This is a genomic window from Streptomyces blattellae (assembly GCF_009709555.1).
Taxonomy (GTDB): Bacteria; Actinomycetota; Actinomycetes; order Streptomycetales; family Streptomycetaceae; genus Streptomyces; species Streptomyces blattellae.
In genome coordinates, this window is sequence record NZ_WJBG01000225.1 from 56,566 (window position 1) to 113,576 (window position 57,011).

46 protein-coding genes and 10 pseudogenes (2 of these 56 only partly in view) are annotated in these 57,011 nt (G+C 71.8%); 31 read left to right on the forward strand and 25 right to left on the reverse strand.

The window, feature by feature from the left end; genetic code table 11:
- Positions 1-1,359, reverse strand: partial view of an apolipoprotein N-acyltransferase gene (gene lnt, locus GFH49_RS32425; RefSeq protein WP_155059628.1) — the 5' portion only. 252 nt of this gene lie to the left of the window's left edge; 1,359 of the gene's 1,611 nt are visible here — the first part of the coding sequence; it begins with the start codon at positions 1,357-1,359; its stop codon lies off the left edge, out of view.
- Positions 1,360-1,599: 240 nt separating this feature from the next.
- Between lnt and GFH49_RS32430 the strand changes: the two genes are divergently transcribed.
- On the forward strand, positions 1,600-2,664 hold the full coding sequence (locus GFH49_RS32430) for an O-antigen ligase family protein (protein ID WP_408055977.1): 1,065 nt from the start codon (positions 1,600-1,602) through the stop codon (positions 2,662-2,664).
- Positions 2,665-2,692: 28 nt separating this feature from the next.
- Here the strand turns inward: GFH49_RS32430 and GFH49_RS32435 are convergent, their stop codons facing one another.
- Positions 2,693-3,238 (reverse strand): hypothetical protein, encoded by a 546-nt coding sequence (locus GFH49_RS32435; protein ID WP_155059630.1) that lies wholly within the window; start codon positions 3,236-3,238, stop codon positions 2,693-2,695.
- Positions 3,239-3,343: 105 nt separating this feature from the next.
- On the reverse strand, positions 3,344-4,129 hold the full coding sequence (locus GFH49_RS32440; RefSeq protein WP_155059631.1) for a glutamate racemase: 786 nt from the start codon (positions 4,127-4,129) through the stop codon (positions 3,344-3,346).
- A gap of 57 nt (positions 4,130-4,186) precedes the next feature.
- Here GFH49_RS32440 and GFH49_RS32445 point away from each other — a divergent pair, with 57 nt between their 5' ends.
- Positions 4,187-5,362, forward strand: coding sequence for a glycosyltransferase (locus GFH49_RS32445; protein WP_155059632.1), 1,176 nt, complete (start codon positions 4,187-4,189; stop codon positions 5,360-5,362).
- A gap of 7 nt (positions 5,363-5,369) precedes the next feature.
- Here the strand turns inward: GFH49_RS32445 and GFH49_RS32450 are convergent, their stop codons facing one another.
- Positions 5,370-6,632, reverse strand: a complete 1,263-nt coding sequence (locus tag GFH49_RS32450) for a TerD family protein (protein ID WP_196218197.1) — start codon at positions 6,630-6,632, stop codon at positions 5,370-5,372.
- Between the two features lie 289 nt (positions 6,633-6,921).
- Here GFH49_RS32450 and GFH49_RS32455 point away from each other — a divergent pair, with 289 nt between their 5' ends.
- From GFH49_RS32455 to GFH49_RS32470, 4 genes are all read left to right on the forward strand, one after another.
- Complete coding sequence (locus GFH49_RS32455) at positions 6,922-7,356, forward strand: DUF6643 family protein (protein WP_155059634.1); 435 nt, start codon at positions 6,922-6,924, stop codon at positions 7,354-7,356.
- 42 nt (positions 7,357-7,398) lie between these two features.
- The gene (locus tag GFH49_RS32460) at positions 7,399-8,226 is read left to right on the forward strand and encodes an MOSC domain-containing protein (RefSeq protein WP_155059635.1); all 828 of its coding nucleotides are present in this window, start codon (positions 7,399-7,401) and stop codon (positions 8,224-8,226) included.
- A 182-nt stretch (positions 8,227-8,408) separates the two neighbouring features.
- Positions 8,409-9,014 (forward strand): Rv1733c family protein, encoded by a 606-nt coding sequence (locus GFH49_RS32465; protein WP_155059636.1) that lies wholly within the window; start codon positions 8,409-8,411, stop codon positions 9,012-9,014.
- A gap of 162 nt (positions 9,015-9,176) precedes the next feature.
- A complete protein-coding gene (locus tag GFH49_RS32470; protein WP_155059637.1) occupies positions 9,177-11,612 on the forward strand; it encodes a right-handed parallel beta-helix repeat-containing protein in 2,436 nt (811 codons plus the stop codon).
- Here GFH49_RS32470 and GFH49_RS32475 read toward each other — a convergent pair.
- Positions 11,582-13,912: a hypothetical protein gene (locus GFH49_RS32475; RefSeq protein ID WP_230396627.1), complete on the reverse strand. Its 2,331-nt coding sequence runs from the start codon at positions 13,910-13,912 to the stop codon at positions 11,582-11,584. The genes GFH49_RS32470 and GFH49_RS32475 overlap by 31 nt on opposite strands.
- 341 nt (positions 13,913-14,253) lie before the next feature.
- On the opposite strand from GFH49_RS32475, the gene GFH49_RS32480 reads away from it, so the two are divergent.
- Entirely contained in the window at positions 14,254-15,084 is an 831-nt protein-coding gene (locus GFH49_RS32480) for a DeoR/GlpR family DNA-binding transcription regulator (protein WP_155059639.1), read from the forward strand.
- Between the two features lie 72 nt (positions 15,085-15,156).
- Positions 15,157-15,630 (forward strand): SRPBCC family protein, encoded by a 474-nt coding sequence (locus GFH49_RS32485; RefSeq protein ID WP_155059640.1) that lies wholly within the window; start codon positions 15,157-15,159, stop codon positions 15,628-15,630.
- A gap of 238 nt (positions 15,631-15,868) precedes the next feature.
- Here the strand turns inward: GFH49_RS32485 and cds1 are convergent, their stop codons facing one another.
- Positions 15,869-16,993, reverse strand: a complete 1,125-nt coding sequence (gene cds1, locus GFH49_RS32490; RefSeq protein WP_155059641.1) for an L-cysteine desulfhydrase Cds1 — start codon at positions 16,991-16,993, stop codon at positions 15,869-15,871.
- 368 nt (positions 16,994-17,361) lie between these two features.
- Here cds1 and GFH49_RS32495 point away from each other — a divergent pair, with 368 nt between their 5' ends.
- Together GFH49_RS32495 and GFH49_RS32500 are read left to right on the forward strand one after the other, a co-directional pair.
- Positions 17,362-17,685: a hypothetical protein gene (locus GFH49_RS32495; protein ID WP_155059642.1), complete on the forward strand. Its 324-nt coding sequence runs from the start codon at positions 17,362-17,364 to the stop codon at positions 17,683-17,685.
- 183 nt (positions 17,686-17,868) lie between these two features.
- Complete coding sequence (locus GFH49_RS32500; protein ID WP_196218198.1) at positions 17,869-18,372, forward strand: ATP-binding protein; 504 nt, start codon at positions 17,869-17,871, stop codon at positions 18,370-18,372.
- 127 nt (positions 18,373-18,499) lie between these two features.
- On the opposite strand, the pseudogene GFH49_RS40670 reads toward GFH49_RS32500, so the two are convergent.
- Positions 18,500-18,791, reverse strand: a pseudogene (locus tag GFH49_RS40670) (SHOCT domain-containing protein); the annotation flags it as partial.
- 23 nt (positions 18,792-18,814) lie between these two features.
- Here GFH49_RS40670 and GFH49_RS40675 point away from each other — a divergent pair.
- Both GFH49_RS40675 and GFH49_RS32515 read left to right on the forward strand, forming a co-directional pair.
- A pseudogene (locus GFH49_RS40675) lies at positions 18,815-19,147 on the forward strand (TetR/AcrR family transcriptional regulator); the annotation flags it as partial.
- Between the two features lie 203 nt (positions 19,148-19,350).
- The gene (locus tag GFH49_RS32515; protein WP_155059643.1) at positions 19,351-20,271 is read left to right on the forward strand and encodes a phosphotriesterase family protein; all 921 of its coding nucleotides are present in this window, start codon (positions 19,351-19,353) and stop codon (positions 20,269-20,271) included.
- 24 nt (positions 20,272-20,295) lie between these two features.
- Here GFH49_RS32515 and GFH49_RS32520 read toward each other — a convergent pair whose 3' ends face one another.
- On the reverse strand, positions 20,296-21,720 hold the full coding sequence (locus GFH49_RS32520) for a ketol-acid reductoisomerase (protein WP_155059644.1): 1,425 nt from the start codon (positions 21,718-21,720) through the stop codon (positions 20,296-20,298).
- Positions 21,721-21,851: 131 nt separating this feature from the next.
- Between GFH49_RS32520 and ilvY the strand changes: the two genes are divergently transcribed.
- A complete protein-coding gene (ilvY, locus tag GFH49_RS32525) occupies positions 21,852-22,709 on the forward strand; it encodes an HTH-type transcriptional activator IlvY (RefSeq protein ID WP_155059645.1) in 858 nt (285 codons plus the stop codon).
- A gap of 9 nt (positions 22,710-22,718) precedes the next feature.
- Here ilvY and GFH49_RS41295 read toward each other — a convergent pair.
- A pseudogene (locus tag GFH49_RS41295) lies at positions 22,719-22,796 on the reverse strand (short-chain dehydrogenase); the annotation flags it as partial.
- A gap of 76 nt (positions 22,797-22,872) precedes the next feature.
- On the opposite strand from GFH49_RS41295, the gene GFH49_RS32535 reads away from it, so the two are divergent.
- The gene (locus tag GFH49_RS32535) at positions 22,873-22,995 is read left to right on the forward strand and encodes a hypothetical protein (RefSeq protein ID WP_408055975.1); all 123 of its coding nucleotides are present in this window, start codon (positions 22,873-22,875) and stop codon (positions 22,993-22,995) included.
- Positions 22,996-23,126: 131 nt separating this feature from the next.
- On the opposite strand, the gene GFH49_RS32540 is transcribed toward GFH49_RS32535, so the two are convergent.
- Positions 23,127-24,383, reverse strand: coding sequence for an ROK family protein (locus tag GFH49_RS32540; RefSeq protein WP_155059646.1), 1,257 nt, complete (start codon positions 24,381-24,383; stop codon positions 23,127-23,129).
- 137 nt (positions 24,384-24,520) lie between these two features.
- Between GFH49_RS32540 and GFH49_RS32545 the strand changes: the two genes are divergently transcribed.
- Positions 24,521-25,651, forward strand: a complete 1,131-nt coding sequence (locus GFH49_RS32545; protein ID WP_155059720.1) for a methyltransferase — start codon at positions 24,521-24,523, stop codon at positions 25,649-25,651.
- Between the two features lie 62 nt (positions 25,652-25,713).
- On the opposite strand, the gene GFH49_RS32550 is transcribed toward GFH49_RS32545, so the two are convergent.
- Positions 25,714-26,568: a class II fructose-bisphosphate aldolase gene (locus tag GFH49_RS32550; RefSeq protein ID WP_155059647.1), complete on the reverse strand. Its 855-nt coding sequence runs from the start codon at positions 26,566-26,568 to the stop codon at positions 25,714-25,716.
- 11 nt (positions 26,569-26,579) lie between these two features.
- Entirely contained in the window at positions 26,580-27,461 is an 882-nt protein-coding gene (locus GFH49_RS32555) for an SIS domain-containing protein (protein ID WP_155059648.1), read from the reverse strand.
- 123 nt (positions 27,462-27,584) lie between these two features.
- Between GFH49_RS32555 and GFH49_RS32560 the strand changes: the two genes are divergently transcribed.
- Positions 27,585-28,364 carry a DeoR/GlpR family DNA-binding transcription regulator gene (locus GFH49_RS32560; RefSeq protein WP_155059649.1) on the forward strand — a complete coding sequence of 260 codons (780 nt, stop codon included), beginning with the start codon at positions 27,585-27,587 and terminating at the stop codon, positions 28,362-28,364.
- Between the two features lie 163 nt (positions 28,365-28,527).
- Positions 28,528-30,363 (forward strand): glycoside hydrolase family 15 protein, encoded by a 1,836-nt coding sequence (locus GFH49_RS32565; RefSeq protein WP_155059650.1) that lies wholly within the window; start codon positions 28,528-28,530, stop codon positions 30,361-30,363.
- 28 nt (positions 30,364-30,391) lie between these two features.
- Here the strand turns inward: GFH49_RS32565 and GFH49_RS32570 are convergent.
- Together GFH49_RS32570 and GFH49_RS32575 are read right to left on the reverse strand one after the other, a co-directional pair.
- Positions 30,392-30,554: pseudogene (locus GFH49_RS32570) on the reverse strand (MbtH family protein).
- On the reverse strand, positions 30,551-30,766 hold the full coding sequence (locus GFH49_RS32575; RefSeq protein ID WP_155059651.1) for a hypothetical protein: 216 nt from the start codon (positions 30,764-30,766) through the stop codon (positions 30,551-30,553). Before GFH49_RS32575 ends, GFH49_RS32570 begins: the two are co-directional and overlap by 4 nt.
- 146 nt (positions 30,767-30,912) lie before the next feature.
- Here GFH49_RS32575 and GFH49_RS32580 point away from each other — a divergent pair, with 146 nt between their 5' ends.
- From GFH49_RS32580 to GFH49_RS32590, 3 genes are read left to right on the forward strand one after another with little or no spacing between them, the layout of a single operon-like run.
- Positions 30,913-31,938 (forward strand): FecCD family ABC transporter permease, encoded by a 1,026-nt coding sequence (locus GFH49_RS32580; RefSeq protein WP_155059721.1) that lies wholly within the window; start codon positions 30,913-30,915, stop codon positions 31,936-31,938.
- A 2-nt stretch (positions 31,939-31,940) separates the two neighbouring features.
- Entirely contained in the window at positions 31,941-33,005 is a 1,065-nt protein-coding gene (locus GFH49_RS32585) for a FecCD family ABC transporter permease (protein ID WP_155059652.1), read from the forward strand.
- A 4-nt stretch (positions 33,006-33,009) separates the two neighbouring features.
- Positions 33,010-33,891 (forward strand): ABC transporter ATP-binding protein, encoded by an 882-nt coding sequence (locus tag GFH49_RS32590; protein ID WP_408055976.1) that lies wholly within the window; start codon positions 33,010-33,012, stop codon positions 33,889-33,891.
- A 198-nt stretch (positions 33,892-34,089) separates the two neighbouring features.
- Here GFH49_RS32590 and GFH49_RS32595 read toward each other — a convergent pair.
- A pseudogene (locus GFH49_RS32595) lies at positions 34,090-34,619 on the reverse strand (methionyl-tRNA formyltransferase); the annotation flags it as partial.
- A 132-nt stretch (positions 34,620-34,751) separates the two neighbouring features.
- On the opposite strand from GFH49_RS32595, the gene GFH49_RS32600 reads away from it, so the two are divergent.
- The 3 genes and pseudogenes from GFH49_RS32600 (at position 34,752) to GFH49_RS40690 (ending at position 38,507) form a co-directional block, all read left to right on the forward strand.
- Positions 34,752-36,116, forward strand: a complete 1,365-nt coding sequence (locus GFH49_RS32600; RefSeq protein ID WP_155059653.1) for a lysine N(6)-hydroxylase/L-ornithine N(5)-oxygenase family protein — start codon at positions 34,752-34,754, stop codon at positions 36,114-36,116.
- A 78-nt stretch (positions 36,117-36,194) separates the two neighbouring features.
- Positions 36,195-37,331 (forward strand): annotated as a pseudogene (locus GFH49_RS40685) (ABC transporter transmembrane domain-containing protein); the annotation flags it as partial.
- A 114-nt stretch (positions 37,332-37,445) separates the two neighbouring features.
- Entirely contained in the window at positions 37,446-38,507 is a 1,062-nt protein-coding gene (locus GFH49_RS40690; protein ID WP_155059723.1) for an iron-siderophore ABC transporter substrate-binding protein, read from the forward strand.
- 52 nt (positions 38,508-38,559) lie between these two features.
- On the opposite strand, the gene GFH49_RS32615 is transcribed toward GFH49_RS40690, so the two are convergent.
- Positions 38,560-39,483, reverse strand: coding sequence for a DUF8832 domain-containing protein (locus GFH49_RS32615; RefSeq protein ID WP_155059654.1), 924 nt, complete (start codon positions 39,481-39,483; stop codon positions 38,560-38,562).
- Between the two features lie 160 nt (positions 39,484-39,643).
- Between GFH49_RS32615 and GFH49_RS32620 the strand changes: the two genes are divergently transcribed.
- Positions 39,644-41,872: a heavy metal translocating P-type ATPase gene (locus tag GFH49_RS32620; RefSeq protein ID WP_155059655.1), complete on the forward strand. Its 2,229-nt coding sequence runs from the start codon at positions 39,644-39,646 to the stop codon at positions 41,870-41,872.
- Between the two features lie 167 nt (positions 41,873-42,039).
- Positions 42,040-42,229: pseudogene (locus GFH49_RS32625) on the forward strand (glycerophosphodiester phosphodiesterase); the annotation flags it as partial.
- A gap of 145 nt (positions 42,230-42,374) precedes the next feature.
- On the opposite strand, the gene GFH49_RS32630 reads toward GFH49_RS32625, so the two are convergent.
- Positions 42,375-43,595 carry a DegT/DnrJ/EryC1/StrS family aminotransferase gene (locus tag GFH49_RS32630; protein WP_155059656.1) on the reverse strand — a complete coding sequence of 407 codons (1,221 nt, stop codon included), beginning with the start codon at positions 43,593-43,595 and terminating at the stop codon, positions 42,375-42,377.
- 107 nt (positions 43,596-43,702) lie between these two features.
- A pseudogene (locus tag GFH49_RS40695) lies at positions 43,703-43,858 on the reverse strand (GNAT family N-acetyltransferase); the annotation flags it as partial.
- 194 nt (positions 43,859-44,052) lie between these two features.
- Between GFH49_RS40695 and GFH49_RS32635 the strand changes: the two are divergent.
- Complete coding sequence (locus GFH49_RS32635) at positions 44,053-45,498, forward strand: glyceraldehyde-3-phosphate dehydrogenase (RefSeq protein WP_155059724.1); 1,446 nt, start codon at positions 44,053-44,055, stop codon at positions 45,496-45,498.
- A 31-nt stretch (positions 45,499-45,529) separates the two neighbouring features.
- Here the strand turns inward: GFH49_RS32635 and GFH49_RS32640 are convergent, their stop codons facing one another.
- The 4 genes and pseudogenes from GFH49_RS32640 to GFH49_RS32655 form a co-directional block, all read right to left on the reverse strand.
- A complete protein-coding gene (locus GFH49_RS32640) occupies positions 45,530-45,943 on the reverse strand; it encodes a VOC family protein (protein ID WP_155059657.1) in 414 nt (137 codons plus the stop codon).
- Positions 45,944-46,048: 105 nt separating this feature from the next.
- Positions 46,049-46,732, reverse strand: coding sequence for a class F sortase (locus GFH49_RS32645; protein WP_155059658.1), 684 nt, complete (start codon positions 46,730-46,732; stop codon positions 46,049-46,051).
- A 117-nt stretch (positions 46,733-46,849) separates the two neighbouring features.
- Complete coding sequence (locus GFH49_RS32650; protein WP_155059659.1) at positions 46,850-47,458, reverse strand: hypothetical protein; 609 nt, start codon at positions 47,456-47,458, stop codon at positions 46,850-46,852.
- A 387-nt stretch (positions 47,459-47,845) separates the two neighbouring features.
- Positions 47,846-48,202 (reverse strand): annotated as a pseudogene (locus tag GFH49_RS32655) (ABC transporter permease subunit); the annotation flags it as partial.
- Positions 48,203-48,315: 113 nt separating this feature from the next.
- On the opposite strand from GFH49_RS32655, the gene GFH49_RS32660 reads away from it, so the two are divergent.
- On the forward strand, positions 48,316-48,522 hold the full coding sequence (locus tag GFH49_RS32660) for a hypothetical protein (protein WP_328288310.1): 207 nt from the start codon (positions 48,316-48,318) through the stop codon (positions 48,520-48,522).
- A 124-nt stretch (positions 48,523-48,646) separates the two neighbouring features.
- Positions 48,647-49,369 (forward strand): FAD binding domain-containing protein, encoded by a 723-nt coding sequence (locus tag GFH49_RS32665; protein WP_155059660.1) that lies wholly within the window; start codon positions 48,647-48,649, stop codon positions 49,367-49,369.
- Here the strand turns inward: GFH49_RS32665 and GFH49_RS32670 are convergent, their stop codons facing one another.
- On the reverse strand, positions 49,370-52,573 hold the full coding sequence (locus GFH49_RS32670; RefSeq protein ID WP_155059661.1) for an amidohydrolase family protein: 3,204 nt from the start codon (positions 52,571-52,573) through the stop codon (positions 49,370-49,372).
- A gap of 208 nt (positions 52,574-52,781) precedes the next feature.
- Here GFH49_RS32670 and GFH49_RS32675 point away from each other — a divergent pair.
- Positions 52,782-54,259: pseudogene (locus tag GFH49_RS32675) on the forward strand (serine/threonine-protein kinase).
- Between the two features lie 174 nt (positions 54,260-54,433).
- Here the strand turns inward: GFH49_RS32675 and GFH49_RS32680 are convergent.
- Positions 54,434-55,141 carry a sortase domain-containing protein gene (locus GFH49_RS32680; protein ID WP_155059662.1) on the reverse strand — a complete coding sequence of 236 codons (708 nt, stop codon included), beginning with the start codon at positions 55,139-55,141 and terminating at the stop codon, positions 54,434-54,436.
- A gap of 47 nt (positions 55,142-55,188) precedes the next feature.
- Positions 55,189-55,629 carry an ATP-binding protein gene (locus GFH49_RS32685; protein ID WP_230396629.1) on the reverse strand — a complete coding sequence of 147 codons (441 nt, stop codon included), beginning with the start codon at positions 55,627-55,629 and terminating at the stop codon, positions 55,189-55,191.
- A gap of 327 nt (positions 55,630-55,956) precedes the next feature.
- Here GFH49_RS32685 and GFH49_RS32690 point away from each other — a divergent pair, with 327 nt between their 5' ends.
- Complete coding sequence (locus tag GFH49_RS32690; protein WP_155059664.1) at positions 55,957-56,835, forward strand: Sco1979 family transcriptional regulator; 879 nt, start codon at positions 55,957-55,959, stop codon at positions 56,833-56,835.
- Positions 56,832-57,011: the 5' portion of a DUF397 domain-containing protein gene (locus GFH49_RS32695; protein ID WP_155059665.1), read on the forward strand. Its footprint extends 72 nt past the window's final position; only the first 180 of its 252 coding nucleotides appear in the window; it begins with the start codon at positions 56,832-56,834; the stop codon falls past the right edge of the window. The genes GFH49_RS32690 and GFH49_RS32695 overlap by 4 nt, the downstream gene beginning before the upstream one ends.

The following is a 57,011-nucleotide window of genomic DNA, read 5'->3' on the forward strand; positions in this document are numbered from 1 at the left end:
CTCGACGGCCCGGACACGGGACATGGCGAGTTGCTGGTAGGTCATCTCGCTGCGGTCGAAGGTCGCGTTATTGCTCGGTACGGAGATCAGCTGTGCGCCGTCGGTGACCTCGGAGCGTACGGCCCAGTCGAAGGCGGCTTCGTAGCAGGTGACCAGGCCGACCTTGGTGCCGTCCATGGTGAACACGCCGGGCTCGCTGCCCCGGCTGAAGTCCTGGCGGACCATGCTCGTCCATTCGCTGTTGATGGCCCCGATGAGCGAGCGCAGCGGCAGGTACTCGCCGAACGGCTGGATCTGCCGCTTGTCGTAGGTGTCGATCGGTCCCCTGACCGGGTCCCACAGGATCTGCTCGTTGAGGAGCTTGCCGTCCCGTTCGACGACGCCGCCGACCGATATGGGGACGCCGATGGCCTTGGCCGCCCGGTCGATGACCGCGCGGGCGTCGGGGTTGGCGAACGGGTCGATGTCCGAGGAGTTCTCGGGCCACAGCACGAAGTCGGGCTGGGCGACCTTGCCCGCCTTGACTTCGGCGGCCAGCCGCTCCGTCTCCCGCGCGTGGTAGTCGAGCACCGCCCGCCGCTGGGCGTTGAACTCCAGCCCGGCCTGGGGCACGTTGCCCTGGATCACGGCGACGGTCGCGGTGCCGTCCTCGGCCTTGTCGCTGACCAGCGGCCGGGCGGCCACGGCCCCGATCACCGGGACGGCGAAGCTCAGCAGCGCCGCGGCCGCGGCGCCCCGCTGGACGGCGCGGGTGCGCCGGCCCTCCAGCGCCAGGCGTACGACCTCGAACAGACCGAAGCCGCACAGGACGACCGCGAAGCCGAGCACCGGGGTGCCGCCGACCGCGGCGAGCGACAGGAAGATCCCGTCGGCCTGACCGAACGCGATCTTGCCCCAGGGGAAGCCTTGGAACGGCACCCGCGCGCGTGCCGCCTCCGAGGCGATCCAAACGGCCGCCGCCCAGACCGGCCATCCGGGCAGCCCGGACACCACTGCGATACCCGCGCCGGCCAGCGCCACGAAGAGCGCCTCGATGGCGACCAGTGCCAGCCAGGGCCCGGGGCCCACCTCCACACCGGTCCACGCCAGCAGCGGCAGCAGGAAGCCGAGACCGAACAGATAGCCGAGGCCCAGGCCCGCCTTCCAGCTGCGGCCGCGCAGCACCCAGCCGAAGACCGCGAAGGCCGGCAGGGCGAGCCACCACAGCGTGCGCGGCGGGAAGCTGACGTAGAGCAGCACTCCGGAGAGCGCCGCGACGGCGGCCGGAACGAGGCGCGCGAGTCGGGCTCGGCGCGAGGCGGACGCGTTCTGCGGCTGCCCCTGGTCCGACTCGTCCACGGAGGTTGCGGTGACGGTCACTCCGGGAGTCTACGGCGGGTGACCTTGCCGCCGACAGCGCGGTCCACGGGCCGGTACGGGCGTTCTCCCAGCTCGGGTGCCGCATCGTTCCTGCACAACTCGGCGCAACTCATCCACAAATTGTTCACCAGCCGTTACGGTGTGCCGGAGCCTTCGTCGTGCGGCCGCTCGCGGCCGGGCGGCCGGGGCACGTCTCAGGTCGGGGGACCGGGTTCGGGGGGCGGGGTGGGTTCCACGGGGATAGCGTCTGCGGCCGGTCCGGAAGAGGCCGGCGACAGACGAAACGTTTGGGACGCGGCGGGTGTCGCCGTGCTCGGGGCCTGCGCGGTCTGGTCGCTGATCACAGCGACGGTGCACGGCGGCCGCCCCGAGGGTGTGCTGCTCGCGGTCCTGGCGGTGTCGGCCGGCTATGCCGCGGGGCGGATCTGCGGGGCGCTGCTGCCGGTCGCCGCACCCTGCGCCGCGGCACTGGCCGGGTCGGCCCTCACGGTGGCCGTTCCCCATCTGGCGCCCGGACCCGAGATCATCGCGCCGCTCGGTCACGCCGGCGCCACCGCCGCGGTACTGACCCTCTCCGCCGGCTTCGCGTGCTGCGCCGCGTGGGCCGCGTCGGCGCCACCGCTGCGGCTCGCCCTGCGCGGTCTGGCCGCCGGGATCGCGGTGACCGCGGCCGCCCTCGGCTCGACCACCGGTTTCGTCCTGTGCGTGGCGGTGCTGCTGTGCTCGCTCGCCGCAGGCCGGATGCACCGCGGCCTGGGCATCGCAGGACTGGCCCTGGTGACGGGCCTGGTGGCGGGCGTGCCCTGGGCTGTGGCCGGGGACGCGGTGCCGGACGGGTTCGCCGCATCCCTGGAGGGTCTGCTGACCCGGCACCGGATCGAGCTGTGGCACGACGCCCTGCACATGGTCCGGGAGGATGCCGCTTGGGGTGTCGGCCCGGGACGTTTCGGAGAGCTCAGCACGACGGCCACACAGACGCTGCTGTCCGACGGCAAACCCCACTCGGCGCTCCTGCAGCAGGCGGCCGAACAGGGTGTGGTCGGCGTGGCCCTGCTGGCGGCGGTCTTCTGCTGGGTGCTCCACGCGTTGTGGCGCGCTCCCCGCTCCACACCGGTCGCGCTCACCGCGGGCGCCGCGCTCACCGCGCTGGCGGCGATCGCCGCGGTCGGCAACGTGTTGAGCTTCACCGCCGTGTCCGTGGGCGCGGGGCTGCTGGCGGGCCTGGCCACGGCACATCCCCTCACCGACGAGCCACCCCAGCGGATCTGGGACGCCCACCCGCGCGGTGACCGCCTGGCGCCGTAAGGCCGAAGAACGGGCCGCGCGCGTGAGGTCAGTGCACCGGTCCGGGCGCGCTCGGCCGCAGCCGGGCGCGAATGGCTCGTACGGCGGCCTCCGCGTCGTCCACCGTGATGGTGAACGTATGACCGTCCCACAGCCGCAGTACGACGCCCTCGCCGCGCCGTACGACGACCGCGGTGCCCTTCTCGGGCCGCCAGCGGTAGCCCCAGCCGCCCCAGTGCCGCGGGGTGATCTGGGGGTCGAAGTCGGCGCCGGCGACCTGGGCCAGCGGAATACGGCGGCGGGGCACGCCCATGTGCCCGCAGCGGACCTCGACGCACTCCTTGTCGAGCCTCAGGTCTACGTGGACGAAGGCCAGGGTGCCGAAGAGAACCAGCAGTCCCGTGGCGATGCAGCCGACGACGGCCATGACGAGCGGAGCGTTGCCCGATGTCCATGCCGAGTCGACGGCGAGCTCGATACCGAGCGCCATGCAGCCCGCCCCGACGAGCGCCAGCAGCCACTGGATCCGGTTCGTGGCACGTCCGGTCCAGACATCGGGGTGCGGGGCGTTCGCGTCATGGGGGTGGTCCCTCATACCTACGAGGTTACTCAGGTTTCGCTGTGCGGCTACCGCGTCGCACAGGGTGACTGCGCCATGCGGGGCCCGCCGGAGCACCGGCGTCCGTTCTGCGGTTGTCGGTCACCGGGCGGGGCTGATCGCCTGGAGTTGCCTGCCCTCCTCGTAGGCCAGGGCGGGTGTGGGCAGCGCGCCCTCGCGCCCGCTCAGCAGCACCGTCAGGGTGCCGTCGGCGGCGGCCTCCGGGGCCGGCAGTTCGCCGATCCGGCGCAGCGCCTGGGCGGCGACCGCTCCGGCGGAACCGTGCAGGACGAGCGTTGGGCGACCGGGCCGCTGCACGGCGGCGCGGATGCGTTCGGCGACCAGTTCGTAATGGGTGCAGCCCAGGACGACGGTCGTTACATCGTCAGGGGTCAGCGCGGCGGCCGCGGCGACGGCGGCGGTGATGGCGGCCTCGTCCGCGTGTTCTACGGCCTCGGCCAGGCCGTAGCAGGGCACCTCGGTGACCGTCACACCGTCGGCGAAGTCCTGGATCAGACCGCGCTGGTAGGGGCTGCCGGTGGTGGCCGGGGTCGCCCAGATCGCGAAGGGGCCGCCACCGGCCGCGGCCGGCTTGATCGCCGGGACGGTGCCGATGACCGGGATACCGGGTTCGAGGAGGGCGCGCAGGGTGGTCAGCGCGTGGACGGTCGCGGTGTTGCAGCCGATGATCAGGGCGTCGGGCCGATGGGCGGCAGCCGCCTCGGCGACGGCGACGGCGCGCTCCGTGAGGTCCTCGGAGGTCCTGGGTCCCCAGGGCATGCCGTCCGGGTCGAGGGAGAGGACGAGATCTGCGTCGGGTCGCAGGCGCCGTACCGCGGCGGTGGCCGCCAGCAGACCGATTCCGGAGTCCATGAGCGCGATCTTCACCCGGTCACGATAGACGATGGGCCGTGTGGCACCGCAGCGGTGGGGCAGACTGCGCGCGTGAGTGCCATCGCGTGGACCGCCGCCGCATCACTGGTCGCCTGGCTGTGGCTGCTGCTGGGCCAGGGCTTCTTCTGGCGTACGGACGTACGCCTGCCGGCGCGTCCCGAACCGGAGGCCTGGCCTGCGGTCTGCGTCGTCGTCCCGGCCCGGGACGAGGCCGCCGTACTGCCCGGGAGTCTGCCGTCGCTGCTCGCCCAGGACTACCCGGGACGAGCGGAAGTCTTCCTGATCGACGACGGCAGCGCGGACGGCACCGGAGAGTCGGCCCGGGCGCTGTCGCGGCGGCACGGCGGGCTGCCGCTGACCGTCTCCTCGCCGGGCGAGCCACCCGCGGGCTGGACCGGCAAGCTCTGGGCGGTCCGTCATGGCATCGGCCTGGCACGCGCGCGTGATCCCGAGTATCTGCTGCTGACGGACGCCGACATCGCCCATGCCCCGGACAGCCTGCGGGAGTTGGTCGCGGCAGCGCAGGCCGGAGGTTTCGATGTCGTCTCCCAGATGGCACGGCTGCGGGTGGCGAGTGTGTGGGAGCGGCTCGTCGTGCCCGCCTTCGTGTACTTCTTCGCCCAGTTGTACCCCTTCCGCCGGATCGGCAAGAAAGGGGCGCGGACGGCGGCCGCGGCGGGTGGCTGTGTACTGCTGCGGGCGGAGACGGCCGAGCGGGCGCGGATCCCGGACGCCATCCGGCACGCCGTCATCGACGATGTGGCACTGGCGCGTGCCGTCAAGGGCGGCGGGGGGCACATCTGGCTGGGGCTGGCGGAGCGGGTGGACAGCGTGCGCCCGTATCCACGGCTGCACGACCTGTGGCGGATGGTCTCGCGCAGCGCGTACGCGCAGTTGCGGCACAATCCGCTGCTGCTCGCCGGTACGGTCGCGGGGCTCGCGCTGGTCTATCTGGTACCGCCCGTGGCCCTGGTCTGCGGCCTGGCCGTGGGCGATGCGGCGTCCGCGGTCGCCGGTGTCCTCGCGTGGCTGCTGATGACGGGGACGTACGTCCCGATGCTGCGTTACTACCGGCAGCCCCTGTGGCTCGCTCCGCTGCTGCCGTTCACCGCGTTTCTGTATCTGCTCATGACGGTCGACTCCGCGGCCCAGCACTACCGGGGGCGCGGCGCCGCCTGGAAGGGCCGCACCTACGCACGTCCGGGCGCCGTCGCCGACGAAGGCTGAAGCCCGCTCACTTCCTGCCGGGCGTCCAGTTCATGCCCCACCCGTAGGCGTAGTCGACGGTGCGCTGCGGGCTGACCCCACGCTCCGGAACCAGATAGCGAGCCTCGCGCTGGACGACCAGGTCGCTGCCGGTGTTGGTGATGAGGACGAGCGCGCACACCGTCGAGGGGACGGTGCACTCGTCGAGCGAGAAGTCGATCGGGGCGCCGTGCTGCGGAGTGAGGGTGACCGTGGCGTGCAGATCGGCGAAGGAGCGCGCCCCTTGGTAGATGGTCACGAAGACGAGGATGCGCCGAAAGGCCTGTTTGTGGTCGAGGTTGACGGTGAGGTTCTCGCCGCTCGACACGGCGCCGGTGCGGTCGTCGCCGTCGAGGTGGATGTACGGGGGCTGGCGCAGCGCACCGAAAGCGTTGCCCAGGGCCTGGACGACTCCCTTGCTGCCGTCGGTGAGTTCGTACAGCGCGCACAGGTCGAGGTCGAGGTCGGAGTGCATGGCGACGGCACGGCCCAGCTTGCTGGCCCAGCCGGAGAACTGCTTGCGCACCTCCCAGTTGAGGTTCACGCGCATGGCACCCGAGGTGCCGCCCTGCTTGGTCAGCGACACCGAGGGCGCCGCCTTGGTCAGCGTCACCTTGCTGAGGCTGACCGGTGCCGCGGGAGGTGCCGCAGGAGGGGGTGGAGGCGCGGTCACCGGGGGTGCGACGGGCGCTGCCGGAGCAGCGGCGGCCTGCTGCGGCTCGTCGACCGTGATACCGAAGTCCGTGGCGAGGCCCTCCAGCCCGCTGCCGTAGCCCTGGCCGACGGCACGGAACTTCCAGGCGCCCTGGCGGCGGTAGAACTCGCCCAGCACGTAAGCGGTTTCTACCGTCGCGCCCGTGCTGTCGAAGCGGGCGACCACAGTGTTCTGGGCGGCGTCGCGGACCTCGATGTAGAGATCCGGCACCTGTCCGAACGTACCGCCGTCCACGGATGCGGCCAGGACCACCGTCTCGATCGCGGGCTCCACGCGCGCGAGGTCGACGAGGAGACTGTCGACCACCAGGCCGTCGGAGTCCCGTTTGCCCTCGTGGCGCACGGCGCCCGAGGAGTGCTCCGGCTGGTTGTAGAAGACGAAGTCGGCGTCGGACCGGACCTTTCCGCCGACCAGCAGCAGCGCCGACGCGTCCGCGTCGGGCACGCCCGGGCCGGAGCGCCGGCCCAATTCGACCCGCAGCGCTGTCGTCGGCACCGGAGCATTCGATCCTTTAGGCATTGACATGTCCGCCCCCATCACGAGTCACCGCGCCAGGTCGTCACGCCCCGGCAGCCCATTGGGTTCTCTCTACCTACCCGACCAACCTATTCCCCGGCACGGCGAACTCCCATGAGCCGCCCATGAAGATCGCTGTACAACCGCCGGTAACCCGCTCGGAACTCGGCCTTTACGGGACCCGAACCCCGACCGCTGCCCCTTTTTGCCGAGTTCGCTCGCATTGGGGATCCCACGTCACTGCCGACACGAAAAACAACCCTCTTATCGGTCTCCCCAACCAGCACATCGTGGGCTTAACTTATGTGCCATGACCTCCCCCCGCTCCACTTATGGCGGCGGCTACTACTCCGCCTCCTTCCCGGACACTCCGATCTACGACAAGCTCGTCGCCGAGCGGGGTACCCCGCAGATCGCTCCGATCCGGGTCCCCGCGGCGTACGACATGCCGGGCAGCCACCTGCCCGCGCTGCCGTCGGCGCTCCCGGCCCTCCCGGCCGCCCCGTCCCAGCCGTCCTACGGCTACCCGCAGGCGCAGCAGCCGGCTCCGCTGCAGCAGGCACCCGCGGCCTACATTCCGCAGCAGGCGTCCGCGCCCCGCGGCTATCCCGGTCCGCAACAGCAGCAGCCGCGCCCGATGGCTCCCGGCACGGGCTACGAGGCGATGCGCCCCGCGGCTCCCCGGCCCACGCCGGCGGCCCCGTACCAGGAGCCGTACAACAACCAGCAGTACCGCGGTTACTGATCCTCCAGCGGGACTGTCGGTGCCGGCTGGCACGATGTCCCCATGGGGAACGCGCAGCTGCAGTCGATTCATGTTCATCCGGTCAAGGCGGTCCGGGGCCAGGCGCCCCTGGAGGCCGTCGTGGAGCCCTGGGGCCTGGCCGGAGACCGACGCTGGGCGCTGATCGACGACGGGGGAAAGGTCGTCACGCAACGTCAGCAGCCACGTCTCGCGCTGGCTGCCGCCGAGCTGCTGCCCGGCGGCGGCGTCCGGCTGTCCGCACCCGGTATGGATCCGCTGACCGTTCCCGTCCCGGAGCCCATCGGCGCGGTGACGATGGGGATCTTCCGCGACAAGGTCGACGCGTTCCCGGCCGCCGACGCCGCCGCGCACGCCTGGTGCAGTGACTACCTCGGCGCCCAGGTGCGCCTCGTGCACATGGACGCCCCGGCCACCCGCCGGCCCGTCGACCCCGAGTACGCGCTGCCGGGCGAGACCGTCACCTTCGCCGACGGCTATCCGCTGCTGCTCACCTCGGCCGCATCGCTCGACGCCCTCAACTCCCTGATCGCGCAGGGCGACCACCCGGACGAGGGCCCCCTGCCCATGAACCGCTTCCGGCCGAACGCGGTGGTGTCGGGCACCGCCGCCTGGGCCGAGGACGACTGGTCGCGCCTGGCCGTCGGCGAGGTCGTCTTCCGGGCCGCCAAGAAGTGCGGGCGCTGCGTCGTGACCACCACCGACCAGGGCACCGCCGGACGCGGCAGAGAGCCCCTCCACACCCTCGGCCGGCACCGCCGTATCGGCGGCAGGCTGGTGTTCGGACAGAACCTGGTGCCCCTGTCGCGCGGCACGATCCGGGTCGGCGACCCGGTCAGGATCCTGGACTGAGAAAGATCCGCTGCCGCGCTGCGGGCGGGAACTCGGCTCGGGGGTCGGCGCGTTGGGATGGTGGATTTCGCAAGAAGTCCATGAGAGGCCCGATCGGGGGTGATTTCACTCTCTCTTTGACCGGGCCGCCGCCTGAAGGGCTCTGCCGGGGTTATCACGGAGCGGGAAGGGGGTGCGGGACCGTGCGAACCATCAGCGGACTCTGGCGCTGGCGGCACAATCCGCTGCGCCGCACGACCGATGTGGCCGAGGCCTGGGTCTCCCTGGTGGCCCTGCTGCTCATTCTGGTCGCGGCGCCCGTGGCGGGTGCCGTGATCGGCGGTGTCGCTCAGGACGCGCTCCAGCAATCGGTCCGGGAACAGCATGAGTCGCGCCACGTTGTGACGGCCACCGTGGTGCGCAAACTGAACAGTTCCCCGCTGGACGCCGACCCCGAGATCTCGTCCACAGGGGAGATACGCAGTCGCGTTCTCGCCGACTGGACCGCCCCGGACGGCACCGCGCAGCACGGGCCGGTCACGGCCCATCTCGAAGATCCGCAAGCAGGCGACCACTTCATGCTCTGGACGGACAGCCACGGCCGCGTCGTGCCCCGGCCCCTGGACTCCGCCACGGCCACGACGCACGCGGTCCTCGCCGGATTCGGCGCCGCCCTGATCACCGTAGGCCTGGTCGACGGCTCCCGGCGGCTGATCGTCTGGCGCATGGTCCGCCGCCGGTACGCCCGTTGGGACCAGGCCTGGGACCGGGCGGGCCCCGACTGGGGCCGGACCGGCACCGGCAGTTGACGGCCTTCCGGCTCTGGTCAACCCACTGCCTGCGCGCACGCTACGGTGGACCGGCCGAACTCTCTTCGGCGTCAACCCGCGCGCGCGAGCCGCAGGGGCGGCAGAAGCGCCCCGAAGGCGAACGAGCCATCAGTACGACCGAGGTGGGGGCACAGCAACGCCATGGCACAGGGCACGGTCCAGGTGACGCACACCGGCACATCGCGGTGGCGCCGCCGCACGGGTGAGTACGCATCGCTCGCCGCCGCCCTGGAGGCCGCGGCCGACGGCGACGTCCTCACCGTCGCCCCCGGCACCTACCGGGAGAACCTCGTGGTGCAGCGGGCGGTGACCCTGCGCGGACCCGAGGGCTCCCCCGGGTCCGTCCGGATCGCGCCCGCGGACGGTGTGCCGTTGACCGTGCGTGCCTCCGCGGTCGTCCAGGACCTGCATGTGGAGGGCCAGGACGCGGCCTCGCCCGCGCTGCTCGTAGAGGAAGGCACGCCCGAGTTGTCGGACGTGCGGATCGTCACGCGGTCCGCGGCCGGCATCGAGGTGCGCGGCGGCGCCCGGCCGACGGTGCGGCGCTGCACCGTCGACAACCCGGCCGGCATCGGCATCGCCGTACTCGACGGCGGGGGCGGGGTGTTCGAGGAGTGCGAGGTCGTCGCGGCCGGCCAGTCCGGTGTCGCGGTGCGCGGGGGTGCCCACCCGCGGCTGGAGCGCTGCCGCGTCCACCACACGTCGGGCGCGGGCCTGACGGCGACCGGGGAGAACTCGGCGCTGGAGGCCGTCGGCTGTGAGGTGTACGAGGTCCGGGGCAGCGGCGTGCAGGTCACCGGCCGGGCCACGGCGCATCTCACCGACTGCGATGTGCACCGCACCACCGCCGACGGCGTCACTCTCGACACGGACGCCGTACTGACCCTGGCCGACTGCCGCATCCATGACATCCCGGAGAACGCGGTCGACCTGCGCTCGCGCTCGGTGCTGACGCTGACCCGCACGACGGTGCGTCAGTTCGGCCGCAACGGCCTGTCGGTGTGGGACCCGGGCACCCGCGTGGACGCCAACCAGTGCGAGATCTTCGACAGCACCGGCGACTATCCAGCGGTATGGGTCAGCGACGGCGCCACCGCGGTCCTCGACTCCTGCCGGGTGCACGACGTACCGGACGCGCTGTTCGTCCTGGACCGCGGCTCCCGCGCGGACGTCGTCGACAGCGACATCTCCCAGGTGCGCAACACGGCCGTCTCGGTGAGTGACGGGGCCACCGCGCAGCTCGACGACTGCCGCATCCGGGACGCGGCGACGGGCGCCTGGTTCCGTGACCACGGCAGCGGCGGCACCCTCAACGGCTGCACGCTGGACGGCATGCAGACCGGCGTGATCGTCACCAAGGGCGCCGATCCCACCATCGAGCGGTGCACGGTCGGCTCCCCCGCGGAAGCCGGCTTCTATGTGTCGGCGGGCGGCCGTGGCAGCTTCCTGAACTGCCGGGTGACGGGCAGCGGCGGCTACGGCTTCCATGTGATCGACGGCTGCCGTACGACGCTGAAGAAGTGCCGTACGGAGCGGTGCGCGCGCGGCGGGTACGAGTTCGCCGACGCCGGCCCGGAGGCGGGCGGCGCCGGTCCGGTCGTGGAGGACTGCAACAGCGACGAGAGCGGGAGCTTCACGCCGCCCGCGGCGCGGGAGACGGTGGTGCAGACGGTCAGTCAGTCGCCGGGCCTGCTGGGGGCGATCCCGGGGCAGCGCACCACCGAGCAGGAGCCGCTGATCGCCGCCACCCGGTCCGAGGAGCCGAGGCGGACCTCGAAGGCCGTCCTCGGTGAACTGGACGCGCTGGTCGGCCTGGACAGCGTCAAGCGCGAGGTGCGGGCGCTGACCGACATGATCGAGGTGGGCCGGCGCCGTCAGCAGGCGGGCCTCAAGGCGGCGTCCGTCAAACGCCACTTGGTCTTCACCGGCTCCCCCGGCACCGGCAAGACCACCGTGGCCCGTCTCTACGGCGAGATCCTGGCCTCGCTCGGCGTCCTGGAGAAGGGCCATCTCGTCGAGGTGTCCCGCGTCGACCTGGTCGGCGAGCACATCGGCTCCACGGCGATCCGCACCCAGGAGGCCTTCGACCGGGCCCGCGGGGGTGTGCTGTTCATCGACGAGGCGTACGCGCTGTCGCCGGAGGACTCGGGCCGGGACTTCGGCAAGGAGGCCATCGACACACTGGTGAAGCTGATGGAGGACCACCGGGACGCGGTCGTGGTGATCGTCGCGGGCTACACGGCCGAGATGGAACGCTTCCTGTCCGTCAACCCGGGCGTGGCCTCCCGCTTCTCGCGGACCATCACCTTCAGCGACTACAACCCCGAAGAACTCCTGCGCATCGTGGAGCAGCAGGCCGAGGAACACGAGTACCGGCTGGCACCGGGCGCCTCGGAGGCCGTGCTGAAGTACTTCACCACGCTCCCCAAGGGCCCCGCCTTCGGCAACGGCCGTACCGCACGCCAGACCTTCGAGGCGATGGTGGAGCGGCACGCGAGCCGGGTCGCGCAGTTCGAGGAACCGAGCACGGACGACCTGACGCTTCTCTACGCCGGGGACCTGCCCGACTCGCCCTGAGTCTCGCCCTTCCGGCGCGGTGCGGGCAGCTCCGGCCGCAGCCGGGCCAGCAGCCGCTCGCGTTCCTCCGCGAACGCCGGGTCGGCCTGGTAGTCGGAGTGGCCGAGGATGGGGGCGGGCAGCGGATGCGTGTCCGTGCGGCCGTAGGCGAGGGGGTCGTCGAGGGCGTCGCGGTCCACTTCGGGGCCGCAGTCGCCGGCCAGGCGCACCGGGCCGCCGATCGGATCGGTGAGCCGGTAGAGGTTGCGCCAGCAGTCGACATCGTGGTGCAGGGAGCTGAGGGCGGCCGGGCCGAAGTGGGCGGGGAACCAGCGGCCGTAGAGGCGTTCGAGGGGTGAGCCGTACGTCAGCAGGGCGACCCGCTTGCGTGCGGACGGTGTGAGCTGCCAGGCCGCGGCGGCGGCGAGCACGCTGCCCTGGGAGTGGCCGGAGATGACGAGCCGTCCGCCGGTGGCGCGGGTCCAGGTCGCCATGCGCCAGGTCAGGTCGGGCACGGCACGCTCGGCGTAGCAGGGCGGGGCGAAGGGGTGGGCGGCGCGCGGCCAGAAGGTGCCGACGTCCCACAGGATGCCGATGGTCCGCCGGGCTGAGGCGTCCTTGTAGGCACGCCGGCCCCAGGTGACGAACAGTATGAAGCCGAGGCTGATCAGCCAGGAGCCCAGTGCCTGTGCCGTTTCGGCGGCGCTGTGGAGGAAGGCGGGCGCCGGCTCGGTGGCCGCGCTGGGCACCTTGTCGCTCACCATGGCACCGACGAGTGCTCCGGCGCCCAGGAGCAGCGTCGTGGTGGAGAGGACGGCCACGAGGAGCGGCGCGCGGTCGGTGAGCGTGGCCATGGCGCGGGCGTTCGCGATACGGCGGGTGCGGGTGGGGTCCTGGGGGTCGTCCGGGTGGTCGGGGCGCACCGCGCGCAACTCGGTGCGGCACAGCCGCCAGGTGCGCCACGCCAGCACGCCGCAGAACACCAGCAGGACGATGAGCAGCGGCGGGATGACGGACGACTGCCAGGTCAGCAGGACCGGTGGTCCGGGGATGGACGCGCGCGTACCGTCCAGCCAGTCCGCCGCCCGCTGCGACAGGCCGCCGGACATCACCCCGCCCAGTGCGCAGGCCAGCATGGCGACGGCGGGGCCGCCGAAGCCGCCCATCGCGGCGCGGGGGTCGGGGTGGCTGCGGTACAGCAGGTGGGCGACCATGGCCAGGACGATGACGAGCAGGCCCTGGAGCAGGGCGATGCCGCCGAAGGCCGCGTCGCCCGGCAGCCGGCCCTCCGACACCCAGCCCGGCCGGTCCCAACCGGCGTACACCATGGCGAGGACGAGCAGGACGAGCGCCGCGAGCGGCAGCCGTCGTACGAGGTGCTCGTCGAGTTCCTGGTCGAGACGGTTCTCGCTGCGGCCCCGGCGGCAGACCACCCACAGCACGACGGCCGCCCCGGCGGCAAGCGCCGCCGTCAGGAGCCACCCCAGGGTGTCGAGCAGTGCGGGACCGCCGGGCCCGCGGTCGAAGCGCGCCGCCGCCGAGCCGACCGCCGCGGCGACCGTCAGCAGGCCCGCCGCGGTGTGCGCGGCCCGCAGCCGGGCCACCAGGCGCCGCCCGTACCAGAAGCCGGGCCGCCCGAGGGCGGTGCGGCTGGTGTCCTCGTCGGGCTCGACGGGGCGGAGGATCGGCTGCTGGGACTCGTACGCGCTCCAGGTGCGGCGGGAGAGGTACCACAGCAGGCCGGTGAGCGCGGCGGGCACCAGGGCGGGGAGCGCGAGCCGGCGTCCGGGCGCGCTCCACCAGCCGCCGTCCACCGGTGACAGGAAGCCCAGCCAGGAGTGGCGTTCGGCGCACGCGCGCGTGCCCGCGCACTGCCATGCCGTCAGGTCGAGGGCGACCTCGCACACGGCCGCGACGAGCAGCACCGTCAGCGTCAGTCCGGCGAGCCGCACCAGCAGCCCGTACAGCCGCACCTTGCGGTCGTGGCCCCGGGCCCTGGGCCGCATCCAGTGGGCGAGGTTGACCACCATGAACGGCAGCAACAGCAGCCAGAGGGCGCGTGCGCTGTTGCCGGAGGTGAGGTTGGACCAGACGTAGGCCTCGGGCACCGGTTCGTCGGGGTGGTCGCGGGGGCTGGTCTCCGCGTCGGCGTGGTCGGCACGCCGGAAGACGGCTGCCGTGTCGTCGCCGGTGATCCGCACCGTCCGCGGGTCGTCCAGCATCTTCTCGGGCGTGGCGCCGCCGACTCCATGGACCAGGAGTTCCAGGGCGATGCCGGGTTCCTTGGGCTTCTGGGCGGGTCCGTCCGCCCCGTCGGACAAGACACGTTCCACTGTTCTCGCACTTCCCCCGTGACGCGCCGTCGGCTTCTGTCCGTGCGGGCGTAAGGATCTCCGCTCCGCGGAGGCCGCACACCTCTTGTCACCGAATCTCCCCGATCCGGGTGACAGAAGGACAACGGATGGTGCACGAGTGACATGCGTGCGACAGGACAGTCGGTGGCACTCCCCGCGCCGACCCGTGCAAGGATGGGTGATCCGCGGCTCGGACCGGGGAGAATGTGCTTGTCGACGGGTCCCACGGGCGCGAGCGGAGTCGAGAGCTGGGGGTGGGTGTGCGGGGCGTGTCGGACGGCACTTGGACGAAAGGAACCGAAGCGCACGTGAGTGAGAATCAGAACCTCCTCGCGGAGCAGCGGCGTGCCCTGATCCTGGACGAGGTGCGGCGTCGCGGCGGCGTCCGGGTGAACGAGCTGACCCGCAAGCTCGGCGTGTCGGACATGACCGTGCGCCGTGATCTGGACGCGCTCGCGCGGCAGGGCGTGCTGGAGAAGGTGCACGGCGGCGCCGTGCCGGTGGTCGAGGCGAGCACGCACGAGCCGGGCTTCGAGGCCAAGTCGGGCCTTGAGCTGACGGCCAAGGAGGACATCGCGCGGACCGCGGCAAAGCTGGTGGCGCCGGGCACCGCGATCGCCCTCTCCGGCGGTACGACGACGTACGCGCTGGCGCACCATCTGCTCGATGTGCCGGACCTGACGGTGGTCACCAACTCGGTGCGGGTGGCCGATGTCTTCCACGCCGCGCAGCGCACCTCGGGCCCGCGGCAGGGCGCGGCGACGGTCGTGCTGACCGGAGGTGTCCGCACGCCGTCGGACTCGCTGGTGGGGCCGGTGGCCGACCAGGCGATCGTGGCGCTCCACTTCGACGTGCTGTTCCTCGGAGTGCACGGGATATCGGTGGAGGCCGGCCTGTCCACGCCGAATCTGGCGGAGGCCGAGACCAACCGGCGGCTCGTGCAGTCCGCGCGGCGGGTCGTGGTGGTCGCGGACCACACCAAGTGGGGGACGGTGGGCCTGAGTTCGTTCGCCGCGCTGGAACAGGTCGACACGCTGGTGACGGACGCGGGACTGCCCGCCGAGGCACGCGAGGAGGTCGCGGAGCATCTGCGTCGGCTCGTGGTGGCGGGGGAGCCCGAGGGGGACACAGACAGCTGACGATGTGACGGTTCGTCAGCTATGGTGAGGCTGCCCGGTCAACACCCGCCTCACTGAAGGAGGTTGTCGTCCATGGCTCGCCGTCTGCGCCCGGTGGAACTCGACTTCGTCGGCTCCGCGCCGGTACGTCTCGTCTTCGCGCGGGAGATCTCCGCGCCGCGCGAGGCGGTCTTCGCCGCCCTCGCCGAGGATGTGCCGGGCTGGGCGGACTGGTTCTCGGCGGTGACACTGGCCCGGCCCACCGGCGACGGCGCCGGGCGCGAGATCCGGCTCAGGGGCGGCACGCGGTTCCAGGAGACGATCCTCGCCGCGAAGGGGCCCGAGGTGTACGCCTATCGCATCGACGAGACCAACGCGCCCGGGGCACGTGCCCTGGTCGAGGAGTGGCGGCTGACGCCGACCGGGACGGGCACACGCGTGCAGTGGACATTCGCCGCCGACGGGACCGCTCCGTTCCGCCTGGTGCTGAAGCTGGCCCGTACCGGCCTGGGCCGGGCATTCCGGGACGCGGTCACGGCACTGGACCGGCGGCTGGCGGCGCGGTGACTCAGGGCGGCGCTGGGCCGGGCGGTTGGCCGGTGCGCCGACGCAGGGCGTCACCGGACCGGCCGGCTGGGCAGTGCGCCGACTCAGCGGAGCGGCCTGTTGGGCTACGTGTCTGCTCAGGAGGGCGCTGGGCCGGCGGGCTGGGCGGTGTGCCCGCTGCGGACGACGCCGGACCTCCGACTGAGCGATGCGCCCATTCAGCGCGAGGCCGGATCGGCCAGACGGGCTGCGCGCCCGCTCAGCACGGCCAGATCCCCGTCTTCAGCAGCGACTCGATCGCCGCCGTGTACGGCGCGGCGTCCAGGCCCTGCTCGTCCAGCCATACGTCCGAGTAGTACTTGTCGAGGTAGCGGTCGCCCGGGTCGCACAGGAGCGTCACCACGCTCCCCCGCCGCCCCTCGGCCACCATCTCGGCGACGATCTTCAGGGCGCTCCACAGCCCCGTTCCGGTCGAGCCGCCCGCCTTGCGGCCGATGGCTCGTTCCAGAGCGCGTACCGCCGCCACGCTCGCCGCGTCGGGCACCTTCATCATCCGGTCGATGGCGCCGGGCACAAAGCTCGGTTCGATGCGCGGTCGGCCGATGCCCTCGATACGGGAGCCGCGGTCACAGGTGACATCCGGATCACCGGTGGTCCAGCCCTCGAAGAAGCACGAGTTCTCCGGGTCGGCGACACAGATGCGGGTGTCGTACTGCATGTAGTGCACATAGCGCGCGAGGGTCGCGGAGGTACCGCCGGTGCCGGCCGCGGCGACGATCCACGCGGGCTCCGGGAACCGCTCCAGCCGCAGCTGACGGAAGATCGACTCGGCGATGTTGTTGTTGCCGCGCCAGTCGGTGGCCCGTTCGGCGTAGGTGAACTGGTCCATGTAGTGGCCGCCGGTCTCCACCGCGAGGCGCGCGGACTCCTCGTACATTTTGCGCGAGTCGTCCACGAAGTGGCACCGGCCGCCGTGGAACTCGATGAGGCGGCACTTCTCGGCGCTGGTCGTGCGCGGCATGACGGCGATGAAGGGCACACCGATGAGCCCCGCGAAGTACGCCTCGGAGACGGCCGTGGAGCCGCTGGACGCCTCGATCACCGGGCGGCCCGGCCGGATCCAGCCGTTGCACAGGCCGTAGAGGAACAGTGAGCGGGCGAGTCGGTGCTTGAGGCTGCCGGTCGGGTGGGTGGACTCGTCCTTGAGATACAGGTCGATGCCCCACTTCTCCGGCAGCGGGAAGCGGAGCAGATGCGTGTCGGCGGAGCGGTTGGCGTCGGCCTGGACCTTGCGGACGGCTTCTTTCAGCCAGCCGCGGTAGGCGGCATCGCTGCGGTCGACGTCGAGGGTCACGCCGGTCGGGGTCTGTTCGGTGGTGCTCACGGCACTGCTCCTCACGGCTGTCGTCCACGGCGGTTCGCGCGGCCGTCGCACCGAGCATAGACATCTTCCGCACGCTTCTCACCTGCATAAACACGGCTTTGAGCATCCCAAAGGCCACCCTGGGGGGCGGCCCGGGGGCGCATTTGCGCAAGTGCTCCGGGCGCCCGCGCCGAGCCGCCGTGCGCACTGGTGCTCGGCGTCGGCTGCGGGCAGACTGCACCGGACGGAACTCGGGCCGGGAGGACGCCGGTCTGGAACGGGACGCGGAGCGGACCCGCACGGGACCGCACACTGGATCACGACACGAGCCGGCCACGGCATCCGCAGGATCACGGCCGGCATCGACGCGCACGAGGGGGCGGGGCGGCATGGCGGAGCCGGAGTTCACGGCCACGGGTGTGCGGATCGGGAAGCGGTTGCGCTCGCTCACCCGGGCCGGACAGGTCCGGATCAGCGGCGGCAGGCTTGAGTTGCTCACCAGTTACGGCAGTGAGATCGACAGCGCGCCGGTCCAGGCGGTGCGCGCGTCCCGGCCCTGGTTCGCACCGGAGGACCGGGCGCTGGCGGACATCAACGGCCAGCGGTACCTGCTGACCCTCGGCGACCACGACCCCGCGCCGGGCGAGCCGGGACCGCCCGCGGCACGCCGGTTCATCGAGGCGGTCCACAGGGCTGCGGGGCGTAATCGCTGAGCTACCAAGAGTTGCGGTACCGCGCCCCTTGCGTCACGCTGGTCTCACGTCACTCTGGGTCTACCGGCGATAACACTGCGAACCAGCCCGCCGGCACATGACAGCAGGCCGCAGTTTCACGCACGCATCCTGCTGGATCCGTACGTTCGTGTTCTTCCCACCTCACGTCGGGGAGTCGCAGCCGTGATCAGTCACCCAAGCAGACACTGCACGGTGGAGCTCCAAGCCCTGCCGTCGCGGATCGGACAGGTCCGCAGAATCGTATCGGCACAGTTGCGTTACTGGCATCTGGACACTCTGATCGACCGGGCCGCGCTCGGCGTGACGGAGTTGCTGACCAACGTCCACCAGCATGCGCAGCCCGACAAGATGTGCACCGTGGAGATAGAGCTGCTGCTCGACCGGCTCATGGTCTCGGTGCACGACCATGACCCGAGGCTTCCCGAGGTCGGCGACGCCGACGCGCTCGCGACCTGTGGCCGGGGGCTTGCGATGGTGGCCGCCGTCAGCGAGAGCTGGGGCGTAAGGCCGGACGGGGAGTCCGGCAAGGTCGTGTGGTTCACACTGCCGACGCCTGTGGCGGCGCGGGCGTCGGCGAGAGCGGCGTGTCCGCCGCGGCGGGTGGTGCGCGAGACGGCGGGGGCTGTGTTTGCGGAGGTCGAGCGCACGGTTGACGCGAGGGTTTGAGGGCGCCGGGGTGAATCGCTCGCACCGCTGCGCCGAATTGCCCGATCACCTGCGGGGGCACTGAATGCCGGTCTTTGCGACTCCCTCGCGGCCGGCTACGAGGGCCACTACCGCCAGTTGCACGTGATGCCGCACCACCGTTGCCCGCGTTGCGGCCGAACCGCTCGTCCAGGACGGACCCTCGGCGCCAGCGCTCGTCCTCGTCGATCTCGCCGGAGGCCAAGCACGGGCCGCGCATGGCGATTCGGCGAGTCGCCGGATGGGCGGTGGTCGTCCATCGGGCGCCACGGTCCATGTCGGCCGGGCCGGACGGTGCGGCGCAGGAGCGTGATCGCTCCGGCGACGACGGCCGCCCAGATCAGCGGGAAGAAGAGGATCCACGGGCCGGGCCCGCCGTCCCGGTTCGCCAGGGTCCGCATCTCGGTTCATCTCCCTGGGGGGCTTCCACCACTTCAAGGGGAAGCAGGACCTCGCGCTCGCCGCGATCCGGCGGACGGCCGAGGAGATGCGGCTGCCGCCGGGGAAGTACTCGGCGGGCCGGGGACTCCGTACGAGCGGATCGAGGCGTATCTGCGGCACGATCGCGATGTGCTGCGCTGCTGCCCGATCGGCCGGCTGACGATGGATCCGGACGTCGTCTCCAGCCCCGAGCTGCGCGCACCCGTGGACGACACGCTCGACTGGCTCCGCGTACGTGCTGGTCCGGGCATCCGGATCGCCCGCCGCGTTCGACGTCGGTGTCCGCGGACTGCTCTGCCTGCTCGCTCCCCGATAGGAGCCCTTGAGCCCCCAGCCCCCAGCCCTCAGCCCTCAGCCCCGAGTTTCCAGCCCCCAGCCCCGTGAGGAGCCCACACCGATGCACCATACGACTTCTGGCGCACTGGCCCACCAAGTGACCGGGCGCGCATATGAGGAGGGCGGCGCGGCCCTGGCGGCGGCCATGCCCGGAAGGCGCGGGCTGCGGCGAGGCCGGCAGTGGTGACCGCGGTCCGTACGGTGCTGGGGGATGTGCGCCCCGAGGAGCTGGGGGTGGTCGACGCGCACGACCACCTGTTTCTCCACAGCCCGCAGCTGCCCGGCCAGGAGCTGAACGACGCCTCGGCCGCGCGGGCCGAGCTGGAGGCGTTCCGCGCGGCCGGCGGATCGGCCGTGGTGCAGTGGACGCCGTACGGCATGGGGCGGCGGGCCGCCGATCTGCCCTCGCTCTCCCGCGCGTCGGGGATCCACGTCGTCACCGCGACCGGGCTCCACCAGGCCGTCCACTACGACGACAGGACGCTCGCCGAGCTGCGCGGAAGGCTCGCCGACGTCTTCGTGTCCGAACTGACCGAAGGCATCGGGACGTCGGGAGTGCGCGCCGGGTTCATCAAGGTCGCGGGCGGGTTCCACGCGCTGGATGCGCACGCCCGCTGGACGATGGGCGCGGCGGCCGAGGCGCACCACGCGACCGGTGCGGCGATCGCCGTGCATCTGGAGCTGGGCACGGGTGCGCTCGATGTACTGGACGTGTTGTGCGGCGAGTTGGGGGTACCGCCGGAGCGGGTCGTTCTCGGCAATCTCAACCGCTGCCCCGATTTCGTCGTGCATCGCGAGGCCGCCTCCACCGGCTGCTACCTCGCCTTTGACGGGCCGTCACGCGCCGGCCACGCCACGGACTGGTGCATGCCGGACGCGGTCCGGGCCCTCGCGGACGGCGGCTTCGGCGACCGTATCCTCCTCGGCGGCGACACGACGGCCGCCACCGCCCGCTCGGTCAGCGGCGGCCCCGGCATGCCGTATCTGCTGCGCCGCGTACGGCCGCGGCTCGAAGTCGCGCTGGGCGCCGAGCTGGTGGGCCGGATCCTGACGGGCAATCCGGGCCGCGCCTTCGCCTGGCCGTCCTCGGGGGAGTACGGCTGACCTGCCCGTCGGACTCGCCCGCGACTAGGCCACGGTGATGTCCACCGACGGCCGGAGCTTCGCCGCCGCGGCCAGGGCCTCGTGGACGGGGTGCGTGTCGAAAGCCGCCAACAGAGCTTTGTCCGCCGGGAGTTGGGTGGCCGGGTAGGCGATCTGCTCGAATGCGGCCTGGAAGCGCGGTCCCCAGCGGCGGGCGCCGAGGCGGGCCGTGCGGGAGCAGTTGTCGACCATGTGGGCCACGTCGCGGGCGTGCATGTACGGCAGCAGCGAGTCGACGGCCTCGATGACCGACTCGTTGACGATCTCGGACCAGGGGTGGCCGCGGTCGGCGAACTCGTCGACCTGCGCGGTCATGGCGGCGACGAAGACTCCGGCGGTGAACGGGTCCACGGGCAGGTCGCGTTCGGCCCGCCGGGACCGTACCCGCTCCCCCGCCGCCCACATCGGAGAGCCGCCGATCTCGCTCATCGGGCGGGCGCCGAGCCGCCGTTCGGCCAGGATGACGCTGCGCAGCTCGGTGCCGTCGGCTACCTCGTCGTAGATCTCCGCGATGATCTCGCGGGCGGGTGCGTACGTCGCCGTGTACGCGCGGTCGAAGACGTCCCGTCCGGCCGGGTCGAGCCCCTCGCGCACCGCCCGCAGCCCGGCCTGCGAGATGGTGCGGGCGACGGGACCGGTGATGTTCTCGCAGGACCGTTCGTACGCCGTCACCTCGTCGTCCCCGGCGAGGCGGCTGCGGAGGAAGAGGCTCTCGACGATGCCGTGGACGGCGCCGAGCAGGATGGCGCGTTCGCCGACGATGTCGGAGAGGTACTCGCTGTCCAGGGTGGTACGGAAGGTGTACGGCGAGCCGAGCGCCACCGACCAGGCGAGCGCGAGGTCGGTGGCCCGCCCGTCGGGGTCGGCGTGTACGGCAAAACTGCTGTTGATCCCGGCGCCGTTGATCTCCGCGCCCTGCTGGTACAGGCGCCGCACGGAGTCGCCCATGCCCTTGGGGCAGACGGCGATCACCGGGTGTCCGGGCGGGAAGTCGCTGCCGGTCTCCCGGAGGTGGCCGAGCAGGAAGCCGTGCGAGAGGCCGATCGCGGCGCCCGGCTTCAGCGCGTTGAAGATCGTCAGGTGGTGGGCGGCGAGCGCGGCGTCCGCGATCAGCAGGATCACCAGATCGCTGTCGGCGGTCACCGCGAGCCAGTCGCCGAGCGTGCCGTTCTCCTCGGTGAAGCCGTGAGCGCGGGCGTCGGCGGCCGAGCGTGAGCCGGGGCGCAGTCCGACCACCACCCGGATGTCCGTTCCGGCCAGCGAGTCCCTCAGGTTGAGGGCCTGGGCACGGCCCTGCGGACCCCAGCCGATGACGCCGATGCGGCGCACGCCCGCAAAGGCTTTCGGGAGCGGCGGGAAGAGGTGCCGGCCGCCGCGCAGGATGGTCTCCGTGCCACCGGGGACGTCCATGGTTTCGAGCGGGAACACGGGAGGTGTACGTCGTCGAGGTCATGGTGGAGTTGTAGGCTCACGGCGAACGTTGCAGCAAGCGCAACTTGCGCATCGCGGTGTTGCATAGGACGAAATGGCCAGGTGGCGGGGTGCGGGACGACCATCGGGAGCTGCGGCTTTTCCTGCATCTGGCGCAGACGCTGAACTTCGGCCGGACGAGCCTCGACTGCCATGTCAGTCCGGCGACGCTGACGCGGACCGTGCAGCGGCTGGAGGCCGATCTCGGGCACCGGCTGTTCGACCGGGGGCCGCGCGGGGTGTCACTCACCGCGGAGGGGCATCGGTTCCGTGAATACGCCGTCCAGGCGCTGGAGTTGTGGCGCTCCTACCGGGAGGAGCATCCCGACCCGGCCGAACTGACCGGCCGTCTGGCCGTGTTCGCCACGGTGACCGCCTGCCAGGCGCTGCTGCCCGACCTGCTGGCGCCGTTCCGTGCCGCCCACCCTCAGGTGCGGCTCGATCTGCGGACGGGTGACGCGGCTGCCGCGCTGGCCCGCCTCGACGAGGGCGAGGTGGACGTGGCCGTCGCGGGGATCCCGGCCAGGCTGCCGGAGCCGCTGGTGAGCCGGACGGTCGCGGTGACCGAGCTGGTTCTGGTCACCGCGCGGGACCGGCCGGACCCGGGGCTCGACGGGCCCTTCGTCCTGCCCCACCGGGGTCTGGTCCGTGAGGCCGCCGACCGCTGGTTCCGCGCCCGTGGCACGACACCCGACGTGGCCTGCGAGCCGGACGGCCATGAGGGGCTGCTGACGCTGGTCGCCCTGGGCTGCGGCACGGGCGTGGTCCCGCGTCTCGTACTGGAGCACAGTGCGGTGCGCGAGCGGCTTGCGGTGCTGCCCGCCCATCCGCCGCCGGAGCCGTTCCCGATCGGGTTGTGCGTACGGCGGGCGGATCTGCGACGGCCGCTGGTGGCGGGGTTGTGGAGTCTGACGGATCGGACGGGCTGAGCGCGCGCCTCACCAGGGAAGGCGCCCCTCCACGTCGAAGTAGCCGCCGGTCGGACCGTCCGGGCCCGCCTGCGCCATGCGGACGAGGGGGCCGCGGACCGCTGGAGCAGCGGCAGGAAGCCAGTACCAGGCACCGTCACGGCCGGCACGGTTGACTGGGGGCATGACGACGACGGAACTCGGGCGGGCGCTGCCGCCGCTGGCGCGACCGGTCGCCCCGGAGACGGCAGGGCTGCCCGCGGGTGGTCAGCGGCGCGGCTGCGCCAAGAGGAACTCGCCGTGCTGACGGGGATCTCGGTCGACTACGTCACCCGCCTGGACTTCGGCAGTGCCCTGAGGGCGCGCGGGGCTGTGTCAGGAGGTTCACGAGCGGGCGAGCGGCCTGCCACGACGGCGCCCCGGTCGAACGACGGCACGTCACGGCACGTCCAGCGGAGCGCTCAGTGCCCCCAGCGGATCGTCCAGCACCGGCTGCCACGCCAGCTCCGCCGCACCGACGAGGCTGTTGTGGTCGAGCGTGCACGCCAGGATCGGCACGCTGCCGCTCTGCCCCCACAGACTGCGGTCGGCGACGACGGCACGCAGTCGCTCCGGGTCGGCGTCGAGCAGCGTGCGATGCAGTCCGCCGAGGATGATGCGGTCCGGGTTGAGGATGTTCACCAGGCCCGCGAGACCGAGGCCCAGCCGGTCGATCAGCTCCTCGGTGGCCGTACGGACGGACAGGTCGTCGTGCCGGGTGCGGACCAGGTCGTTGGCCTGCTGCAACAGCGACACCTCGGGGCCGGGTTCGCGTCCCGCCGCGGTGAGGAAGGCCAGCGGGTCGGCCTCGACGTCGAGACAGCCGCGGCTGCCGCAGTGGCAGGGGCGGCCCTCCGGGTTGACGGTGAGGTGGCCGACCTCCAGGGCCAGGCCCGAACTGCCGGTGTGCAGGCGGCCGTCGAGGACGAGCGCGCCGCCCACGCCCCGGTGGCCGGTGGCCACGCACAGCAGGTCCCGTGCCCCGCGTCCCGCACCGTGCCGGTGTTCGGCGAGCGCGGCGAGGTTGACGTCGTTGCCCGCGAACGCCGGCCCGGTGATCCCGGCGGCGCGCACGCACTCCGCGAAGATCCGGCGGACGCGCGCGCCCGCGGGCCAGGCCAGGTGCAGCGGGTTCAAGGCCAGACCGTCCGGTTCGGCGACCGCGGACGGCACGGCGAGCCCGGCGCCCACGCAGCGTCGCCCGGCCGTGCGCAGCAGGTCCGCGCCCGCCTCCACCACGGATCCGAGGACCTTCGCGGGGTCGGCGTCGACGGCCTCGCAGCCGGGGGCGGTGGCGACGATCCGGCCGCCGAGCGCGACCAGTGCCGCCCGGAACCCGTCGGCGTGCACCTGTGCGGCGAGGACGACGGGCCCGTCCTCGGCGACGGACAGCCGGTGCGAGGGCCGTCCCTGCGATCCGGCCGCGGCGCCGGGCCGGGCGTCGACCCGGATCAGCCCGAGCGCTTCCAGCTCGGCGGCCACCGCGCCCGCCGTCGCCCGTGTCACCCCCAGTTCCGCGGTGAGCACGGCCCGGGTCGGCGCCCGCCCGGTGTGCACGAGCTCCAGCGCGGGCCCCAGCGCTCCGCGCCCCCGGTCCAACCGCGTTCTTGAGGTGGTACCTTCCCCCGCCGGCCGGGGGTCCGCCTTCCCGCTCATGAGGGCGAGTCTCCCATGATCCGCAGGTCGAGCGGCTTACGACCTCGGGGGGAACAGCTCGGCGTCCATGCTCCCCATCCTGCCCGACCGGCCCTCACCTGCGGCTCGGCTAGCCTGGTCGCACGATGAACGACCGTATGACGACGCCCTGGGGCGAGTTCGCGCCGGCCCGCTTCCCCGAGGATCCGCGCGAGAGGCTGCGCGCGTGGGACGCCTCCGACGACTATCTGCTGAGGCACCTCGCGGACCAGAAGGTCCCGCTGCCGGGCACGGTGGTGGTCCTCGGCGACCGCTGGGGCGCCCTGGTCACGGCGCTCGCGGCGCATCGGCCGGTGCAGATCACCGACTCGTACCTGGCCCAGGAGGCGACCCGCGCGAACCTCGCGCGCGCCGACGTCGAGCCGGGCGCCGTCACCCTCCTCACCACCCAGGATCCGCCGCCCGCCCGGATCGACGTCCTCCTCGTCCGGGTACCGAAGAGCCTGGCGCTGCTGGAGGACCAGCTGCTGCGGCTGGCGCCCGCCGTGCACGAGGGCACGGTCGTCGTCGGGACCGGCATGGTGAAGGAGATCCACACCTCCACGCTGAAGCTGTTCGAGCGGATCCTCGGCCCGACCCGCACCTCGCTGGCGGAGAAGAAGGCCCGGCTCATCTTCTGCACCCCCGGGGACCTGAAGCCGCACGTGAACCCCTGGCCGCACACCTACACGCTCCCCGACGGCATCGGCCCGGCTTCCGGTGCCACCGTGGTCAACCACGCCGGCGTGTTCTGCGCCGACCGGCTCGACATCGGCACGCGCTTCTTCCTGAAGCATCTGCCCAGCGGCAGCGGGGGCGCACGCGTCGTCGACCTGGGCTGCGGCAACGGTGTCGTCGGTACGGCGATGGCGCTGGCCGATCCCGGGGCCGAGGTGCTGTTCACGGACGAGTCGTTCCAGGCCGTGGCCTCGGCGGAGGCGACGTACCAGGCGAACAAGCTACCGGGGCATGCGGAGTTCCGGGTCGGGGACGGGCTGGCGGGAGTGCCCGCGGGCAGTGTCGACCTGGTGCTCAACAATCCGCCGTTCCACTCCCACCACGCGACGACCGACGCGACGGCATGGCGGATGTTCAGCGGGGCGCGGCGCGCGCTGCGGTCCGGCGGTGAGCTGTGGGTGATCGGCAACCGGCATCTGGGCTACCACGTGAAGCTGCGGCGGTTGTTCGGCAACAGTGAACTGGTCGCCGGCGACCCGAAGTTCGTGGTGCTGCGAGCCGTCAAGGAGTAGGTGGCGTGGGCGTTCCGTGATGTGCCTGTGCCGAGTCCCGGGCGGGGACGGGATGCTGGTGCTCACCGCCCGCCCAGCACCCGCATGATCGCGGCGACCGTCCGTACCATCGCCTCCCGCCCCGCACTCAGGTACTTCCGGGAGTCGACGGCCTCCGGGCGGGTGGCCAGGTAGTCCCGTATCGCGCCGGTCATGGCGAGGTTGAGGGCCGTGCCGATGTTCACCTTGGTGATGCCGCCGGTGACGGCCGCGGTGAGTTCGGTGTCGGGTACGCCGCTGGAACCGTGCAGGACCAGCGGGACGTCGAGGACGGCGGCGAGCCGCTTGAGGAGGTCGTGGTCGAGGGTGGCCGTGCGGGTGGTCATGGCGTGCGAGCTGCCGATGGCCACCGCGAGCGCGTCGACGCCCGAGCCGGTGACGAAGGCACGGGCCTGAGCGGGGTCGGTCCGGGCCCCGGGCGCGTGCGCGTCCAGCGGCGGACGCCCGTCCTTGCCGCCCACCTCGCCCAACTCGGCCTCGATCCACAGCCCTTGGGCATGTGCCCAGTCGACGGCGGCCCGTGTCGCCGCGAGGTTCTCCTCGTACGGCAGCCGCGCCGCGTCGTACATCACGGAGCTGAATCCGGCGCCCGGCGCCTGCCGCAGCAGGTCGTCGCTCTGGACGTGATCGAGGTGCAGCGCGACGGGCACGGCGGCCCGTTCGGCGGCGGCGACGGCGGCGCGGGCCAGGGGCAGCAGGCGTCCGTAGCGGAACGTGACCGCGTTCTCGCTGACTTGGAGGACGACGGGCGCGTCCACGGACTCCGCGCCGGCGATGACGGCCTCGATGTGTTCCAGCGTGATGATGTTGAAGGCGGCGACGGCGGAGCGGGCGGCGGCGGCCCGGGTGACGAGTTCGCCGGTGGTGGTGAGGGGCACGGCGGGTCCCTTCAGTCGGCGAGGATCACCGAGCGGGTGAGGTGCCGGGGCCGGTCCGGGTCGAGGCCGCGGGCGGCGGCGACGACGACCGCGAGCCGCTGGGCGCGGACCAGTTCGGCGAGCGGGTCGAGTCCGCCGGCCACCCACAGTCCGCCGGTGGCCCGCACCTGTTCGGCCAGGCCCTCGGGCGGCTCCCCCAGCATCCAGGTGGCGGTGGAGTGGGTGGTGATGCTGATGGGGCCGTGCCGGTACTCCATCGCCGGATAGGCCTCGGTCCACGACAGCGCGGCCTCGCGCATCTTCAGCCCGGCCTCGTTGGCCAGGCCCACGGTCCAGCCGCGGCCCAGGAACGTGAACTGCGTGCAGCCGGCGAGTCCTTCGGGCAGCGGGGTGGCGAGCGCGGTGCGGGCGTCGGCCACGACGGAGTCGGTGTGCAGCCCCAGGTGGGCGCGGAACAGGGTCAGCGCGGTGGTCGCGAACCGGGTCTGCACGACGGACCGTTCGTCCGCGAAGTCGAGGACCACGACGTCGTCGGCGGCGGCCATGACGGGCGTGCCGGGATCCGCGGTGACGGCGGTCGTGCGCGTGCGGCCCGTCAACCGCCCGAGCAGTTCGAGGACTTCGGTCGTGGTGCCGGAGCGGGTGAGGGCGACCACGCGGTCGTACGAGCGGCCGTACGGGAACTCGGAGGCGGCGAAGGCGTCCGTCTCGCCCTGCCCCGCGCCCTCCCGCAGCGCCGCTGCCGCCTGCGCCATGAAGTACGAGGTGCCGCATCCGACGATCGCGACCCGCTCCCCCGCCACCGGGAGCACTCCGCCGTGCTGCCCGGCCTCCGCCGCGGCCCGGGTCCAGCACTCGGGCTGGCTGGTCAGCTCGTCCTCGACATGAGTCATGTGCACCCTTCCCTCGGCTTGATTGTTCTTGCAAGATATAGCCGTCTTTCAAGCACAATCAAGCATTCATCCCCCGTCGACGTGCGCTAGGGTCGCCGGGAGATCGAGGGACGGAGGGTGCGGATGTCGCGGGACGCCCGCTGGAAGGCGCTGCTGGAGCTGCTCGTCGAGCGCGGCCGGCTGGAGGTCGAGGAGGCGGCGGCCGAGCTGGAGGTGTCGGCGGCGACGATCCGGCGCGACTTCGACCAGCTGGCCGAGCAGCAGATGCTCGTGCGTACCCGGGGTGGCGCGGTCGTGCACGGGGTGTCGTACGAACTGCCGCTGCGTTACAAGACCGCCCGGCACGCCTCCGAGAAGCAGCGGATCGCCAAGGCGGTCGCGGATCTCGTCGCGCCCGGCGAGGCGGTGGGGCTGACCGGCGGCACGACCACCACCGAGGTGGCCCGCGCGCTGGCCGTACGCGGTGATCTCACATCCGGCTCCCCCGCGCTGACCGTCGTCACCAACGCCCTCAACATCGCCAACGAGCTGGCTGTCCGGCCCCAGTTCAAGATCGTGGTGACCGGCGGGGTCGCGCGGGCGCAGTCGTACGAGCTGATCGGGCCGCTCGCGGACGGTGTGCTCGGCCAGATCACGATGGATGTGGCGGTGCTCGGCGTCGTCTCCTTCGACGTCACCCACGGCGCCGCGGCGCACGACGAGGCGGAGGCCGCGGTCAACCGGCTGTTGTGCGAGCGGGCCGAGCGGGTGGTCGTCGCCGCCGACTCCAGCAAGCTGGGGCGTCGGGCGTTCGCCCGGATCTGCGCCGCCGACGCGGTGGACACGCTGGTCACGGACGCGGCGGCCGGGCCGGAGACGGTGCAGCGGTTCGAGGAGGCCGGGATCCAGGTGATCGCCGTCTGACGCCGTGGCCGATCGTCCCGACGGCCCGCGCCGACCAGCCACGATGGCGCCGCGGTCGAACGACGGCACCTCACGGCCCCGCGGCGGAGCCGCATATCGACGCAGCCGGCGGAGCGCTTACGCTGACAGTGACGCGGTGCGGGGCCGGGCCAGGGAGGCTGTGATGGGCGGGACACCGAGCGATCAGGGCATACCGGGGGCTTCGCGGTATCTGCCGATCGCCGAGCACGGGCTGATCGGCGATCTGCGCAGCGTCGCCCTGGTGGGGACCGACGGGACCATCGACTGGTACTGCTGCCCGTCCTTCGACGCACCCAGCGTCTTCGCCGCGATCCTGGACGCGGAGCGGGGCGGCGCCTTCGAGCTCGCCGCCTCGGTGCCGGCCCGGACCAAGCAGTTCTACTTCCCGGACACGAACGTATTGATCACCAGGTTCTTCACCGAGGAAGGCGTCGGTGAGGTGCAGGACTTCATGCCGGTCGACGGCGAGGCGGCGGAGGTCGCCCGGCACCGGCTGATCCGGCGGGTGCTGTGCGTACGCGGGTCCATCCCGTTCCGCGCGCGGGTGGCGCCCCGCTTCGACTACGGCCGCCTGCCGCATACCGTGCGCATGGAGGGCGACGTGGCGGTCTTCGCCTCCGACGGCCTGTCGCTGGGGCTGACCGCGACCGTGCCGCTGGAGGCCGACGGCCTCGACGTGCGCGCCGATTTCAAGCTCGCCGAGGGCGAGTCGGCGGTGTTCGCGCTGGACCAGGTCGGCGGCGCCGTACATCCGCGCGGGTGTGCCCGCACCGAGGCCGAGCGCCAGTTCGACAGTACGGTGGCGTACTGGCGGCGCTGGCTGTCCCAGTCCCGGTACCGGGGCCGCTGGCGGGAGATGGTGCACCGCTCCGCCCTCACCCTGAAGCTGCTCACCTACGCGCCGACCGGGGCGATCGTGGCCGCGCCGACGACGAGCCTGCCCGAGCAGATCGGCGGCGAACGCAACTGGGACTACCGGTACGTGTGGGTGCGCGACGCCGCCTTCTGCGTCTACGCGCTGCTGCGGCTGGGCTTCGCGGGCGAGGCCGAGGCGTTCATGAATTTCGTGACCCGGCATGTCAGTCCTGGCGACGGCAAGCCGTCGGGCCCGTTGCAGATCATGTACGGCATCGACGGGCGCACCGACCTCACCGAGCACGAACTCGGCCATCTCGAAGGGCACTTGGGGTCCGCGCCGGTACGGATCGGCAACGGCGCCGCCGAGCAGCTCCAGCTCGACATCTACGGCGCGCTCATCGACTCCATCTACCTCTACGACAAATGGGCGAAGCCCGTCTCCAGCGACCAGTGGGACGACGTGTGCGCGCTGGTCGACTGGGTCTGCGAGAACTGGGACCAGCCCGACGAGGGGATCTGGGAGACCCGCGGCGGCCGCAAGACCTTCCTGTACTCGCGGCTGATGTGCTGGGTCGGGATCGAACGGGCCATCCGCATGGCCCACCGGCGCGGTCTGCCCGCCGACCTGGTCCGCTGGCGGGAGCACCGGGACACGATCTACCGCCGGATCATGAAGCACGGCTGGTCCGAGGAACGGCAGGCCTTCGTCCAGTACGAGGACAGCGACGTGCTGGACGCGGCCGTGCTGATGATGCCGCTGACGAAGTTCATCGCGCCGACCGACCCGAAGTGGCTGTCCACGCTCGACGCCCTCACCGACGACCTGGTCTCGGACTCGCTCGTCTACCGCTACGACCCGCAGGCCAGCCCGGACGGACTGCGCGGCGACGAGGGCACGTTCTCGATCTGCTCGTTCTGGTACGTCGAGGCCATGGTCCACGCGGGCCGGATCGACGAGGCACGCCTGGCCTTCGAGAAGATGCTCACGTACGCCAACCATCTCGGCCTGTACGCCGAGGAGATCAGCCACACCGGCGAGCAACAGGGCAACTTCCCGCAGGCGTTCACCCATCTCGCGCTGATCAGCGCGGCCTTCAATCTCGACCGCGCTCTCGGCTGAGCCCCCTCGGCGTGCCGCCGCGAACCCGTCAGCCGCGGCCTTCCATACGCCGCACCAGGCTCTTGGGGCGCATGCCGGTCCAGTTGGTCTCGATGTGGTCCAGGCACTCCTGCCGCGGTGCCGGGCGGCTGGCCCTCGTCGTTGACGAGCACGGAGTAGACGCCGTCGGAGTTCTCGAACGGGTTGGTCATGCGGGGTTCCTTACGTTGTGGGTGGGTTGGTCTCGGTCATGTGCGGCCCGGTCCACCAGCGCCCCGAGCGCCCGGAACCAGCCCTCGGCCAGGTCCCGTACAGCGTCCTCGGGGAGTACTCCGGGCGCGTAGTCCAGTGGGCGGTGGGTTCGGGGCCGTACGACCAGTCCGTGGCCGAGGAGTTCGCCCTCCCAGCTGATCGACCGCTCCACGGCCGCGCGCAGGCAGCGCAGCGGAGGACCACGGCGATACCAAGGTAATTGCCTAACCAAATGGCCCTGTCTGGGTGGACCTGTGAACCGGCTATTAGGATTAAGGCCTGCCTAACCTAAGGGAGTTGCCTGTTGGAGACCGCACGGTGACGCGGGGCAGAAGGGTTCGCCCCGTCCTACTCGTGGCCTTGCTGAGCGCCGTGCTGCTGGCGCTCTGCCTGCTTTCACTCGCCCTCGGCGCCGCCAGCATTCCGCCTGACCAGGTGGTGCGCGCACTGTTCGGTGACGCACCGAGCCGGTTCGTGGACAACGTCGTCTGGTCCGCGCGGATGCCCCGAACCGCGGTCGGGCTCGCGGCGGGGGCGGCGCTCGGGCTGGCCGGGGCGCTGATGCAGGCCCTGACGCGCAATCCGCTGGCCGATCCCGGGATCCTGGGGGTCACCGCGGGGGCGTCCTTCGCCATCGTGCTGGCCGTCGGGGTGCTCGGGCTCGGCTCGTTCTACGGATACGTCTGGTTCGCCTTCGCCGGTGCGCTCGTGGCGAGCGTCCTGGTCTTTCTGCTCGGCAGGCTCGGTCGCTCCGGTCTGACCCCGGTCAAGCTGGCGCTCGCCGGAGTCGCGGTGACCGCGTTCCTCAACTCCCTCACCAGCGCGATCGCGTTGACCGACCCGGACGCGCTCGACCGCTACCGCTTCTTCACCGCCGGCTCGATGGCCGACCAGGACGGGTCGACCGTGCTGCGGATCCTGCCCTTCCTGGCCGTGGGTGCCGTACTGGCCCTCGCCTCCGCGCCCGCCCTCAACAGCCTGGCGCTCGGCGACGACGTGGCGGCCTCCCTGGGACGGCGGATCGGCCTCATCCGGCTCGGCGGCGTCACCGTGATCACCCTGCTGACCGGCGCGGCGGTGGCGGCCATCGGCCCGGTCGTCTTCATCGGCCTGGTGGTCCCCCATGTCGCCCGCGCGCTGGCCCAGTCTGCGGGCATCGGCCCGGACCACCGCTGGCTGCTGCCGCTGTCCGCGATGCTCGCGCCGAGCCTGCTCCTCGCCGCGGACATCATCGGCCGGATGATCGCCCGGCCCACCGAGGTGCAGGCCGGGATCGTCGTCGCCTTCATCGGCGGACCGTTCTTCATCGCCCTGGTCCGACGGCGCAAGCTCGCGGAGGCGTGAGGATGACGACCTTGAAGTCCCTTTCCGCGCCGGTACGGACCTACCGCCTGACCGTGCCACCGCTGTCCGGCATCATCCGCCCACGTCTGGTGGCGGTGTGCGCGGTCCTCGGCGCCGGTACCTTCCTGCTGTTCTGCTGGAGCCTGACGATCGGCGACTACCCGATCGCCTTCGTCGACGTGGTGCGGGCCCTGGCCGACTCCGGGGACCCCGGCACCGTGCTCGTCGTCCAGGAACTGCGGCTGCCCCGCGCCCTGGTCGGACTGCTGGCCGGCATCGCCTTCGGCGTCTCCGGCGGGCTGTTCCAGACGATGACCCGCAATCCGCTGGCCAGCCCCGACATGATCGGCCTCACCCAGGGCGCGGGCACCTTCGTGGTCGCGGGCATCGTGCTGGGCTGGGACGGGGGCCTGAGCACCCAGGCGCTCGGACTGCTCGGCGCGCTGACCACGGCCCTGCTGGTGTACGTCCTCGCCTGGCGCCGCGGTACCACCGGCTACCGGATCATCCTCGTCGGCATCGGCGTGTCCTGGATCTGCACGAGCGCCACCGACTATCTGCTGGCCAGAGGCGCCCGGTTCCAGGCCCAGGCCGCTCTCGGCTGGCTGGTGGGCAACCTCAACGGCCGTACGTGGTCGCAGGTCGGCCCCCTCGCCATCGCGCTGGCGGTACTGCTGCCGACCGCGCTGCTGCTCGGCCGGCTGCTGCGCACCCTCCAGCTGGGCGACGACGTGGCCACCGGCCTGGGCACGCGGGTGCAACCGGTGCGCCTGGCCATCCTCCTCAGCGGCGTCGGCCTGATCGCCTTCGCCACCGCGGCGGCGGGCCCGATCGCGTTCGTGGCGCTCGCCGCGCCGCAGATCGCCCAGCGGCTGGCGGGCACCGCCTGGCCGCCCACCGTGGCCTCGGGCCTGACCGGGGCGCTGATGGTCCTCGGCGGCGACCTGATCGCCCGTACTCTGGTCTCCGGCACGGAGTTGCCGGTCGGAATCGTCACGGGCGTGCTCGGCGCACCCGTCCTGCTCTGGTTGCTCGTCCGCGCCAACCGCGCGGGTTCAGGAGGCTGATCCCATGTCGACCGACCGTATGACGAAAGATGCCGGGCCGGCCGACGCGCTGCCCTCCGCCGACCCGGACCTGCGGGCGAGCGGTCTGCGTCTGGCGTACGACAACCGCCTGGTGGTGGACGGCCTCGACCTGGCCATTCCGCCCGGCCGGATCACCGCCGTCGTCGGCGCCAACGCCTGCGGCAAGTCGACCCTGCTGCGCGCGCTGGCGCGGCTGCTGGCACCCCGCGAAGGTGCCGTCCATCTGGACGGCCGGGCGCTGCACTCCATACCGACGCGGGAACTGGCGCAGCGTTTGGGCATCCTGCCGCAGAGCCCGGTGGCGCCGGAGGGCCTGACGGTCATCGACCTGGTGAACCGGGGCCGTTCACCGCACCAGACCTGGTGGCGGCAGTGGTCGAAGGCGGACGAGCAGGCGGTGCACCGGGCGCTGACGGCGACCGGTATGACGGACCTGGCGGACCGCCCGGTCGACGAGTTGTCCGGCGGCCAGCGCCAACGGGCCTGGATCGCGATGGCCGTGGCGCAGGGCACCCCCGTCCTCCTCCTCGACGAGCCCACGACCTACCTGGACCTGGCCCACCAGATCGACGTCCTGGACCTGATCACGGACCTCAACCGGCGCGAGAACCGCACCGTCGTGATGGTCCTGCACGACCTCAACCAGGCCTGCCGCTACGCCGATCACGTCGTCGCCATGAAGAGCGGCCGTATCGCCGCCGAGGGCACTCCGGCCGAGGTCATCACGGCGGAGACGGTGGCGGACGTCTTCGATCTGGACTGCCGCATCACCCCGGACCCGGTCAGCGGCACGCCGATGGTGATCCCGATGGGACGCCATCACCAGGGCGTGCCCCTGCAGCCGGTGGCACAGGCGGCAGACTGAGAGCTTGCCCCACATCGCCGGCCGGGCGCGCGAGAGCCGACCCGCACGCCCCCGGAGGAGCATCCTCGCCGCGTTGCCGCACCGCCCCCCGATCGGCACGCACCAGACAACCCGCGCTGCCCCGGCAAGCGACGTGACACAAGCTCCCAGAACACGCGGACACCCTCCCGGCCGGGCCGTCAGATACCCGCCCATCGCGCTGCGGTCCTGCGGGATCCAGCGCGCCCGACCGGAGGCGATCAGGTCCAGCGACTCGTGGACCACGGGGGCGATCAGGTCGACGGTGCGGTGGAAGAGGTCGGTCACCGTGTCGCGCGGGCCCACCGGGATCGCCCGCTGCAACAGGACGTCCCCCGCGTCGAGTTCGGCGTCCATGCGGTGCGCGGTGACGCCGACCTCGCGATCGCCGTTGACGAGCGCCCAGATCAGCGGGGAGAAGCCCGCGTAGACCGGCGGCAGCGAGTCGTGGACGTTGAGCGTGCCGTGGGTGGGGAGGTCGAAGATCTCCGGCGGGAGCACCTGCGCCAGTTGTTGGCGACGATCAGATCGGGCCGCACGTCCCGCAGTGCGGCGCGGAGTTCGGGGTGGTCGGGGCGGTTGCGCAGCAGTACGGGGATGTCGTGCTTCTCGGCGAGTTCGGCCACCGAGTCGTCCCAGACTCTCTCGTATACATGGTCGCTCTCGGGGTGGGTGACGGCCATGATCACCTCGTGCTCGGACTCCAGCAGAGCCTGGAGGGCGCGATGCTTTCAGGTCTGACAGCCGAACATGACGACCCGCATGTTGATCCTCTCGTCGGACACGTCGTCACAAGGTAAGGCTAACCTTATTTAACATCGCCTAGGGGAAGGGAAGTTGCGGTGAACGCACTGCACGACGCACCTGACGCCGTCCACGATGTGCTCGGAATCGGTTTCGGGCCGTCAAATCTCGCACTGGCCATAGCAATCGAGGAACACAACCTCCGAGCCGCTCCCCATGAACGGATCCGCGCCGGATTCCTGGAACGCCAGGCGAGCTTCGGCTGGCACCGCGGAATGCTCATCGACGACGCGACCATGCAGGTGTCCTTCCTGAAGGACCTGGTCACCATGCGCAATCCCACGAGCGACTTCAGCTTCCTGTGCTTCCTGCGGGAGCGCGGCAGGCTGGTGGACTTCCTCAACGCGAAGACGCTCTTCCCGCTGCGGATCGAGTTCCACGAGTACTTCGAGTGGGCGGCCACCCGGGTCGCGGACCTGGTCACCTACGACGCCGAGGTCCTCTCCGTGGAACCGGTCACCGCGGGCAGCGGCGAGGTCCGCTGGTTCGACGTGGTCAGCCGCGTACCCGGCGATCCGCGGCGCACAGTGGTCCGCCGCACCCGCAACATCTCGGTGGCCGTGGGCCTGGAACCCCACGTGCCGCCCGGCATAGCCCTCTCGGACCGCATCTGGCACAACAGCGAACTGATCCCACGCACCCGCGAGTTGACCGACCGGGGCGGATCGGTGCAACGCATCATGGTCCTCGGCGCGGGACAGAGCGGCGCCGAAGCGGTCGACTACCTGCACCGCTCCTTCCCCGCCTCGGAGATCTGCGCGGTCTTCGCCAAGTACGGCTACACACCCGCCGACGACAGCCCGTTCGCCAACCGGATCTTCGACCCGGAGGCCGTGGACGTCTACTTCCAGGCGCGGCCCGAGGTGAAGCAGGCCCTGTACGACTACCACCGCAGCACCAACTACTCGGTGGTCGACATGGACTTGATCGAGTCGCTGTACTCCACCATGTACCGCGAGAAGGTCCAGGGCCGCGAGCGCCTCCAGCTGCGGAACGTGTCCCGCATCCGGGACGTGCGGCAACTGCCCGACCGCCTGGAGGTCACCGTCGAGTACCTGCCCACCGGAGAACGGGAGGTGGTCGGCTGCGATGTGCTGGTCCACGCGACCGGCTACCGCCCGCGGGAACTCGACACCCTGCTGGGCCGCACCGCGAAACTCTGCCTCCGGGACGACGACGCCATACGTGTCGGACGCGACCACCGCGTGGTGGCCGCGCCGGAGGTCACGGCCGGCATCTACCTCCAGGGCGCGACCGAGCACACCCACGGCCTCACTTCCACCCTTCTGTCCACGACCGCCATACGCTCCGGCGAGATCCTCGACTCCCTGCTCACTCACCGGCGCGGCGACGCGGGTGCGGACACTGGGCAAGAATCGCCAACTGAGAGTAGCCTCACCTAAGTTTTCAGCCAGTCTCGCGATTCAGTCGAGCGATTCAGTCGAGCGATTCAACGGTCGTCCTATCCCGGAGGGGTGCGGGTGGGTCCTTCAAATCCATCGGGGCGGGACGTCCTGAGACAGTCCGTCAGGGGGCAGCGGCGAGACGTCGCGCTCGGCGCGCTCCTCGGCTCGGGACATCAGGCGGGCGAGGCGCTGGTGCCGGTCCTCATCGGCGTCGTCATCGACCGCGCCGTCACGGACTCCGACACCGGCGCCCTGCTGCTGTGGCTCGGCGTCCTCGCCGTGGTCCACACGGGACTCGCGCTCAGCTACCGCTACGGCGCCTGGTCCGCCGACCGGGCAGCCGCGCAGGCCGAACACGACCTGCGCATCACCCTCGTACGACGCGTCCTTCATCCCCGGGGCGGGGCGGAGGAGGGCCGGCTGCCCGGTGCGCTCGCCAACGTCGCCACCGAGGACGCCAAACGGGTCGGCGCCGTCAACCTGGCGCTGATGGCCGGGATTTCGGCCCTGGTCGGCATCCTTGCCTGCGCGGTCGTCCTGCTGCGGGCGTCGGTGACGCTCGGCCTGGTCGTCCTGCTCGGCACTCCGGTGCTGCTGTGGCTGGGCCACCTGCTGGGCAAGCCGCTTCAGGCCCGCAGCGAGGCCGAGCAGGAACGGGCCGCGCACGCCTCGGCCGTCGCCGCCGACCTGGTGGCCGGTCTGCGGATCCTCAAGGGCATCGGCGGCGAGCCGACCGCCATCGCCCGCTACCGCACCACCAGCCGGGACTCCCTCCAGGCCACGTTGAAGGCCGCCCGCGCACAGGCCTTCCAGAGCGGCATGGTGCTGACCCTGACGGGCTGTCTGATCGCCGCCGTCACCCTGGTCGGCGGCCGGCTCGCGGCAAACGGCGACATCAGCCTGGGCCAGTTGGTGTCGGCCGTCGGGCTCGCGCTGTTCCTGCTCGGTCCGTTGGAGGTGCTCGCGTGGGTCAACGCCGAGCTGGCCCAGGGGCGTGCCTCCGCCTCCCGGATCGCCGATGTGCTCGCCGCCCCGCACACCGTCGACGCCGGCGAGAGAACCCTCCCCCAGCCGGTGCGCGGCGCCGTCCGGCTGAGCGGCGTCAGCCTCGGCGGGCTGCACGACGTACACCTCACCCTCGCGACCGGCGAACGCGTCGCCCTCGTCGGCGCGAGCGGGGCGAGCAAGACGACGCTGGCCAAGCTGATCGCGGGCGTGCACCGGACCCTACGCCTCGCTGTGGCAAGCGTGGTCCGGCACCCGCACACCCGTCGACGAGCCCCCCACGCCCCGTCCCCGCACCGACACACCCCAGAAGGACCACTGATGCTCCGCTCACTCAGAGGCACCCGGTTCGCCGCGGGACTCGCCTCCGCGCTGCTCCTCTTCGTCACCGTCTCGGCCTGCGGATCCGACGACGACTCCGACACGGCGGGCTCGGCCGCGACGGAGTCATCGAGCACCGCTTTCCCGGTGACCCTCCCGCACACATACGGGAGTACGACCATCGAGTCCGAGCCGAAGCGGATCGTCACGGTCGGTCTGACCGACCAGGACGCGGTGCTCGCGCTGGGCAAGGTGCCCGTGGGCACGACCGAGTGGCTCGGCGGCTACGAGGGCGCGATCGGCCCCTGGGCCGAGGACGAGCTGGGCGGCGCGGCGGCCCCGACCGTCCTCAAGGACACCGGCACCGGCCCGCAGACGGAGAAGATCGCCGCGCTCGATCCTGACCTGATCCTCGCCGTCTACGGCGGTCTGACCAAGGAGCAGTACGACACCCTGTCGAAGTTCGCCCCGGTGGTCGCCCAGCCCGAGGAGTACAACGACTTCGGCGTGCCGTGGCAGGACCAGACCGAGATCATCGGCAAGGCGCTCGGCCAGGAGGCCGAGGCCAAGGAGCTGGTCGCGGGCGTCGAGGCCGACTTCAAGCAGGCGGCCGACGAACACCCGGAGTTCGCCGGGTCCAGCGCCGTGATGGCGACGCCGTACGAGGGCATCTTCGTCTTCGGCAGCCAGGACCCGCGCTCGCGTCTGCTCACGAACCTCGGCTTCAGCCTGCCCAAGGACCTGGACAAGGTCATCGGAGACGAGTTCGGCGCCAACATCAGCAAGGAGCGCACCGATCTGCTGGACACGGACGCGATCGTCTGGATCGTCTCCGACCCCGCCAAGGACAAGGCTGAGCTGCGCAAGGACTCCCTGTATGCCGATCTGACGGTGGCGAAGGACGAACGTGAGGTCTTCGTCAAGGAGACCAGCGACTACGGCAACGCGGTCTCCTTCGTGTCGGTGCTGAGCCTGCCGTACACGCTTGAGCGTCTGGTGCCTCAGCTGGCCGCGGCGGTCGACGGAGACACCGCGACGAAGGTGACCGAGCCGACGTCCTGACGCCCGGACGACGTATGCGCGAAAGGCCGGTCGCCGTCGGCCGGCCTCCGTCTCAGTGCCCGTGCCCCTCTTCCTCGTGCGCGGGCTCCCCCGCCGTGGCCGGTCCGGCGTTGACCGTGAAGGCGGCGGTGTGGACGGTGCCCTCGTGCTTGAAGTCGAGGAACAGCCGGTAGGTCCCGCTGCTCGGCGCCGTGGCCGTGAAGGAGATGTCGGGACCGGCCTTCGTGCTGCCGCCCGGGTGCACATGGAGGTAGGCGAGGTCGCCGGAGCGCAGAGCGACCAGATGGCCGTAGGCACCCAGGTAGGGCTGGAGGTCGGTGACCGGCCTGCCGTTGCGGGACACCGTCAGCTTCAGCTCCTGCGCGGCGCCCGGGCGCAGGCCGCCGGTCAGCTCGACCTCGTAGCCGTCGGCGGTCGCGGTGTCGCTGGGCGCGGGCAGTTGCTTCGGCCGGTAGGGCCCTGCCGCCGCCAGGTCCGCGCCGAGGGTGAGGTTCTCGGCGCCCTTCGTCGCCGGGGTGAAGTCGGCGAAGACGCGGTAGTCGCCCGCGCGGGGCAGTTCGACGGGGATGCTCCAGGTGCCGTCGGTGGCGCGGGTGGGGTGCAGGTGGCGGTAGGTGATCAGGTCGCGTGAGGCCACGATGAGGTGCAGTTCCTTGTCGTGCTCGCGCCCGTAGGCGGTGACGGCGTCGCCGTCGGCGTCCCGGATCTGGAAGCGCAGCTCGGTGCGCTTCCCCGCGGTGACTCGCGGGGTCTTGAGGTCGAGGGTGTAGCCGCCCTCGGACATCTGGAGTCCGCCGGCGGGGGACGCTTCGTGGCCGCCGCCTCCCTCCACGGCCTCTTCTGTGTGCGGTGTGTCGTGACGTGCGGGCGGACGGTCTTCCGCGACGGGGCCGACGCCCTGGCCCACGCCGTACGCCGTGCCGAAGGTGGCGGTCAGCGCGGCGGCGAACGCGGTGAGCTTCAGTCCGGTGTGCATGGTGTTCTCCGATCATCGGGTTCTGGCCTCCTACGCGACCGACCGTACCCCTGGGGGGTATTAAGTCAAGGCTTGCCGCGCTTGCGTTTCCATACCCTACCGGGGTATATAGAACCACGAGAGAGGGGTACCCCCTACCCGTATAGCGTCAGGAGCGGTGATGGCCGGCAACCAGGTCGAACTCGTCATCGGCGGCATGACCTGCGCCTCGTGCGCGGCGCGCGTCGAGAAGAAGCTCAACCGCATGGACGGGGTCACGGCCACCGTCAACTACGCAACCGAGAAGGCCAGGGTCAGCTACACCGGTGAGGTCTCCGTCCCGGATCTGATAGCCACGGTCGAGGCGACGGGATACACCGCGCAGCAGCCCGCGCGGGCCGACCCCGAGCCCGAGCCCGAGCAGGCCGACCATGAACTCCTTTCCCTACGGCAGCGGCTGCTCACCTCTGTCGTCCTCGCCGTCCCGGTGATCGCGATGGCGATGATTCCCGCGCTGCAGTTCGACAACTGGCAGTGGCTGTCCCTGACGCTGGCCGCGCCCGTCGTGACGTACGCCGGCTGGCCCTTCCACAAGGCGGCGCTGGTGAACGCCCGCCACGGTGCGGCCACCATGGACACGCTGATCTCGGTCGGTACGTCGGCGGCGTTCGTGTGGTCGCTGTGGGCCCTGTTCTTCGGGACCGCGGGCACCGAGGGGATGACGCATCCCTTCGAGCTGACCATCGCCCGCGGTGACGGCGCCGGGAACATCTACCTGGAGGCCGCGGCCGGCGTCACCGCGTTCATCCTGGCCGGGCGCTACTTCGAGGCGCGCTCCAAGCGCACGGCGGGAGCCGCTCTGCGGGCGCTGCTGGAGCTGGGCGCGAAGGACGTCACCGTGCTGCGCCCGGACGGCCGCGAACAGACCGTCCCCATCGCCGAGTTGAAGGTCGGCGACCGCTTCCTGGTGCGTCCCGGCGAGAAGATCGCCACCGACGGGACGGTCGTGGAGGGCTCCTCCGCCGTCGACGCCTCCATGCTCACCGGCGAGTCCGTGCCGGTCGAGGTCTCCCAGGGTGATCCGGTCACCGGCGCCACGGTCAACGCGGGCGGGCGGCTCGTCGTCGAGGCCGTGCGGGTCGGCGCGGACACCCAGCTCTCCCGGATGGCCAAGCTGGTGGAGGACGCGCAGAACGGCAAGGCCGCCGCGCAGCGGCTCGCGGACCGGATCTCCGCCGTGTTCGTGCCGGTCGTGATCGCGCTCGCCCTGGGCACGCTCGGCTTCTGGCTGGGCAACGGCGCCGGGCTGACGGCCGCGTTCACCGCCGCCGTCGCCGTCCTGATCATCGCCTGCCCGTGCGCCCTGGGCCTCGCCACCCCGACCGCGCTGCTGGTCGGCACGGGGCGGGGCGCCCAGCTCGGGATCCTGATCAAGGGCCCGGAAGTGCTGGAGTCCACCCGCCGCGTCGACACCGTCGTCCTCGACAAGACCGGCACGGTCACCACCGGCCGGATGACCCTGCTCGCCGTGCACGGCGTCGCCGAGGAGTCCGAAGTGCTGCGGCTGGCGGGCGCGCTGGAGCACGCCTCCGAGCACCCGATCGCCCGTGCCGTGGCCGAGGGAGCGCTGGAGAAGCTGGGTTCGCTGCCCACACCCGAGGACTTCGCGAACGTACCCGGCCTGGGCGTGCAGGGCATCGTCGACGGTCACGCCGTCCTCGTCGGACGTGAACGGCTGCTCGCCGACTGGGCATTGGAGCTGCCCGAGGAGCTGAAGCGGGCCAAGTCCGAGGCCGAGGCGGCCGGACGCACCGCGATCGCCGTGGCGTGGGACGGTCAGGCTCGGGCGGTCCTCGAAGTCGCCGACGCGGTCAAGGAGACCAGCCCGGAGGCGATCGAGCGGCTGCGCGCCCTCGGTCTGACCCCGATCCTGCTGACCGGCGACAACCGGACCGTGGCCGAATCGGTCGCACGCCAGGTGGGTATCGCTCCTGAGGACGTCTTCGCCGAGGTGCTGCCGCAGGACAAGACCGCGGTCGTCAAGCGCCTTCAGGACGAGGGCCGTTCGGTCGCCATGGTCGGCGACGGCGTCAACGACGCCGCCGCGCTCGCCCAGGCCGACCTGGGGCTGGCCATGGGCACCGGCACCGACGCGGCGATCGAGGCGAGCGACCTCACGCTCGTGCGGGGCGACCTGCGGGCCACGGCCGACGCCATCCGGCTGGCCCGCCGGACCCTCGGCACCATCCGGTCCAACCTGTTCTGGGCCTTCGCCTACAACGTCGCCGCCCTGCCGCTGGCCGCGGCCGGACTGCTGAATCCGATGATCGCCGGAGGGGCCATGGCGTTCTCCTCCGTGTTCGTCGTCGCCAACTCCCTGCGCCTGCGGACCTTCCGCTCCCTCGGATGACGAGGCGCCGCGTTCGGCTGACGGGACGCCGCGTTCTCTCAGCGTTCACAGCGCCCTCACTTCCAGGTCGTCGTGCGCTCTCCGCGGCCCGACCAGCGTCTTCAGATCGCCCGCACCCCCAACCGATCAAGAGTGAGCTTTCGATGTCCTCCAGACATGTCCCCGCCGACCGGGCTATGGTCGACGCGGCGCACGCCCGGGGCCTGAAAGTCGTCCCGTGGACCTGACGATGCGGCGACCGTGGCAGCGCTGATGGACTTCGGGGTCGACGGCGTCATCACCAACTACCCCGACCGGGTACGGGAGATCATGGCCGAGCGCGGCATGCGGCTGCCCAAGGCGTACGGGCCCCGCTGATCGTCACGGTGGCGGGACCGGCGACCTCGATGTGCGGCTGCCGCCGCGCCGGCGCGACCGGCCAGGACTGCGCCGCAGACGGCCGACGTGCCGCCCGTCACGGTTCCGCGGCGGAGGCCGCAGATCGACACGGCCCGCGGAGCGCTCAGTGCCCGAGCGGCGTGCGGGACCTGGGGTCCGGGGCGGGGTCGGGGAACGCGGCCGACGCCCGTTCCCTCGTGAGCGCGCGGGTGACCCTGCGGGCCAGGAGCGGATCGACCGGGAGGACGTGGGAGGCGAACCAGCGGGCGGCCGACGGGTCGGGGGACGGTTCGACGAACTCCGCGCCCGCGTAGTCGTCGAGCGGCGGATCGTAGACGTATCCGCAGACCATGCCGTGGCGCACCATGCGTTCCAGGAGGGCGTCGCGCCCATCGACCAGGAACGGGACGCGGAACAGGGGCGGCGGACCGTCGTGCGCCGCGCTGTCGGGTACCGCCCGGGACGCCCAGGCGGTACCCGACAGCAGCGAGACGCCGACCCTGCGGCGGGTGAGGTCGTCGTCGAGCCGGGCCAGCCGCAGCGCCGACTGCCCCCGGACGAAGGCGCCGTGGCGGTCCCGGAAGCTGTGCAGGTCGACGCGGACCCATGGCTCGTACGCGGCCAGGTCCGGCGCCCGGCGTGCGCAGCGGGTCAGCCGCGGCGCATGCAGGGCCATCCGGAACTCCTCGCGCTCCAGCAGCCCCAGGCGCTGCATCGTCCGCCACACCGGACGCACCAGGTGCAGGGCGCGTACCGAGGAACGCGCGAGCGGTCGCAGCGTGACGGCGAGGTCGGCGCTCAGCCGGCCCGGCACCAGGAGGTCGTCGCGCAGCAGCTCCAGCTCCCGCCGGGTGCGCGCGTCCTCGACGGCGAGGAATCCCCCGGCCGTCGCCGCGACATGCTTGGACAGGCTTAACGCGGACGCCTGACCGAAGGTGCCGATCGGCTGCCCGTCCACGTGCGTGCCGATCGCGTGCGCCGCGTCCTCGATCAGTGGGATCCCCAACTGCTCGCAGCGGCGGCGCAGTTCGGCGACCCGGTCCGGAATGCCGTACAGGTTGGTGGTCAGGACGGCGTCGACGTTCCGCCAGGTGGACTCCGGTACGGCGGCCGGGTCGATGTTGCCGTCCCACACGGAGACGGGGGCCTGCACCGGGCGCAGTCCGGCCGCGAGGACGACGAAGAGGATCACGTCGTCGTTCACCGGTGACATCAGCACCCGCGCGCCCGGGCGGCACCAGCGCCGCAGTGCCAGATAGAGAGCCAGCCGTGCCGAGGGCGTGTAGACGCATGCGCGTCCGAGTCGCCGTGTCATCATCGCGGCGAGCCGCGATCCGTACGGCATCGTCACCTGCTTCCGTCGAAGGGCCGTCAAGGGGCCGTCGAACGGCCGTGGAGCGTTCCGCGAAAGAGCACCGTGCGCTCAGGCAAGCGCGTCGAGCGGTGGCGTGTTCAGCGGGTGCGGGGTGCCGGTCTTCCGAGGCCCGCCCGACCCGACGTACGGAGCGTACCGACCGGCTGCGGCAGCCGGTCGGCGGGCTGCCGCAACCGGGGATGGGCCAGGACCGCGTTCCGCAGGCCGCGGCCGGGTCTGCGCCACAGCCGCCGAGACGGATGCCCGTCCCGGCCGCGAACTCCGGCGCCGGGAACGGGTTGGCGTAGTCGCGAAACAGCACGCCCCCGTCAAGGACACCCACCGCAAAGGAACGGCACATACCGGATATTCGCCGACCCGCCTCCGTTGATCGAATCGGCGTCTGGTTATCATCCGAGCGCTACCTAGCTCGAAAGAGATGGATCCTGTGACTGTCACCGAGGACTCGTTCAGCAACTGGAAGAACCGCGAGGAGATCGCGGAGTCGATGATCCCGATCATCGGGAAGCTGCACCGCGAACGGGACGTGACCGTCCTGCTGCACAGCCGTTCCCTGGTGAACAAGTCGGTGGTGAGCATCCTCAAGACCCACCGCTTCGCCCGGCAGATCGCCGGCGAGGAACTGTCGGTCACGGACACCCTGCCGTTCCTGCAGGCCATCACCGCGCTCGACCTCGGGCCCTCGCAGATCGATCTCGGCATGCTGGCCGAGACGTACCGGGCCGACGACCGCGGTCTGACGGTGGCCGAGTTCACCGCCGAGGCCGTCGCCGGCGCCACCGGCGCCAACAAGATCGAGCGCCGTGAGCCGCGTGACGTCGTCCTCTACGGCTTCGGCCGCATCGGCCGCCTCGTCGCCCGGCTGCTGATCGAGAAGGCCGGTTCCGGCAACGGTCTGCGGCTGCGTGCCGTGGTCGTGCGTCAGGGCGGCGAGCATGACATCGTCAAGCGCGCCTCACTGCTGCGCCGCGACTCCATCCACGGCCAGTTCCAGGGCACCATCACCGTCGACGAGGCGAACAGCACGATCATCGCCAACGGCAACGAGATCAAGGTGATCTACGCGAGCGACCCGTCCGAGGTCGACTACACGGCGTACGGCATCCAGGACGCCATCCTCATCGACAACACCGGCAAGTGGCGCGACCGCGAGGGCCTCTCCCAGCACCTGCGCCCCGGGATCGACAAGGTCGTGCTGACCGCGCCGGGCAAGGGCGACGTCCCCAACGTCGTGCACGGCGTCAACCACGACACGATCAAGCCGGGCGAGCAGATCCTGTCCTGCGCCTCCTGCACCACCAACGCGATCGTCCCGCCGCTGAAGGCGATGGCCGACGAGTACGGCGTGCTGCGCGGCCACGTGGAGACCGTCCACTCGTTCACCAACGACCAGAACCTGCTGGACAACTACCACAAGGCCGACCGCCGTGGCCGCTCCGCGCCGCTCAACATGGTGATCACCGAGACCGGTGCCGCCTCCGCCGTGGCCAAGGCGCTGCCCGACCTCAAGGCCCCGATCACCGGCAGCTCGATCCGGGTCCCGGTCCCCGACGTCTCGATCGCCATCCTCAGCCTGCGGCTCGGCCGCGAGACCACCCGCGAGGAGGTCCTCGACCACCTCCGCGCCGTCTCGCTCACCTCGCCCCTGCGCCGCCAGATCGACTTCACCAGCGCCCCCGACGCCGTCTCCAGCGACTTCATCGGCTCCCGACACGCCTCGATCGTCGACGCCGGCGCCACCAAGGTCGACGGCGACAACGCGATCCTCTACCTCTGGTACGACAACGAGTTCGGCTACTCCTGCCAGGTCATCCGCGTCGTCCAGCACGTCTCCGGAGTGGAGTACCCGACCTACCCGGCCACGGCGGTCTGAGCGCCCGGGGATGGTCGACGGGCCGCCGCGATCAGCTGCTCCGCTGCACGATGTCGACCATCCACGGGACACCGAAGCGGTCCCTGCACATCCCGAAGACGTCGCCCCACATCTGCTTCTCGAACGGCACGGACACGGTGCCGCCGTCGGACAGCTTCTGCCAGTACTCGCGCAACTCGGCGTCGTCGTCACCGCTCAGGCTCACGGAGAAGGTGTTGCCGGGGGTGTACGGCATCCCGGGCGGGTTGTCGGCACCCATCAGGGTGAACCCGCTCGGGGTCTCCAGCATGCCGTGCATGATCTGGTCGGCGTTCGGCGCGTCCGGCTGCCCGAACTCGCCGTAGGTGCTGAGCTTCAGCGTGCCGCCGAAGACCTCCTTGTAGAACTCCAGCGCCTGCCTGGCGTCGCCGTCGAAGCTGAGGTACGGGTTGAGGCGCGAGGCCATGGATCCTCCTGGAAAGTGTGGCTGAAATCCGGTGCCGAGGACGCTAGCGCGCTCCACTGACAACGGCCCGTCGCGCAGGACCACATGGAGCAGACACGGCCGACGTCAGACGAGGTGGGCGAAGACGACGAGGTTCTCCGTGTAGTCCTTGGCGCTGCGGTCGTAGGCCCCGGCGCAGGTGATGAGGCGGACCTGGGCCTGCGGGGTGTCGGCGTAGACCCGATCGTCGGGGAAGCTGTCCTTCTCGAAGGACTCGACGCTGTCGACCACGAACGTCGCGATACGCCCGTCGGCTCTCTTCACCCGGAACCGGTCGCCCTTATCCAGTTCGCCGAGTTCCGCGAACACGGCCGCGGACGTCGCCGTGTCCACATGCCCGGCGATGATCGACGTACCGGCCTCTCCCGGGGACACCCCCTCGGCGTACCACCCCACGAGATTGACGTCGTGCGCGGGTGGGGCTTCGAGCTGTCCCGAGCGGCCGATGGCGAGGGGCGTGAAGGGCGCGTCGACCGAGATCTTCGGGATGCGCAGGCGGACCGGCGTGGACCGCGGCAGATGCTTTCCGGCTCGGGGCGTCGCGGACGAGGACGGGGACGAGGACGAGGTGGCGGCCGGTGCGGCATGGTGCGCGTACCCGGTGCCGGACGGCTCGTCCTCACCGCCGATCAGGCTCACTCCCAGGACGACAAGGGCAACCGCGCTCCAGAAGACCGTCGCGAGTCTGCGGGAGTTCAGCCAGGGGGGCACCGGATCGGCGTCGGTAGGGGAAGGAGGGCTGGCTGACATCGGACACCACCTCACTCGGGCACGGCAGCGGACTCATCTCGCGGGAAGGACGAGCCGGGCCGCCGCGACGCGAGGGGTACGTGCGGCGGCCTCGGCGGTTGTGTCGTCGGGCACCGGTCAGGCCGCGCCGCCCCCGGGGGCCTTCTTGCGCCGCAGCACGTACATGCCGGTGCCGGCCACGCCCAGCGCGGCCAGCCCGCCGGCCGTCACGCCCGGCGAGGCGAGCGCGCCGCCGCCGGTGTGCATGCCGCCACGCGGCTTGTCGTGGCCGGACTTCCTGGAGTCCTCATGGTGATCGCCGCGCCCCGAGCCCCCGTCGTGATCGTTGTGCCCCGGCTCCCTGCCGTGCTCGTCGTGATCGCCACGCCCCGGGCCGTGGTCGTGGTCACCGTCGTGCCGGGGGCCCCAGGAGTCCTCGTCGCTGCGGCCGTGCTCGTCCCGGTAGGTGTCCGGGTCGTGCTTGGGGTCTCCGGGCCTGCCCCAGTCGTCCTGACCGACCAGGGCCAGCGCTCCGCCACCCGTGTGCATTCCACCGCGCGGCATGTCGTGCTTGCTGTCCTTGTCGTGCTTCTTGCCGTAGGAAGAGTATCCGTCGTGGTCTTTCTCCTTGCTGTGGGAGGAGTCGTCGTGGTCCCACTCACCCGTCGAGTCGGCGTAGGCGGGTGCGGCGATCGCGAGCGCGGCCGTGGCCGCGGCAGTCGCGACCAGCATGCGAGCAGAGCGCATCTGTGAATCCTTCCGTCACACCCGGGCAGCTGACGCTTCGCCAGCTGGGTGACCCGGCCTTGACGTGATCCACCGTCGGCCGAACCGGACCGTCCCACCATTCGAGGCGATCACTCGGGTTACCCGCGCACCTCGGACGGGGGCATCCCGTACGCTCCTCACCACCCGCCGCCGGGCCGCTACAGCCGGGCTTCGGCGGGGTCCCAGCCCCGGTGGGGCACCGAGGCGAGGAGGCGCCGCGTGCTGGGGTGCTCGGGGGCGCTCAGATTCGCCGACCAGGCCGACCACCTCTCCCCTGCGGACCTGCAGGGACACGTCCGCGAGCAGGGGCCGGGCGGCGCCGGGCAGCAGCACGGTCAGGTTCTCGATGTCGAGCAGCATGGCGGGCTACCTCCTGACGCCGAGCCGGTCGGCGGCCCAGACGCCGACCACGTTGAAGGCCACCACGACGGCAGCGATGGCGGTGCCCGGCACGAGCGCGGGGAGCAGGGCACCCTGGACGATCGCGGACTGTCCCTCCTGCACCATGGGCCCCAGTCGGAGCTGGGCGGCTGGGCGCCGAAGCCGAGGTAGCTGAGGGTGGCGAGGCTCATCAGGGACTCGCCGAACAGGACCACCAGATAGCCGGCGACCGAGCGGGCCAAGGTTGGGCACCAGATGGGCCACGCAGATCCGGGCGCCGCTCATGCCCTGGACGCGGTAGGCGTCGATGTAGGACTTGGACCGTTCGGTCAGGGCGACGCTGCTCCTGGGCGGGGCGGGCGGGGAGGAGGGCGGGGAGCTTCGGCATGTGGGGGGGTGCGGAAGACCGGATCAGTGGGGGGGGCGCGGGGGCCGTCGTAGAGGTTCCAGGGCAGGTGCTGGTACTCAACCGCGTCGACTCGGTACTCCTCGCCCCCTACACTCCGACCGAAAGCACCCATGAATCGCTGACCGGCCTCGTCGTCGCGGACGTCCTCCTGCTCGCCCTCACCACGCTCGACGAGACGTCCGCCGTCGAGCACGCCCACCAGCTCGACACCCTGCGCGGCCAGTTGCTCAATCCAGGGGGGCGCACACGGTGACACGTTGAGCCCTGTATGCGCCCCTCGTGTGTGGGTAAGAATGCGCCATAGAAGTGATCATGTGGCCGAGGTGTTCCGGGCGCCTCCGTCACCCCCAACTTTCCGGGAGAGCAGGTCGGTTGCCGTGCAGTTGCGTCTGCCCACGTCCATACCCGAGGTGCAGGAATGTCTGGCCGACGGGGCGGTGCCGATAGGCGGGGCGACGCTGGTGTGGGCCACGTGGCAGCGGGACGGCTTCCCCGAACTGGCCGTGTCGCTGCGCGAGCTGCCGGAGGCCAACGCGTACGGGCCCCAGGAGCTGGGCGCGGCCGTCATGTTGCACCGGATCGACGACCGGGTGCCGGAGGTGCTGCACCGGGCCGCGTCCGGAATCGGGACGGGAGCGGTGCGCCGTGCGGCCACGGTCGGTGGCAACCTGGTCGGCAGCACGCTGCGCTGTCTGCTCCCCGCGGCAGTCGTGCTGGAGGCGCGCGCGGTGGTGCTGGAACCGGAGGGGCTCTTCGAGACCGACCTCTCGGATCTGCTGGCCAAACGCCAGCTGCTGGTCGGCCTGCGCTGGCGTACACCGATCATCAGCGGCTACCGCAAGCTGGAGGAAGAGGCGGGCGGACCGCCCCCGTTCGTCGTCGCCTCCGCCGTGCACACCGACGACGGCGGAGGCAACCGGCTGCGCGTCGCCGTCCGCGACGGCTACGAGGTCCTCAGCGGCAGCGTCGCGTGTGCCGACGACAGCACGGACGTGCCCGATGCGCTGCGCAGCACCGACCTCGGCGCGCTGGACCCCACCGACTGGGAGACGGTCCGCCGGCACGTCACCGAACTGCTGTCCCGTCCGGTCGGCGGGTGATCAGGCCCCGCTCTCCGGGTCGCAGCACCCTTCGCGCCGCATATGGCGACTGACCTCCAGCCAGTCCTGGGCAGCGGACGCCCGGTACGGCTGCGCGGAGTCGAAGGCCTCGACCAGGTCCGCCTGCTCGAAGAGGACGCCGCCGCGCAGGACACCGACCGTGCGGACCAAGGTCGCGAAGTCGGTGAACGGGTCGCCGTCGACCAGGGTGAGGTCGGCGAGCTTGCCCTCCTCCACCGTGCCCAGGTCGGCGTCGGCGCCGAAGACCCGTGCGGGCAGCAGGGTTGCGGTACGCAGCGCCTCGGCCGGTGACAGGCCGGCGCGGTGCAGCGCGCGCAGGGCCAGGTGCAGATGCAGCCCGACCGGGACGAGCGGCTGGTCCGTGCCCAGCGCGACCAGACCGCCGCCCGCCAGGATGCGCCGGTAGACGTCCATCTCCCTGGACAGCGTCGTCAGTTGGGCGTCGGTGGGCGGCAGCCCGGCCTGCTGCCGTACCAGCGCGATGTCCCACGGCGGCATCAGCGCGGTGACACGCGGGTCGTCCGCGAGCGCGGGGTCGGCGCCCAGCAGGGGCGCTGCCGTGAACGGGGTGGCCACGAGATGGAAGCCGGCCCGGGTGTAGATCTCCACCACGTCCTGGTAGGAACGCCCTGTGGCGGAGGTCGCGTGCCCGAACTCCAGCCGCTGGGTGGCCTGCAGATGGGTCGTCAGGTCCTGGCCCAGCTGCACCCCCGGAGTGCACAGATGGCTGCCGCTGCGCACCCCGAGCCGCTCGTGCCCGAAGTCGGCGGCCTCCTTCATCACCCACCCCGGCGCCCGTACGTACGTCTTCACGAAGTCCCAGTCCAGCGCGGCCCCCCGCGCCAGCGAACGGCGCAGGCCCGCAGGGGTGCGGTGCGCCCTGCCCATGCTGTAGGCGACGCGCGCCCCGTCCAGGAGTTCGCCGGTGGCCAGCAGCCGGGGTCCGGTGAGGGCGCCGGCGGCGACCGCCTCCCGGACGCGGGCCTGCTCGTAGGCGAATCCGCCCAGCGAGACGGCCGTCGTGATGCCGTAGGCGACTTGGAGGGCGGTCTGGCGGCCACCGTAAGTCGACTGCCAGGGGTGGGTGTGCGCGTCCCACAGGCCCGGGATCACGGTGCGGTCGCTCGCGTCGACACGGCGTGCGGCCGGGCGGCCGGCGCGGTGCGGTGAGACCTCCGCGATACGGCCGTCGCGGACCACGACATCGATGTCCTCCCGGACCTCCGCGCCGGTGCCGTCCCAGAGGCGGCCCGCGTGCACGACCGTGTCGGCCGGGCGCGGTCGGCGGTAGTCCAGCGGGACGCGGACGGTACGGGCGTTGCCGGTGCCGATGTCGATCAGGCGCAGGGTGCCCGCGGAGAGATAGAGAAGCGTGCGGGCGTCGGCGGACCAGGAGGGGTGGTCGGCGGGTTCTGTGGTGAGTCGGCGGGGCTCGCCGTCGGGGGTGCCGTCGGGCCGGACCGGCAGCAGCCACAGCGCCGACTCGGCGACCACGGCCATCCAGCGGCCGTCCGGGGACCAGACCGGCCCGGAGTCGTAGCGGTCGGAGAGCGAGGTGTGCGGGGCGAGCGCGTGCAGGACGGCGGTCCCGGTCGTGGTGTCGGCGACCCGGATGAGGTTGTAGCCCTCGCGGAACCGCTGGCCCAGCCGGTTGCGGTCGCACAGCGCCACATACCGGCCGTCGGGCGAGAAGCTGGGACGGCCGGGCAGCCCGCCCGCGCCGAGGGGTGCGGTGAGGACCCGTTCGGCGCCGTCGGGCAGGTCGCGCACCACGAGGTTGCCGGACATGTCCAGGCAGGCCAGCCGCCTCCCGTCCGGCGAGAGCGCCGGGAAGACCCGGCCGCCCCCGGCGAGCACGGTCTCCTCGCCGGAGCCGAGATCGTGGCGCCGCACGGCGAGCAGGCCGTCGCAGTCGTCGGCGTACACCAGCGCCGTGCCGTCCGGGGTCCAGGTAGGCGCCAGCACATAGCGGGTGGCGGGGACTTGGAGGACCTTGCGCGGTGCGTGGCCGCCCGTGGTGCCGGCGGTCCACAGCGCGTTGAGTGCGGCGAAGGCGATGGAACGGCCGTCCGGGGAGAGGGCGGGCAGATGCAGCGCGCGGACGGGACGGGTGCCGGTGCCGGTGAAGTCGTACGACTTTCCGCGGTAGCGGGGCCGGTCCACGGGCAGCGTGGCCGTGAACGGGATCTCCTCGCCGTCGCCCGGGGCGGCCGGGTCGATCAGGCGGAAGTGACCGTCGACGTTCAGCAGCAGCCGCTCGTCGTCCGTCCAGCGGGGTGGCGCCGGGAGGATGTCGTCCCCGACGGCGACCGGTTCGCCGTCGACGACCAGGGTGCAGGAGGCCGCGGGCGAGGCCGTGGTGCGCAGATAGGCCAGGCGTCCGGTGGGCGAGACGGCGGGGGTCATCAGTTGGGCGCCGGAGTCGTCGGTGTGCTCGGTGGCGACCGGGCCCGAGCCGTCGGCGGCCACCGATGCGACGGTGGCCGCGCGGAGGGTGCCCGTCTCGGTGACGGCCCCGCGGACGAACAGCACCCGCTCGCCGTCGGGCGACCAGGTGGGGTCGAAGTCCTCCCAGCGGGCGTCCTGTCCGGGGTCCTGCCGGCCGGGGCGGCCCGTGAGCCGGGTCAGCGCGCCCGTGCGCACGTCCACCACCCAGATGCGGTACGGGGCGCCGCTCACGGTGTCGCCGCCGCGCTCGGAGGCGAACGCGATCCGGGTGCCGTCCGGTGACCAGGCCGGACCCCGGTCGTCCCACGGCCCGTCGGTGAGCTGCCGCAGCCCGGTCCCGTCCGGCCGCAGCGTCCAGAGGTGGAAGCCTCCGCCTCGATACGCGCACACGACGAGCCGGGTGCCGTCGGGCGAGTACTGCGGGCGCGTGGGTTCGAGGCCCGGCGGCGTGAGTGCGAGGGCGGTGCCGCCGCCCCGGGGGACGGACCAGAGGACGTTCTGGACCTCGGCGATCAGCCGGTCACCGGCGGGGGCGAGGGTCGCGGAGCCGCCGGTGGCCGCGGTGAACGAGAGGGTGGTCGCACCGGATGCGGCGGTCGCGGCGGGCGGGGTGACGGTGGCCAGCGCCGTGGCGGTGGCGGTGGCGGTGGCGGTGGCGGTGGCGGTGGCTTGAAGGAATCTACGGCGGGAGAGGGGGTCGGAATGGAGGTTGTCCGAGGTGCCTTCGGTGTCCAAAAGAGCTCCCAGTACACGGAGTTGGTGTGCCGGACAGGAGAGACCACTGAGGGCAACGTACGGGGCGGAACCGGATTACGGACCATGGCCCGGCGTTTCTCAGCCGATCTTGCCCCGTGTGCACGTCCGGTACGCAACGGACGCCGAACGGAGGCGCTCAGGAGCCGGCCGCTGCCCTAACCTGTGGCGGGTGAACGCACCAGGGGACATGGTCGACGGACGCTTCGAACTGCTCGGGCGGCTCGGCAGGGGGGGATGGGCACGGTATGGCGGGCCCGGGACACCGTGCTGCACCGCGAGGTCGCCCTGAAGGCCGTACGCCCGGACGCCGCGGACTCTCCCGTCATACGCGAGCGGGTCATGCGCGAGGCGCGGGCACTGGCGCGGCTCAGCAGCCCGCATGTGGTGACGGTCCATCAGATCATCGAGGCGGACCCCCACCCGTGGATCGTGATGGAGCTGGTGCCGGGCATTTCGCTCCAACAGCGGCTGGCCGAGGGGCCGTTGAGCCCGGTGGAGACGGCACGTATCGGCCGTCAGGTGCTCTCCGGACTGCGTACGGCGCACGCGGCAGGCATCCGGCACCGGGACGTCAAACCAGCGAACATCCTGCTCGGCCCCGACGGCACCGCCGTACTCACCGACTTCGGAATCGCCGCCATCCAGGGCACGACCGCGCTGACGGCCACGGGCGAATTCGTCGGCTCACCCGAGTACATCGCTCCCGAGTGCCTCCGCGGACGCGACGACGACCCGGCGTCCGACCTGTGGTCCCTGGGGGTGGTGCTGTACGTGTGCGTGGAGGGCGTGAGTCCACTGCGCCGCGCGAGCACGCTCGCCACGCTGGCCGCCGTGCTGGAGGATCCGGTGCCCCCGCCCGTGCGCTCCGGCCCGCTCGCCCCCGTGCTCCAGGCTCTCCTGGTACGCGACCCGGCGGCCCGTCCTCGCGCCGAGCAGCTGGACGCGATGCTGGCGCAGGCCGAGTCCGACGCCGCACCGCACTGGCAGCCGACGCTCACGGCCGCACCGGCGCCTAGACCCAGTCCGACTCCGCCTCTCGCGGTGACGCCCACCGTGCAGGACACCGCGCGCCCCGGTCCGGCGGGAGGCCGTCGTACGCCGGTCCTCGTCGCGGTGACCACCGTCGTGGCCGTCGGTACGGCCGTGGCCCTCACCGTCGCCCTGCTCGGCTCCGGCGACGAGAAGAACGTCGGTACGGACGGCAGCACCGGCACGAGCGAGTCCTCCACTTCGGACGTCCCCACCGCTCCCCCGAGCCCTGCTCCGACCCCTACACGGACCCCGTCCTCCGAGCCGCCCCAGCCCACGTCGCCCTCCCCAACGGCCATGAACGGCCGCTGGATCGCCCAACTCCACTCCGAACCGGTCTCCTCAGGCAGGATGGCCCGCAATCAACGCCTCGCCCAGATCCGCGCGTCAGTGCCCGAGGCCCGCTACCTCCGCAGTGACGACTACGCCTCGCTCCGCCAGGGCTACTGGGTGATCTACGCCCCGGGCCCGTTCACCGACGGCCGCGCGGCGCTGTCCTTCTGCGCCGAGCGCGGGCGTACGACAGCGAACGCCTGCATAGGCCGCTACCTGAGTACGGACCCGGCCGACATGGACTTCCTGTGCCGACCGCCGGCCGAGAGCCCCACGGGCCGCTGCACCCGTCCCACCCCCTGACCGGCGACTGGTGACCGGGCAGCGTACCGCCCCTCGCTCAGGCACACCTGTTGGCGTGCCTGATGTCGAGGACGAAGCGCTCCGGGGAGTGCAGCTCGGCGGTTTTGGTGACACCCGAGCAGGACCGAGGGTTGTACCGCTCCCCGCGCCCGACCGGTGGTCAGAGCACGGGCGTCACTGCACCGGCTGTGTGGACGTCAGCACGCCGATCTTGTCGAGGCGGTGCTCGGGGTTTCCCCTGTCGTCGCGCCAGAAGTTCCCTGCCGCGTTGTCCTCGGGTGTCATGCAGGTGGAGATGGTGATCATGGCCTGCGTGGGGCGCTCTCCGGGGTCGCCCGGCACGGCTGCCCGCTGCTCGGCGAGGGAGCGTGCGGAGCGGAAGGAGGTTTCTCGCGTGTCGGTGATCTCGTACTCGTAACGCGTGCCCGCCGATATGACGACGACCCGCTCCCCTTCGTCAAGATCCGGAAGGAGACGCAGTGGGCCGCCGGCGGAGAGACGGTGGGCCGTGACGAGGTAGTTGCCGACCCCACCGGGGCCGACACCGCCCTGCTCGCCGTACGGGCTGGCGCCGAAGCCGCGGTTCTGGATCCGGGTGCCGGGCCAGTCGTCCGTCGTGCCCTCGTACGGGACGACGCGCAGGTCCTCAAGGCCGATCGCCTCGATGGTCAGCCACGCGTCCTGACGCTGGGTGCCGGTCCTGGGGGCGGCGGGCGGGTCCGAAGGGGACGGGGACGGAGGCCGGGCCGAGTCCGTGGCGGGGGACGTCGTCTCCTTGGCCCGGGTGGGCTCGCCGGTCGTGTCCCCGCCGCCGGAGCAGCCGAGGATCACGGCGATGCCAACGCCGACCAGGAATGCGGGACGAGCTCGGGAACGGGCCATGACACCGGGGAAACGAACAGCACCGGGCAGTGGTTCCCGCCGCGCGCTCAGACCCGCAAAGTCGCCCACACCGCGTTGCCACCGGTGAGCCTGGACCGATCGACTCCCCAGCTCTCGGCCAGCTGATCCACGAGGAACAGTCCGCGGCCCCCCTCGTCGTCGGGACCGGCCACACACGGGGGCAGCGCATGGCAGGCGTGGTTGCGGTCGTGCACCTCGACCCGGAGGCACCCGTCCTCGACGAGTCCGACGCCGCACAGGAACCGTGTGCTGAGGGTGTGCCGCACGGCATTGGTCGCCAGTTCGGACAGGAGCAGGACGGCGTCCGCGCACAGCTCCCCCGGCAGCTCCCACTCGGCCAGCCGGTCGCTCATCGAGCGGCGGGCCGCTCCGACGCTGGAACGGTGCGCCGGGAGTTCGAGCCAGTGGGTCCGGTCCGGGCTGACGGCGTCTAAGGACTGGGGGGAAGAGGTCGTGTGGGGGGACACGGGTTCGCCTTCCGTGGGGGGCGGGCGCCGCGAGGAGCGGGGAAGGTGAGCGAGCGGGCTGCCCGGGAGGGGGTGTTCCGAGCGGACCGGCGTCGTGGGCGGGGCGTGTGCCGACTCTGGTGCGCGTGCCAACTCCCATGAGGGCATGGGAGATCGGTGATGAGACGACTCGCGGGTGGCGGGACGCTTCACACGAGTAACTATGCTCGCACCCTAGTTCAAGCTGCAACCGACTCCCTGATATTTTCAGCAAGCCGGTATCGGTCTGGCCGCATCATCAAGTCGCTGTCAGACTCGCACTGGTGACTGTCCCTCAGGAGGTAGGGCGTGAGCGAAGGTCGTTCGGGCGCGAGCACCGCTTCTGGTGCCCCCACCGTTCTCCGCATGATCCTCGGCCGACGGCTGCAAGAGCGCCGGCGGGAGGCGGGCGCGTCGCTGGAGGACTCGGCGAAGGCCCTGCGCGTGACACCGCTGACCATCCGCAGGCTGGAGAAGGCCGAGGTCGCGCTCAAGCCCCTCTATGTGGAGAAGCTGCTTGAGACCTACGGGGCCGACCGGCAGGAGATCGACGAGTTCGTCGCCCTCGCCGAGCGGGCCAACGAGCCCGGCTGGTGGCACGCGTACCGAGATGTGCTGCCCAACTGGTTCAGCGCCTACGTCAGTCTGGAGACCGGCGCCAAGACCCTGCGCACCTACGAGCCGCACTACGTCACGGGGCTGCTCCAGACCGACAGGTACGCGCGCGAAGTGCTGAACGGGGGTTTCCCGGGCTCCGGTGACGAGGACCTGCGGCGCAGAGTGGACCTGCGGTTACGTCGCCAGAGCCTGCTGGAGAGACCCGACGCACCCACGCTGTGGGTGGTGATGGAGGAAGCCGTACTGCACCGGGTGGTCGGCGGCCCCGAGGTCATGCGGGAGCAGATCGACCGGCTCCTGGAGGTCTCGGAACTGGAGCACGTCAGCGTCGATGTCGTGCCCTTCACCGCCGGCGCCCATGTCGGGGTGTGCGCCCCGTACACGTATTTCCGGTTCGAGGAGCCGGAACTGCCCGACATCGTCTACACGGAGATCCTGTCCGGTGCCATGTACCTGGACCAGCGCTCCGATGTCGCGGCCCATCTGGAGGCGCACAACCGCATGTCCCTGCTGACGTCCGACGCGGACAGCAGGGCGCTCCTGAACCGCATGCGCAAGGAGTATGCATGACCACCATCGACGGTCACGTCTACAACGGGATGCCGGCCTCGGACCTCGGCGAGCAGGGCTGGGAGTCTCCGTGGAGCGGCCCCAACGGCGGCCAGTGCGTGCAGACGAAGCAGCTCGCCGACGGCCGCGTGGCCCTGCGGCAGTCGACCGATCCCGCCGGCCCCGCGCTGATCTAC

Excerpts from the sequence above, each read along its gene's own strand:
- GFH49_RS32545 (WP_155059720.1), top strand. The coding sequence starts at position 24,521 with ATGACGACGCCCTGGGGCGAGTTCGCGCCGGCCCGCTTCCCCGAGGAT.
- GFH49_RS32640 (WP_155059657.1), bottom strand. The coding sequence starts at position 45,943 with ATGGCCTCGCGCCTCAACCCGTACCTCAGCTTCGACGGCGACGCCAGG.
- GFH49_RS32560 (WP_155059649.1), top strand. The coding sequence starts at position 27,585 with ATGTCGCGGGACGCCCGCTGGAAGGCGCTGCTGGAGCTGCTCGTCGAG.
- GFH49_RS32565 (WP_155059650.1), top strand. The coding sequence starts at position 28,528 with ATGGGCGGGACACCGAGCGATCAGGGCATACCGGGGGCTTCGCGGTAT.
- GFH49_RS40690 (WP_155059723.1), top strand. The coding sequence starts at position 37,446 with ATGCTCCGCTCACTCAGAGGCACCCGGTTCGCCGCGGGACTCGCCTCC.
- GFH49_RS32540 (WP_155059646.1), bottom strand. The coding sequence starts at position 24,383 with ATGAGCGGGAAGGCGGACCCCCGGCCGGCGGGGGAAGGTACCACCTCA.
- GFH49_RS32645 (WP_155059658.1), bottom strand. The coding sequence starts at position 46,732 with ATGTCAGCCAGCCCTCCTTCCCCTACCGACGCCGATCCGGTGCCCCCC.
- GFH49_RS32630 (WP_155059656.1), bottom strand. The coding sequence starts at position 43,595 with ATGCCGTACGGATCGCGGCTCGCCGCGATGATGACACGGCGACTCGGA.
- GFH49_RS32620 (WP_155059655.1), top strand. The coding sequence starts at position 39,644 with ATGGCCGGCAACCAGGTCGAACTCGTCATCGGCGGCATGACCTGCGCC.
- GFH49_RS32470 (WP_155059637.1), top strand. The coding sequence starts at position 9,177 with ATGGCACAGGGCACGGTCCAGGTGACGCACACCGGCACATCGCGGTGG.
- GFH49_RS32520 (WP_155059644.1), bottom strand. The coding sequence starts at position 21,720 with ATGGACGTCCCCGGTGGCACGGAGACCATCCTGCGCGGCGGCCGGCAC.
- GFH49_RS32485 (WP_155059640.1), top strand. The coding sequence starts at position 15,157 with ATGGCTCGCCGTCTGCGCCCGGTGGAACTCGACTTCGTCGGCTCCGCG.
- GFH49_RS32680 (WP_155059662.1), bottom strand. The coding sequence starts at position 55,141 with ATGGCCCGTTCCCGAGCTCGTCCCGCATTCCTGGTCGGCGTTGGCATC.
- GFH49_RS32585 (WP_155059652.1), top strand. The coding sequence starts at position 31,941 with ATGACGACCTTGAAGTCCCTTTCCGCGCCGGTACGGACCTACCGCCTG.
- GFH49_RS32590 (WP_408055976.1), top strand. The coding sequence starts at position 33,010 with ATGTCGACCGACCGTATGACGAAAGATGCCGGGCCGGCCGACGCGCTG.
- GFH49_RS32535 (WP_408055975.1), top strand. The coding sequence starts at position 22,873 with ATGACGACGACGGAACTCGGGCGGGCGCTGCCGCCGCTGGCGCGACCG.
- GFH49_RS32615 (WP_155059654.1), bottom strand. The coding sequence starts at position 39,483 with ATGCACACCGGACTGAAGCTCACCGCGTTCGCCGCCGCGCTGACCGCC.
- GFH49_RS32455 (WP_155059634.1), top strand. The coding sequence starts at position 6,922 with ATGACCTCCCCCCGCTCCACTTATGGCGGCGGCTACTACTCCGCCTCC.
- GFH49_RS32435 (WP_155059630.1), bottom strand. The coding sequence starts at position 3,238 with ATGAGGGACCACCCCCATGACGCGAACGCCCCGCACCCCGATGTCTGG.
- GFH49_RS32460 (WP_155059635.1), top strand. The coding sequence starts at position 7,399 with ATGGGGAACGCGCAGCTGCAGTCGATTCATGTTCATCCGGTCAAGGCG.
- GFH49_RS32555 (WP_155059648.1), bottom strand. The coding sequence starts at position 27,461 with ATGACTCATGTCGAGGACGAGCTGACCAGCCAGCCCGAGTGCTGGACC.
- GFH49_RS32495 (WP_155059642.1), top strand. The coding sequence starts at position 17,362 with ATGGCGGAGCCGGAGTTCACGGCCACGGGTGTGCGGATCGGGAAGCGG.
- GFH49_RS32450 (WP_196218197.1), bottom strand. The coding sequence starts at position 6,632 with ATGGGGGCGGACATGTCAATGCCTAAAGGATCGAATGCTCCGGTGCCG.
- GFH49_RS32650 (WP_155059659.1), bottom strand. The coding sequence starts at position 47,458 with ATGCGCTCTGCTCGCATGCTGGTCGCGACTGCCGCGGCCACGGCCGCG.